Annotated in this window: 55 protein-coding genes, 3 tRNA genes and 2 pseudogenes (2 of these 60 cut by a window edge); 32 read left to right on the forward strand and 28 right to left on the reverse strand. The window is 35.9% G+C overall.

All coding sequences use genetic code 11. The annotated features are described in order from the left end of the window. Positions 1-71, forward strand: the 3' end of a protein-coding gene (locus tag ACFIKY_RS03525) for an enoyl-CoA hydratase/isomerase family protein (protein WP_375661412.1). It extends 976 nt beyond the left edge of the window; only the last 71 of its 1,047 coding nucleotides appear in the window; its start codon lies beyond the left edge, outside the window; its stop codon occupies positions 69-71. Beyond that, complete coding sequence (locus ACFIKY_RS03530; RefSeq protein ID WP_375656111.1) at positions 68-481, forward strand: DUF6163 family protein; 414 nt, start codon at positions 68-70, stop codon at positions 479-481. The genes ACFIKY_RS03525 and ACFIKY_RS03530 overlap by 4 nt, the downstream gene beginning before the upstream one ends. A gap of 356 nt (positions 482-837) precedes the next feature. On the opposite strand, the gene ACFIKY_RS03535 is transcribed toward ACFIKY_RS03530, so the two are convergent. From ACFIKY_RS03535 to ACFIKY_RS03570, 8 genes are all read right to left on the reverse strand, one after another. Then, positions 838-1,197, reverse strand: coding sequence for a hypothetical protein (locus tag ACFIKY_RS03535; RefSeq protein ID WP_375636096.1), 360 nt, complete (start codon positions 1,195-1,197; stop codon positions 838-840). A 110-nt stretch (positions 1,198-1,307) separates the two neighbouring features. Continuing rightward, positions 1,308-2,117, reverse strand: a complete 810-nt coding sequence (locus ACFIKY_RS03540) for an MBL fold metallo-hydrolase (protein WP_375636095.1) — start codon at positions 2,115-2,117, stop codon at positions 1,308-1,310. A gap of 10 nt (positions 2,118-2,127) precedes the next feature. Next, on the reverse strand, positions 2,128-2,901 hold the full coding sequence (locus ACFIKY_RS03545) for a TatD family hydrolase (protein ID WP_375661413.1): 774 nt from the start codon (positions 2,899-2,901) through the stop codon (positions 2,128-2,130). Then, positions 2,891-4,450 carry a methionine--tRNA ligase gene (gene metG / locus ACFIKY_RS03550; protein WP_375661414.1) on the reverse strand — a complete coding sequence of 520 codons (1,560 nt, stop codon included), beginning with the start codon at positions 4,448-4,450 and terminating at the stop codon, positions 2,891-2,893. The genes ACFIKY_RS03545 and metG overlap by 11 nt, the downstream gene beginning before the upstream one ends. Positions 4,451-4,534: 84 nt before the next feature. Next, positions 4,535-5,578, reverse strand: coding sequence for a DNA polymerase III subunit delta' (locus tag ACFIKY_RS03555; protein ID WP_375661415.1), 1,044 nt, complete (start codon positions 5,576-5,578; stop codon positions 4,535-4,537). Beyond that, positions 5,575-6,219, reverse strand: a complete 645-nt coding sequence (tmk, locus tag ACFIKY_RS03560) for a dTMP kinase (protein WP_375644820.1) — start codon at positions 6,217-6,219, stop codon at positions 5,575-5,577. Before tmk ends, ACFIKY_RS03555 begins: the two co-directional genes overlap by 4 nt. Before the next feature lie 28 nt (positions 6,220-6,247). Next, entirely contained in the window at positions 6,248-7,411 is a 1,164-nt protein-coding gene (locus ACFIKY_RS03565; RefSeq protein WP_375661416.1) for a D-alanyl-D-alanine carboxypeptidase family protein, read from the reverse strand. Between the two features lie 1,089 nt (positions 7,412-8,500). Then, positions 8,501-9,400, reverse strand: coding sequence for a septal ring lytic transglycosylase RlpA family protein (locus tag ACFIKY_RS03570; protein ID WP_375661417.1), 900 nt, complete (start codon positions 9,398-9,400; stop codon positions 8,501-8,503). A 285-nt stretch (positions 9,401-9,685) separates the two neighbouring features. Here ACFIKY_RS03570 and ACFIKY_RS03575 point away from each other — a divergent pair. Next, positions 9,686-9,871: pseudogene (locus ACFIKY_RS03575) on the forward strand (integrase); the annotation flags it as partial. Positions 9,872-9,961: 90 nt separating this feature from the next. Here the strand turns inward: ACFIKY_RS03575 and ACFIKY_RS03580 are convergent. Beyond that, positions 9,962-10,037 (reverse strand) — tRNA-Lys (locus ACFIKY_RS03580). Positions 10,038-11,210: 1,173 nt separating this feature from the next. On the opposite strand from ACFIKY_RS03580, the gene lexA reads away from it, so the two are divergent. Together lexA and rimO are read left to right on the forward strand one after the other, a co-directional pair. Beyond that, complete coding sequence (gene lexA / locus ACFIKY_RS03585; protein ID WP_375636089.1) at positions 11,211-11,924, forward strand: transcriptional repressor LexA; 714 nt, start codon at positions 11,211-11,213, stop codon at positions 11,922-11,924. A gap of 448 nt (positions 11,925-12,372) precedes the next feature. Further along, positions 12,373-13,686, forward strand: coding sequence for a 30S ribosomal protein S12 methylthiotransferase RimO (rimO, locus tag ACFIKY_RS03590; RefSeq protein WP_015856403.1), 1,314 nt, complete (start codon positions 12,373-12,375; stop codon positions 13,684-13,686). A gap of 409 nt (positions 13,687-14,095) precedes the next feature. On the opposite strand, the gene ttcA is transcribed toward rimO, so the two are convergent. The 4 genes and pseudogenes from ttcA to ACFIKY_RS03610 all read right to left on the reverse strand — a co-directional run bounded on the left by ttcA (position 14,096) and on the right by ACFIKY_RS03610 (position 17,684). Continuing rightward, positions 14,096-14,971 carry a tRNA 2-thiocytidine(32) synthetase TtcA gene (gene ttcA, locus ACFIKY_RS03595; protein WP_375628391.1) on the reverse strand — a complete coding sequence of 292 codons (876 nt, stop codon included), beginning with the start codon at positions 14,969-14,971 and terminating at the stop codon, positions 14,096-14,098. Between the two features lie 267 nt (positions 14,972-15,238). After that, complete coding sequence (gene rpsD, locus ACFIKY_RS03600; RefSeq protein WP_273722651.1) at positions 15,239-15,856, reverse strand: 30S ribosomal protein S4; 618 nt, start codon at positions 15,854-15,856, stop codon at positions 15,239-15,241. A 179-nt stretch (positions 15,857-16,035) separates the two neighbouring features. Beyond that, a complete protein-coding gene (gene murI / locus ACFIKY_RS03605) occupies positions 16,036-16,854 on the reverse strand; it encodes a glutamate racemase (protein WP_273787953.1) in 819 nt (272 codons plus the stop codon). After that, positions 16,847-17,684, reverse strand: a pseudogene (locus tag ACFIKY_RS03610) (RNA methyltransferase). The gene murI and the pseudogene ACFIKY_RS03610 overlap by 8 nt, the downstream one beginning before the upstream one ends. Before the next feature lie 285 nt (positions 17,685-17,969). Between ACFIKY_RS03610 and sfsA the strand changes: the two are divergent. The 3 genes from sfsA to radC are packed head-to-tail and all read left to right on the forward strand — an operon-like array spanning position 17,970 to position 20,321. Next, on the forward strand, positions 17,970-18,686 hold the full coding sequence (gene sfsA / locus ACFIKY_RS03615) for a DNA/RNA nuclease SfsA (RefSeq protein WP_375661419.1): 717 nt from the start codon (positions 17,970-17,972) through the stop codon (positions 18,684-18,686). Beyond that, positions 18,679-19,509, forward strand: a complete 831-nt coding sequence (map, locus tag ACFIKY_RS03620) for a type I methionyl aminopeptidase (protein WP_375636087.1) — start codon at positions 18,679-18,681, stop codon at positions 19,507-19,509. Before sfsA ends, map begins: the two co-directional genes overlap by 8 nt. Before the next feature lie 17 nt (positions 19,510-19,526). Continuing rightward, positions 19,527-20,321: a DNA repair protein RadC gene (radC, locus tag ACFIKY_RS03625; RefSeq protein ID WP_375636086.1), complete on the forward strand. Its 795-nt coding sequence runs from the start codon at positions 19,527-19,529 to the stop codon at positions 20,319-20,321. Between the two features lie 44 nt (positions 20,322-20,365). On the opposite strand, the gene ACFIKY_RS03630 is transcribed toward radC, so the two are convergent. The 4 genes from ACFIKY_RS03630 to ACFIKY_RS03645 form a co-directional block, all read right to left on the reverse strand. Beyond that, a complete protein-coding gene (locus tag ACFIKY_RS03630) occupies positions 20,366-20,578 on the reverse strand; it encodes a DUF3126 family protein (RefSeq protein ID WP_015856411.1) in 213 nt (70 codons plus the stop codon). Between the two features lie 614 nt (positions 20,579-21,192). After that, positions 21,193-21,966, reverse strand: coding sequence for an alpha/beta fold hydrolase (locus ACFIKY_RS03635; protein WP_375661420.1), 774 nt, complete (start codon positions 21,964-21,966; stop codon positions 21,193-21,195). Further along, positions 21,963-22,475 carry a DUF192 domain-containing protein gene (locus ACFIKY_RS03640; RefSeq protein WP_375636084.1) on the reverse strand — a complete coding sequence of 171 codons (513 nt, stop codon included), beginning with the start codon at positions 22,473-22,475 and terminating at the stop codon, positions 21,963-21,965. The genes ACFIKY_RS03635 and ACFIKY_RS03640 overlap by 4 nt, the downstream gene beginning before the upstream one ends. 243 nt (positions 22,476-22,718) lie before the next feature. Further along, a complete protein-coding gene (locus ACFIKY_RS03645; protein ID WP_015856414.1) occupies positions 22,719-23,294 on the reverse strand; it encodes a cold-shock protein in 576 nt (191 codons plus the stop codon). Between the two features lie 324 nt (positions 23,295-23,618). Between ACFIKY_RS03645 and ACFIKY_RS03650 the strand changes: the two genes are divergently transcribed. From ACFIKY_RS03650 to ACFIKY_RS03670, 5 genes are all read left to right on the forward strand, one after another. After that, positions 23,619-24,752: an ABC transporter substrate-binding protein gene (locus tag ACFIKY_RS03650; RefSeq protein ID WP_015856415.1), complete on the forward strand. Its 1,134-nt coding sequence runs from the start codon at positions 23,619-23,621 to the stop codon at positions 24,750-24,752. Positions 24,753-24,866: 114 nt separating this feature from the next. Continuing rightward, complete coding sequence (locus ACFIKY_RS03655; protein WP_273787948.1) at positions 24,867-25,943, forward strand: branched-chain amino acid ABC transporter permease; 1,077 nt, start codon at positions 24,867-24,869, stop codon at positions 25,941-25,943. Further along, on the forward strand, positions 25,943-27,001 hold the full coding sequence (locus ACFIKY_RS03660; protein ID WP_375661422.1) for a branched-chain amino acid ABC transporter permease: 1,059 nt from the start codon (positions 25,943-25,945) through the stop codon (positions 26,999-27,001). Before ACFIKY_RS03655 ends, ACFIKY_RS03660 begins: the two co-directional genes overlap by 1 nt. Further along, positions 26,998-27,780, forward strand: coding sequence for an ABC transporter ATP-binding protein (locus ACFIKY_RS03665; protein WP_015856418.1), 783 nt, complete (start codon positions 26,998-27,000; stop codon positions 27,778-27,780). Before ACFIKY_RS03660 ends, ACFIKY_RS03665 begins: the two co-directional genes overlap by 4 nt. After that, the gene (locus ACFIKY_RS03670) at positions 27,767-28,477 is read left to right on the forward strand and encodes an ABC transporter ATP-binding protein (RefSeq protein WP_015856419.1); all 711 of its coding nucleotides are present in this window, start codon (positions 27,767-27,769) and stop codon (positions 28,475-28,477) included. Before ACFIKY_RS03665 ends, ACFIKY_RS03670 begins: the two co-directional genes overlap by 14 nt. Before the next feature lie 95 nt (positions 28,478-28,572). Here the strand turns inward: ACFIKY_RS03670 and gatA are convergent, their stop codons facing one another. Next, a complete protein-coding gene (gatA, locus tag ACFIKY_RS03675; RefSeq protein WP_375653098.1) occupies positions 28,573-30,057 on the reverse strand; it encodes an Asp-tRNA(Asn)/Glu-tRNA(Gln) amidotransferase subunit GatA in 1,485 nt (494 codons plus the stop codon). A 31-nt stretch (positions 30,058-30,088) separates the two neighbouring features. After that, positions 30,089-30,376, reverse strand: a complete 288-nt coding sequence (gatC, locus tag ACFIKY_RS03680) for an Asp-tRNA(Asn)/Glu-tRNA(Gln) amidotransferase subunit GatC (protein WP_375661423.1) — start codon at positions 30,374-30,376, stop codon at positions 30,089-30,091. 138 nt (positions 30,377-30,514) lie between these two features. Here gatC and ruvX point away from each other — a divergent pair, with 138 nt between their 5' ends. Continuing rightward, positions 30,515-30,994 (forward strand): Holliday junction resolvase RuvX, encoded by a 480-nt coding sequence (ruvX, locus tag ACFIKY_RS03685; protein WP_375636082.1) that lies wholly within the window; start codon positions 30,515-30,517, stop codon positions 30,992-30,994. On the opposite strand, the gene ACFIKY_RS03690 is transcribed toward ruvX, so the two are convergent. Then, positions 30,979-32,598 carry an acyl-CoA dehydrogenase family protein gene (locus tag ACFIKY_RS03690; protein WP_273787944.1) on the reverse strand — a complete coding sequence of 540 codons (1,620 nt, stop codon included), beginning with the start codon at positions 32,596-32,598 and terminating at the stop codon, positions 30,979-30,981. The two genes, ruvX and ACFIKY_RS03690, sit on opposite strands and share 16 nt — an antisense overlap. A 125-nt stretch (positions 32,599-32,723) precedes the next feature. Between ACFIKY_RS03690 and ACFIKY_RS03695 the strand changes: the two genes are divergently transcribed. Genes ACFIKY_RS03695 through dprA form a run of 4 tightly spaced genes read left to right on the forward strand, consistent with a single transcriptional unit; the run spans position 32,724 to position 36,820 of the window. Next, on the forward strand, positions 32,724-33,689 hold the full coding sequence (locus ACFIKY_RS03695; protein WP_375636081.1) for an aspartate carbamoyltransferase catalytic subunit: 966 nt from the start codon (positions 32,724-32,726) through the stop codon (positions 33,687-33,689). Further along, positions 33,686-34,987, forward strand: coding sequence for a dihydroorotase (locus ACFIKY_RS03700; RefSeq protein ID WP_375636080.1), 1,302 nt, complete (start codon positions 33,686-33,688; stop codon positions 34,985-34,987). The genes ACFIKY_RS03695 and ACFIKY_RS03700 overlap by 4 nt, the downstream gene beginning before the upstream one ends. A gap of 11 nt (positions 34,988-34,998) precedes the next feature. After that, complete coding sequence (gene plsY / locus ACFIKY_RS03705) at positions 34,999-35,631, forward strand: glycerol-3-phosphate 1-O-acyltransferase PlsY (RefSeq protein ID WP_375636079.1); 633 nt, start codon at positions 34,999-35,001, stop codon at positions 35,629-35,631. Then, on the forward strand, positions 35,606-36,820 hold the full coding sequence (dprA, locus tag ACFIKY_RS03710; protein WP_375661425.1) for a DNA-processing protein DprA: 1,215 nt from the start codon (positions 35,606-35,608) through the stop codon (positions 36,818-36,820). The genes plsY and dprA overlap by 26 nt, the downstream gene beginning before the upstream one ends. On the opposite strand, the gene ACFIKY_RS03715 is transcribed toward dprA, so the two are convergent. Then, on the reverse strand, positions 36,750-36,956 hold the full coding sequence (locus ACFIKY_RS03715; RefSeq protein WP_375661426.1) for a hypothetical protein: 207 nt from the start codon (positions 36,954-36,956) through the stop codon (positions 36,750-36,752). The genes dprA and ACFIKY_RS03715 overlap by 71 nt on opposite strands. Before the next feature lie 265 nt (positions 36,957-37,221). On the opposite strand from ACFIKY_RS03715, the gene topA reads away from it, so the two are divergent. The 9 genes from topA (at position 37,222) to ACFIKY_RS03760 (ending at position 45,854) form a co-directional block, all read left to right on the forward strand. After that, positions 37,222-39,795, forward strand: a complete 2,574-nt coding sequence (gene topA, locus ACFIKY_RS03720; RefSeq protein ID WP_375636077.1) for a type I DNA topoisomerase — start codon at positions 37,222-37,224, stop codon at positions 39,793-39,795. A gap of 3 nt (positions 39,796-39,798) precedes the next feature. Beyond that, entirely contained in the window at positions 39,799-42,075 is a 2,277-nt protein-coding gene (gene rnr, locus ACFIKY_RS03725; protein ID WP_375636076.1) for a ribonuclease R, read from the forward strand. Positions 42,076-42,461: 386 nt separating this feature from the next. Continuing rightward, on the forward strand, positions 42,462-42,674 hold the full coding sequence (locus ACFIKY_RS03730; protein WP_375636075.1) for a hypothetical protein: 213 nt from the start codon (positions 42,462-42,464) through the stop codon (positions 42,672-42,674). A 30-nt stretch (positions 42,675-42,704) separates the two neighbouring features. Then, on the forward strand, positions 42,705-42,920 hold the full coding sequence (locus ACFIKY_RS03735; RefSeq protein ID WP_375636074.1) for a hypothetical protein: 216 nt from the start codon (positions 42,705-42,707) through the stop codon (positions 42,918-42,920). A gap of 307 nt (positions 42,921-43,227) precedes the next feature. Further along, positions 43,228-43,518 (forward strand): hypothetical protein, encoded by a 291-nt coding sequence (locus tag ACFIKY_RS03740; protein WP_375636072.1) that lies wholly within the window; start codon positions 43,228-43,230, stop codon positions 43,516-43,518. Positions 43,519-43,642: 124 nt separating this feature from the next. Further along, positions 43,643-43,810, forward strand: a complete 168-nt coding sequence (gene rpmG, locus ACFIKY_RS03745) for a 50S ribosomal protein L33 (protein ID WP_004864083.1) — start codon at positions 43,643-43,645, stop codon at positions 43,808-43,810. Positions 43,811-44,125: 315 nt separating this feature from the next. After that, positions 44,126-44,683 carry a thermonuclease family protein gene (locus ACFIKY_RS03750; protein WP_375636071.1) on the forward strand — a complete coding sequence of 186 codons (558 nt, stop codon included), beginning with the start codon at positions 44,126-44,128 and terminating at the stop codon, positions 44,681-44,683. Between the two features lie 28 nt (positions 44,684-44,711). Continuing rightward, positions 44,712-45,341 carry a uracil-DNA glycosylase family protein gene (locus ACFIKY_RS03755; RefSeq protein WP_375647614.1) on the forward strand — a complete coding sequence of 210 codons (630 nt, stop codon included), beginning with the start codon at positions 44,712-44,714 and terminating at the stop codon, positions 45,339-45,341. Positions 45,342-45,362: 21 nt separating this feature from the next. Then, positions 45,363-45,854: an Lrp/AsnC family transcriptional regulator gene (locus ACFIKY_RS03760; protein ID WP_015856433.1), complete on the forward strand. Its 492-nt coding sequence runs from the start codon at positions 45,363-45,365 to the stop codon at positions 45,852-45,854. Between the two features lie 48 nt (positions 45,855-45,902). On the opposite strand, the gene cobT is transcribed toward ACFIKY_RS03760, so the two are convergent. The 3 genes from cobT to glpD all read right to left on the reverse strand — a co-directional run bounded on the left by cobT (position 45,903) and on the right by glpD (position 50,482). Further along, positions 45,903-46,889 carry a nicotinate-nucleotide--dimethylbenzimidazole phosphoribosyltransferase gene (gene cobT / locus ACFIKY_RS03765; RefSeq protein ID WP_375636070.1) on the reverse strand — a complete coding sequence of 329 codons (987 nt, stop codon included), beginning with the start codon at positions 46,887-46,889 and terminating at the stop codon, positions 45,903-45,905. Between the two features lie 385 nt (positions 46,890-47,274). After that, entirely contained in the window at positions 47,275-48,255 is a 981-nt protein-coding gene (dusA, locus tag ACFIKY_RS03770) for a tRNA dihydrouridine(20/20a) synthase DusA (RefSeq protein ID WP_375644808.1), read from the reverse strand. Positions 48,256-48,952: 697 nt separating this feature from the next. Further along, a complete protein-coding gene (gene glpD / locus ACFIKY_RS03775) occupies positions 48,953-50,482 on the reverse strand; it encodes a glycerol-3-phosphate dehydrogenase (RefSeq protein WP_375661427.1) in 1,530 nt (509 codons plus the stop codon). A 346-nt stretch (positions 50,483-50,828) separates the two neighbouring features. Between glpD and ACFIKY_RS03780 the strand changes: the two genes are divergently transcribed. The 4 genes from ACFIKY_RS03780 to ACFIKY_RS03795 all read left to right on the forward strand — a co-directional run bounded on the left by ACFIKY_RS03780 (position 50,829) and on the right by ACFIKY_RS03795 (position 54,094). Continuing rightward, a complete protein-coding gene (locus tag ACFIKY_RS03780; RefSeq protein WP_375661429.1) occupies positions 50,829-51,701 on the forward strand; it encodes a DsbA family protein in 873 nt (290 codons plus the stop codon). Between the two features lie 242 nt (positions 51,702-51,943). After that, a complete protein-coding gene (accB, locus tag ACFIKY_RS03785; RefSeq protein WP_273787930.1) occupies positions 51,944-52,441 on the forward strand; it encodes an acetyl-CoA carboxylase biotin carboxyl carrier protein in 498 nt (165 codons plus the stop codon). Between the two features lie 14 nt (positions 52,442-52,455). Beyond that, positions 52,456-53,814 (forward strand): acetyl-CoA carboxylase biotin carboxylase subunit, encoded by a 1,359-nt coding sequence (gene accC / locus ACFIKY_RS03790; RefSeq protein ID WP_375661431.1) that lies wholly within the window; start codon positions 52,456-52,458, stop codon positions 53,812-53,814. Between the two features lie 204 nt (positions 53,815-54,018). Then, a tRNA-Thr gene (locus ACFIKY_RS03795) sits at positions 54,019-54,094 on the forward strand. A 487-nt stretch (positions 54,095-54,581) separates the two neighbouring features. Here ACFIKY_RS03795 and ACFIKY_RS03800 read toward each other — a convergent pair. From ACFIKY_RS03800 to folE, 4 genes are all read right to left on the reverse strand, one after another. Continuing rightward, a complete protein-coding gene (locus ACFIKY_RS03800) occupies positions 54,582-55,088 on the reverse strand; it encodes a hypothetical protein (protein ID WP_015856440.1) in 507 nt (168 codons plus the stop codon). 136 nt (positions 55,089-55,224) lie between these two features. Then, complete coding sequence (locus ACFIKY_RS03805; RefSeq protein ID WP_375656221.1) at positions 55,225-56,397, reverse strand: alpha/beta hydrolase; 1,173 nt, start codon at positions 56,395-56,397, stop codon at positions 55,225-55,227. Between the two features lie 193 nt (positions 56,398-56,590). Further along, positions 56,591-56,675: transfer RNA gene (locus tag ACFIKY_RS03810), tRNA-Leu, on the reverse strand. Between the two features lie 140 nt (positions 56,676-56,815). Then, on the reverse strand, positions 56,816-57,436 hold the full coding sequence (folE, locus tag ACFIKY_RS03815) for a GTP cyclohydrolase I FolE (RefSeq protein ID WP_375636064.1): 621 nt from the start codon (positions 57,434-57,436) through the stop codon (positions 56,816-56,818). 125 nt (positions 57,437-57,561) lie between these two features. On the opposite strand from folE, the gene ACFIKY_RS03820 reads away from it, so the two are divergent. Further along, on the forward strand, positions 57,562-57,671 hold the 5' portion of the coding sequence (locus ACFIKY_RS03820; protein ID WP_375659159.1) for an iron-sulfur cluster assembly scaffold protein. Its footprint extends 319 nt past the window's final position; only the first 110 of its 429 coding nucleotides appear in the window; the start codon lies at positions 57,562-57,564; the stop codon falls past the right edge of the window.

Here is a 57,671-nt window from a genome sequence, read left to right on the forward strand (position 1 = left end):
AACTTTCAAATGTGACAGATGAAATGGTAGATTCTTACTTCCAACCTGTTGAGCAAGAGTTATTATTGTGAAAAATAATTCACACAAACGGATTTCAAAAATCAATTTAATCTATAACTGTTATTTACGGTTTTTGGCACTCATTTGCTTAGTCCTAGGTATTTGTTATTGGATACGCCTTGTTGGTGTTTTTCCAGGTGTTCTATGGCGTTTTGATCTTATGCCTTGGCAGTGGCAATTTGCATCAGCTATATTGGCTATTCTCTATCCTATTGCCTTAGTTGGACTTTGGATGTATTCATTATGGGGTATCATTGTGTGGTGTATTGCAGCATTGATTGAAGCAATAACAATATATTATTCTGATTTTATTTATCAGCCATTTGTACCGTTATTTCATGGAATATTGTTTTTAGCTTTCATAATACTACAAATTGTGATGATTTTTTTTAAAAGAGTAAAAAATAAAAAAACATCGTGATTGAAATTTTCGAGCCAGAATAACAGGCTCGATTTTCAATCGTACTAACTTCAAAGGTCATCAAGTTTTTAAAAGTAGCTCACCACAGTTTTCAAACATACGTTCCTCAAAGTGCTAATGCTAGATATACTCCTTCCATAAAGTTCCATAATATATATTATGCGATACAGAAAAATAAAGCAAACCCTACTTTTTTAAAACATAAATCATATTTATAATCGTACAACTCACTTTTTAAAAAAAATTATGGTAATGGCGATAATAATTGAACCGCACATTAAAATATTCGGTCTTTGAGAATATTCCTCAAAGACCAAAATAGTTGTGATGAAATTACGTCGTATAAATAATAAAAATTACTGTACTATTTTACAACGTTTCATACGTGCAAGATCACTCAAAACAGCATTACGATTATTTAAAGCTGAAATTTCATTACTTTCACTTGATTTTACATCCATAAAAAACAAAGCAGGTACAAATATAACACCTGCTGCTGCTAAAGCCACGTTTTTATTTCTTGCTTTAGAACGCTCTGCAATTGTATCATTAATCTGACGTTTATTAGCAAAAAACTCCCGTTGAATATCGGCACAACTCATTGATCCGTCATGTAATGTTGTCGTTGAAATATTTTTTTCTAAACGCCCTCCACATGCTGTCAAGGAAACCGCTAAAACCACAATACATACACCCCGCTTAAAATTCTTATACATAAAAGCCTCATTTTCGACATAAAAAAGCACTAAATATGTCAAAATTGAAATAAAATAAAGGATAAATTTAAAAGTGTTTTATTTAACTTAAAATATTGCGCATAATAAGCTTACGCATCTGTTTCAAAAGTAAGACCTTGATATGCAGGTTTTACATGGGATGGAACATAATTTATAACCTTGTTGTAATCCAGCGATCTATCCATATGTGTAAGTATTGCTTGTTTTGGCTTTAAATATTCTATCCATTGTAATGCTTGATCAACAGAAAAATGACTCGGATGGGATTTAAATTGAAGAGCTTCAATGATGAGAACATCCAAATCCATTAATTTGGATAAAGTTTTTTCAGGAAATTCACTAACATCCGTACAATAGGCAACATTCCCAATCCGAAAACCTAAGGAATGAATGTTTCCGTGGTGTTGTAAATATGTATTGACGCTTATTGCTCCGCCCTGCCCATGAATAATAAATTGGCTATCTTCATTGATAAGATGCTCTTTTAAAATGGGAGAATAAGATGAAGCTTTTGGTGTTTGAAAACAATATCCGAAAGCACTTTTGAGATGCTCTAGTGTAAATCTGTCGGCATAGATATCTATTAAACATTTTTGTGCAAGTGCATAGCTGCGTAAATCATCAATACCGTGGATATGATCTGCATGAGAATGTGTGTAAAGAGCAGCATCAAGATGGCTTACACGTGCATCAATCATTTGTGAGCGAAAATCTGGACCTGTATCAATAACGATCGTTGTTTTGTCTCCTGAAGGTTTAATACGTTCAACTAATAAAGAACTTCTGTAGCGTTTATTTTTAGGGTTATTCGGATCACATGTTCCCCAATCACCATTGGGCCGTGGTACTCCTGGAGAAGGACCACAACCTAATATTGTAAATCGGTATTGATCACACATATCTTTTGCCTTATTTCATTTTACTAAATAAACGAAAAGCATTACGCGTTGTTATTTGAGCTGTTTCTTCAATGCTTAAGCCAATTGTTTCAGCTAAAACAGCTGCTGTATAGCATACAAAAGATGGTTCATTTGTTTTTCCCCGATGGGGACTAGGTGCTAAGAATGGAGCATCTGTTTCCACTAACAAATGCTCATGAGGCACAATTTTTGCTATTTCACGGATTTCAAGTGCGTTTTTAAAAGTAAGAATACCTGAAAAAGAAATATAACCACCAAGTTCAATTCCAGCACGAGCAAGTTGCATTCCAGACGAATAACAATGAAGGATAAAGGGAAAAGCTCCTTCTTTTATCTGTTCACGTAATACTTTCTCCATATCGATATCGGCATTGCGTGAATGTATAACAAGAGGAATCTGTGTTTCTCGAGAAGCAATGATATGTTCTTGAAAAACTTTCTTTTGCTCTTCTGGTGTAGAATAATCATAATGATAATCAAGCCCCCCTTCCCCAAACGCAACAATTTTAGGGTGATTTGAGAGATGTATAAGCTCTTCCGCTGTAATATTTTGTTCTTCATGCGCATGATTAGGGTGTGTTCCAACAGAACAAAAGACTTGATCATAGCTTTGCGCAATGGCTAACAGCTTATCTAACTTATGAACATGGGTTGAAATTGTTATCATACGTTTAACGTCAGCATCTAAAGCTCGTTGGATAACATTATCCAAATCTTGCGAAAAATCTTCAAAATCAAGATGACAATGTGTATCAATCAACATGATAAGTATCTTCTTTCTTCAAGATATAACGAGGAAAAATCGGTTCTGGTGGTGGAAGATCAAGCCCTTCTTGAATTTTTGAATGACTTATATGATACAATAACCGATCATCTTCAGCAACCGCAAGGCTATCAAGAAGTCTCGCTGCTGATTGGGGTATGAAAGGCAAAAGCATAATTCCTATTCTCCGCAAGATTTCTACAGTGATATAAAGAACTGTAGAAAATCGCTCTTGGTCATTTTTACGTAAACTCCAAGGTTGTTCGTTGGCAAAATAGCGATTGGCATCTGCTACAATTGAAAAAATAGCTGAAAGTGCTAAATGCATACTATAAGAAGACATAGCTTGATGTACAGTTTCAAGTACTTGAAGAGATTGTTCTAAAAGCTGTTTATCTTGAGCTAAAAATGAAGTTGGTCTCGGGACTTGTGCATTACAATTTTTGGCAATCATAGACAAACAGCGCTGTGCTAAATTACCAAGATCATTAGCAAGGTCAGCATTAATACGGTTCACAAGGCTTTCATGGGTATAACTACCATCTTGTCCGAATGGTACTTCACGGAGAAGGAAATAACGGACCTGATCAAGACCATAATGATCAACCATTTCAAAAGGATCAACGACATTTCCAATAGATTTTGACATTTTTGCACCACGATTAAGTAAAAAACCATGTGCAAAAATATTTTTAGGCAATTCAATTCCAGCAGACATTAAAAATGCCGGCCAATAAACTGCATGAAAACGAATAATATCCTTACCAATAATATGCGTATTTGCAGGCCAAAAATCACGTTTTTTTGAATTTTCATTGAAAAAACCAATTGCTGATAGATAATTTGTAAGCGCATCAACCCAGACATACATCACATGCTTTGGATTCTCAGGAACAGCAATGCCCCAGTTAAAACTTGCGCGTGAAATAGAGATATCTTTTAAACCTGATTTGATAAAACTTATAATTTCATTACGCCGCTCAAATGGAGCAATAAAATCAGGATGTTTTTCATAATATTCAAGAAGAGCCTTTTCATAATGAGAAAGTCTAAAAAAATAACTTTCTTCTTCATTCCATTCAACTGGAGAGCCTAATTCCTTCTCACGGCGGATGTTGTCTGATCCAATTTCCGTATCTTTCTCTTCATAATAGGCTTCTTGGCGAACCGAATACCATCCCGTATAACGACCGAGATAAATATCGCCATTTGCTTCCATCTTTTTCCAAATTTCTTGACAAGCTTGATAATGGCGTTCTTCTGTCGTACGGATAAAATCGTCGTTAGAACAATTTAATACTGCAAGCATTTTTTGAAACACAGCACTATTACGATCTGCAAGTTGCTGAGGTGTCATACCTAATGCTGCTGCGGTTTGTTGCATCTTTAGACCATGCTCATCTGTACCAGAAAGAAAAAATACATTTTTTCCGTTTAATCGTTGAAAGCGGGCTAAGACATCGCTTGCAATTGCACTATAGGCATGTCCAATATGTGGAGCACCATTAGGATAAAAAATGGGAGTTGTTATGTAATATGTGTCACGCATGTCATACTCGTTGTAAAACGCTATAAATAAAAGATATAAAGATATAATGACATAACGTCTGTTCATCGTATTGTCACGGAAAAACTAATCCTCATGAATGATCTTATGAACTTTAAAAAGTAAGTTAATAACAAACTGCTTTTTATCGAGATTAAACAGTTGTATTTCCTCTATTTCTTGATGAATCTCTTGCCATTTTTCCGCATATTTTTTTGAGAGAAATAAGTCACCCTTTTCAACGAGCATGATAGCTTTTTTTTGAATTTTATTAAGAATTTCATCACAAAATTGTTGAAATTGGAATGTAGAAGAAACAGATGAAAATGTTTGTGCAAGAGTATGTACAATCGTTGCGTTACAAACAGGTTTCTCTAAGAGAGCATCAATTGTTTTAATAATTTCAAGACCGTCATGGCAGATAAGTAAAGCAGCTTTTCGAGGACTTCCTTTAGATTTTTTAATAATTATTTCAATTGTTTTCTCATCAGGTAAGTTCTGATTGGCGAAAATATGTATAATAACTTTTTTCATTTCATCGTTATTTAACGGACGAAAAGAAATTTTTTGACACCGTGAGTGGATTGTTGGAAGCAATTTTCCTGAAGAATGCGCGATAATAACAAATAACGTTTTTGAAGGTGGTTCTTCAAGTATTTTGAGAATTGCATTTGCTGCATTTCTATTCATATCATCTGCAGAATCAATAATAACAATACGCCATCCATCATCTTGCGATGTTCGGCTTAAAAAATGCATAATATCACGGACATCATCAACGAGTATTCCTGTTTTAAACTTTTGCGTTTTTACATCAAATCGACGTGAAATATACAAAAGACCAGGGTGACTTCCTTGTGTAATTTGGCGCCATGGAGTAGAATAAGGATCGGGTTTCAAGAAAGCCTCCTGTTGAGAACTTAAAATGTTCCAAGCAAGATGAAAGGCTAATGTAGCTTTTCCAATCCCATATTCTCCTTCAAATAACAATGCATGATGCAAACGCTCTTCTTTAAGCATTTGTGTCAAAAAATGACGAACATCCTCATGACCAAAGACAACATCATTATGGGATGGTGATAAAATTGTATCAATATCATCATATTGGCGTAAGATATTTACATTACTCATGAAAGCTTATCCAACAATACCTGATGACAAATATTTTTTATTTGATGTGCAACCGCTTCCACTGAGCCAGTAGCATCAATGACTCGAAATCTATGGGGTTCCTGTTTGGCCAATTGAAGAAAAGCTTGACGCCTTTGTTCTTGAATTTCCAACTGATCTTTTTCAAAATAATCAATTTCTTCTGTTTCTTTTCTTCGTAAATTTGCACGTTTCATACCACACATTGCTGGCATATCTAATAAAAATGTTAAATGGGGCAAGATACCATTGAGTGCAATACACTCTAAAACAGCAAGAAGAGAAGAACTGACTGTATCATTGAGTCCTTGATAAACGCGTGTAGAATCAATAAAGCGGTCACATAAAACGATTTTACCTTTTTGCAAAGAAGGCGCGATAACCTCGGTAACATGGTCGACACGTGCGGCTGTAAACAAAACAGCTTCAATCAACGGTCCATAATGTTGCGCCTGCCCTGACAATAAAATATGCCGGATTGCTTCTGCTCCTAGCGTTCCCCCTGGTTCTCGTGTTGTGACAACATCATAACCTTGGTGTGAGAGAGACTCAGCAAGTAAAGAAATCTGCACCGTTTTTCCTACCCCGTCCCCTCCTTCGAATGTAATAAAATAACCTGACACGTATGACCTTAACCTTATTAGCACGTAACTACAAATATTTCCGTAACCATCCAATTGTTATTTCATAGAATGCATTTTTTACTTTTGCAAAGAAACTTCCTTCCTGAACATTCATTCCGGCAAAAACTGGTTTTTCCAGAAGAACCTTTTTATCTTCTAAAATTTGAATAACGCCAACTGATTGTCCAGAAACGATAGGAGCTTTCAATGGACCATGATATTTAATTTTTGCTTTAACATTTACTTTTTTTTCATTCGAAAGCATAAAACTTATTGGTTTTTTAACAATGAGTGGAACAAAATTTTGCGTACCACCATAAACAGAAGCACGACCAACCGTTTCTTCTTTTATGAAAATCGTTTTGAGATCAAATGCTGTCATTCCCCATTGAAGAATGCGTTCTATTTCTTTTGTATATTTTTTACCATCTTGCAAACCATTGATTGCTAAAAAAAGACGTCGATGATTTTTAGAAATGGTGGCAACCATTGAAAAACCTTCTTTTTCACTGTAGCCAAAACCAAATCCTTCTACACCAATTTCCTTAGAAATAAGAGGGTTTTTATTACGTTGAAAAATATTATTCCACGTAAAATGAGGCTCACGATAAAGTGCATAATAATCCGGATATTCCTGAACAATATGACGTGCTAATATAATCATATCACGCACGGTTACAAATTGTCCATCTTCGGGTAGCCCTGTTGCGTTAACAAAATGACTCTGAGATAATCCGACTATTTTCGCGCGCTGATTCATCAGTTTTGCAAAATGAGCCTCATGTCCAGATATTCCTTCAGCAAGAATAATAGCAGCATCATTTCCATTCATAATAATTAAACCACGTAAAAGATCAGAAACACTGATTTCTGTCTTTATCTTTGCAAACATAGTGGTTGTACCGGAAGGTGCTCCACCTTTACGCCAAGCATTTTCACTGACCTTGAATTTCTGCGTACTCTTTAACAATCCCTCCTTTAAGTGATGAAATACGACTTCCACTGTCATCAATTTTGCTAATGAAGCAGGAAAAAAAGGAATATCACTTTGTTTTTCATAAAGTATTGTCCCTGTATCATCATCGAGTAACAACAATTGTGATGCAGAAATTTGAAAACCTTCTGCTCTCCCCCACATGTCAAATGCCAATATCCCCCATAAAGTCAATAAGATCCTTAATGTTGTATACATAGCTTCTCCTCCCATCCCAAAGATCAACATAAAGAATCTTATATAGGAAAAAACTTTTTTATTTCTGCAAATTGAGGAATTATTGACAACTCAAGAAAAGACTTTATTTTTATTCAACGTTATCAAAAATAATATGATGCACTTTTTATCTTATACCTAGGTTTAGTTTAATTTTTTAAAGTATACAAAGACAAAAATATTTTTATTTTTTTTGTTTTATATTTATAGTACATTGTTTATTATAAACAGTTATAATATTTTAACTTATATATTATTAAAAATACTGTAAGATTTCTTCTTTATATTTATTCTCATATTGAATTTAATAAAATTCGCTTACTTACGCATCATAAGTAAAGTTCGTATATGGATAAAAATTATTAAAAAAGAGAGTAAAAATACCTCTTATCAACCTCTCAAGTGTCAAAAATTATCGCACAAAACATTGGAGGCTTGCAAAGTGTACGATGGTGTCGGTTTATATCTTCATAAGTGTAAAGATAGTGATGTCTAAAGGCGTTACCAATCATACCATTCATAGGCGCTATCGTAAAATAGGCTTGTAACGTGTTGAAATATTTCCCTTTTAAATAAGTACGTGAATTGGCAGTGTACGTGTATTTTGTTTGAGACGCTCTGTTTCTCGTGAGGGGACTTACTCCATTAAAGAACATGATAAACAAAAGCATGAAGTAATGCATAATCTCTTCAGAAGATATTACCGTGGATGCTTTTTGGAAAGCTGCAAAACCAAATCAAAAGAAAATATTTTTTAAGCTTTTTATTCCTATCAAATTGATTGTATAGTTGCTTTGGAGATTACACAAACAGACCGATACAATAATCTCCCCTCGTCTAGCAAAAGCTATTACAGCAAGAAAAGTACGTGCTTTATTAAAGCAAGAAATATCATAAAACGACGAATAGACCAGTAATGGAGTGGAAAGGACGTACTGAATTTATAATAGCACCCAACCACGCTTTTTTAAAAGGACAACGCGCTTTAAGATGAAAACCTTCCACTAAATCCGTAAGTTCTTACCTTTTTTACTAGAGAATTATATAGATAAAAAATCAACGCATATTTTCTTAAAACAGTTGTAGCCAATTGACCTTTGTTTTTTTGTTTAGCTTATTTATAGAAGCAACTTGATCGAATGGCATCGGCTTATCAACCATGATAGGACCAATTTCTGGCAATTTAACTGCAACAGTTTTATTACGTTGTTCCTGTTCAACAGCAGCTGCTTTAGCTAATCCTTCTTTGTTTCCTGTATTGCGCTTCTCTTTTAACAAAACAGTTTCTCTTTTTTTCAAAACATTTTCTGACGCTAATGAATACGAGGCAGCATTTCCAGGAGTATAAGAGGCCATTAAATATGCACCATCATAATAGCCAACAGGTGCTTCAGCAATATATTCTACCTTAACATCTGCAACCCCCCTATCTACATACCCCAGTATTGCCGCAGCTTGCCTTGATAAATCAATGATTCTGTCTTTCATAAAAGGTCCGCGATCATTCACTCTAACAATGATTGAAGATCCATTTTTCAAATTAGTAACACGAGCATAGCTAGGTAAAGGCATTGTAGGATGAGCAGCAGTCAAAAGATTCATGTCATAAATTTCACCGTTGGCAGTTAAACGCCCATGAAAATCTGAACCATACCATGATGCTTCGCCAACACGTTTATAAGTTGGATCATTTTGAGGATAATACCACTTTCCTTTTATTTGATAAGGTTTACCAACAACAGCTCGTCCACGCTTTTTTTCTTCCGATTGATTCTTCTTATTGGATACTTGTTGAGGTAGTACAGAAGTGTTTACGTCAATTGGTTTATTATGATAGGAATCTTTTATTGAAAAATTCATAGTTTGGCTTGCGCAACAAGATACCAGTGACTGAGAAATGACGATCATAGAAAACAATTGAAGTGATGGTTTAATAATAAAAGTAAATTTCTTTTTTCTATTTGAAGGCATCTATTCAGTCCACTTATTTCTGTTAAGTACTACTGTAAAAACCACGTCACGCTGTCACGCTTTTTATATGCGACGGAAGAATTTACGTTTTTAAATGATTTCCCTCGCGCATATACCACCCTTGAATTGGCTCCTTTTATCAAGAAATTAACACATTGTTAACCTTTTTATGATTTTTGTAAGAAATAAATGTACTATAGTAGATGTTTAAAAGAATGAAAATTAAACAAATCAACATCTTATAGAAAAGTTATTTCATAATATAAACTGTGAATAAGTGGTGATTTTAGCAACTTGTTTTGCGAATCATGTAATGCAGTAGGTATTAAAAAATCAATCTATGGATTGAGAAAAGGAGCAACCACATTTTCTGCCAACGCAGGTACAACCGTATCGTAAGCTTAAAGCTCTTTATTTTGGACAGGAGACAGCATAGCATCGCTCTATTCCAAAACATCTGATAGAAAATGACTGATTATAGAATCAATAAAAAACTTCAAAAAGAATCAAAACGAGAAAGATTCTTAAATTTTTGTATAGTCTATTGATATTATTTAAATTTGGTGAGCGCGCAGGGATTCGAACCCTGGACCTACTGATTAAAAGTCAGTTGCTCTACCAGCTGAGCTACGCGCTCTCACACAAGCTATCTAGTTTGTAGACTATCTAATTTGCAGAAAGTGAAGGGAACATACGGTTGACTTTTCATTTGGTCAACACCTTTTGAAGAAAAATATTATTATTTTCTTCAGTTATCAATAATTTTCCGTTTTCCCCTCCTTTTTTCATCATTGTATAGATACTCTTTAATCTTCTTTTTGAAGTTTCAATCAAGGAACAATTTCATTGCAAAATATTGCATAGATTCGGAGCGCTAAAATTATAAGAAATTACCCTCCTTCCCTCACATGGGTTGTTGAGCATAATGGATAGAGAAAAAATACCTTTTACTATAATATTATTTTTATATCTTCATATTTTAGTTTTCAATTTTCAAATATGAATACAGATTTACAATATAACATATTGATTTATAACAATTTATAATTTCATCACTTGAGTGAGAGAATAAAACTATAAAAAAGAAATGAAAATACCTTTTATACCTCCTTTCAATAACCAAAAATTATCTCAACATTAGGGTTCAGCAAAATAGTATATAGCGGTTGGTACGTTAGACCTGAAAATGGGACAATGAGCAACAATGGCATTTTGAGGGTATGATTTTTATTCATGCATAATGAATATATAACGAAAGCCAATTTATCCTATAGAATAAAACAGACATAAAATTCAGTCTCATTGAAAGTATCCCGAATGACTATAAATTATGCTCACTATTATAGCTGTAGATAATTTTACTTAAAAAAAGCAGAAATAATATGCAGTGTGCAAAATGATCTAAATACCCATAGAGTGTTCTAAATATATAAAATGCCTTCTAATTAACTTTTTTATATCAAGAAATTACAAAATACGTAGATATATTTTTAGAAGAAAAGGATAACACTGGTCATAAAATTTAGTGTTGGATAATCCAGTCAGAGCTATAAAGTATTTTTATACATTGTTTAATATTAATGTAGATATATAATATATAAATAATAATTTAATAAAATTCTTAAAGTAAGTTTTATATAAATAATAATTTAAATATGTCTATAAATAAACATATTGCTTCATTAACTTAACTTATAGGATCAAAAATAAAGAAAATAATTTTGATTTGGCGGAAAAAAAATTGTAAAATTGTTATATATACATGTATTTTTACTTTACTCCTTTTTTATTATTTTGATTGGAATATTGAATGCTAACATGTAAACAATATGAGCTACTCTTGTTTATTCATAACCATACAAAAGAAACTGGTGTTCCTCCTTCTTTTGAAGAAATGAAAAATGCATTAGAACTTTCTTCAAAGTCTGGTATTCATAAGCTCATTATAGCCTTAGAACAACGAGGGTTTATACGTCGTTTACCCAATCGCGCTCGTGCAGTGGAGGTGATTCGACTCCCTGAGAAAATAACATTTAACCTTTCTTTAGCACGTAAAATTTCTCCCAGTATGATAGAAAAAAATAAAAGGGAAATATCAAAAAACTTGAGTAACCTTGACAACTTTGATGAAGAAGAAAAAAAAAATATCACCATTCCTATTATGGGACGTATTTCTGCGAGCGTGCCCGCCTCTGCTATACTGCAACAAATAAACACTCTTTCTCTCCCACGCAATATGGTTAATACAGGTGAGCACTACGCATTAGAAGTTAAAGATGATTCTATGATGGAGGCTGGTATCCTTAATAAAGATACGATCATTGTGAAACGTCAAAATACAGCAATAACAGGTGAAATTATTGTTGCGTTTATTGATAAAAAAGAAGCCACATTAAAACGTTATCGACGCAAAGGAGCTTCTATTGCATTAGAAGCCGCAAATCCTCATTATGAAGCACGTACATACGAATCCGAACGTGTAGAAATACAAGGCAAACTTACCGGACTTATTCGCAAATATTAAAAATAAACCTTATAGTACGCGATAGATATCGCAATAAGGAGTTGTTGAGTATTTTTTTATTGTGCCACACGCAGTTGACTTCCTCTCCACTGCCAAAGGATGCCCCAATTCGGTCTATAAACAGTCCAGATCCTTATCGAGCGGGTTTCATTTTTCCTTCCCTACATCTCCTTCACTTACGCAAGGAGCGACAAGTAAGCTTTAAAATATTCACCACGTACTTTATAAAAGAACTTGAATGCTTTGAAGGAAGCAACCTTATATCATCGTCCTCAATGACAGAATTTTACGATATAAATTGTATGCATGCATAAAAACACATAAAATTTTGTAGAAAAAAATCAAATAACTTTGTAACAGATTTTATTGCATAGGTATAAAAATAAAGAACATTATTTTTCAGTTATAAAAGTGTAACTCAATCATTCACAATAATTGTAGGATCATCATGGTAGCACCTCGTATTAGTTTTGTCTCCCTCGGATGCCCAAAAGCACTCGTAGATTCTGAGCGAATTATTACACGCCTTCGCTCTGAAGGGTATGAAATTTCACGTCAACATCAAGGAGCTGATGTCGTTATTGTGAATACCTGTGGCTTTCTTGACTCGGCAAGGAGAGAATCATTAGCCAATATTGATGAAGCTCTCAAAAAAAATGGAAAAGTTATTGTAACGGGGTGTCTTGGTGCTGATCCTGATGTTATTCGCCAAACGTATCCTAATGTATTGGCTATTACAAAACCGCAAGCTTATGAAAGTGTTATAGAAGCTGTTCATACAGCAATTCCTCCTGTTCATGATCCTTTTCTTGATTTAGTTCCTCCCCAAGGTATTCGTTTAACACCTCGCCATTACGCCTACCTAAAGATTTCTGAAGGATGCTCTAACCAGTGTAGTTTTTGTATCATCCCTACTCTGCGTGGTGATCTCACTTCACGTCCCATCAGCGATGTTCTTCGTGAAGCTGAAAAACTCGTGCAAGCGGGTGTAAAAGAACTTTTAGTTATTTCACAAGATACGAGTGCTTATGGTATTGATCTAAAATATCTCGAAAATTCTTGGAAAGATCGTACAATAAAAACAAAATTCTTTGATCTTTGTCGCGAACTAGGCGATATGGGTATTTGGATACGTATGCATTACGTTTATCCTTATCCCCATGTTGATGAAGTTATCGAACTTATGGCTGCAAAAAAAATTCTTCCTTATCTGGATATTCCTTTTCAGCATGCATCACCAGCTATTTTGCGTCATATGAAGCGTCCTGCACTCATAGAAAAAACAAACCGTAGAATTGAAAAATGGCGAAAAATATGCCCAGATCTTACTTTGCGGTCAACATTTATTGTTGGTTTTCCTGGCGAAACGAATGAAGATTTTAATATACTCCTAGAATGGCTAGAAGAAGCAAAAATTGAACGCGCTGGGTGCTTTAAATATGAAGAGGTAAAAGGAGCCGCCGCAAATGATTTGGGATTAGAAAATATTCCTGAAGAGGTGAAAGAAAATCGCTGGCATCGTTTTATGGCAAAACAACAACAAATTTCTACACATCTTTTAAAGAAAAAAATTGGAAAAAGACTCCAAGTGCTTATCGATGAAAGTCAAGGAAAAGTTGCCAAAGGACGTAGTCAATACGATGCTCCAGAAATAGATGGTGTTGTCCATATATCATCACGACGCCCGTTGCGTGTTGGTGAATTTGTCAGCGTTAAAATTGAACAGTCGGATGCCTATGATCTTTATGGTGTAGCAGTTTGAAAATTTAACTTCTTCCCTGTCCTCAATGATGAAGATTTCTATCAGCATTGGTTTATAAAAAGATCGGCTACTCACAATCGAACTTGATCACTTATGTAACTCACTTCATGAGAATTTACGAGCAATCCTCGCCCTGAATGTTTGCTATACACTCCACAAATACCAAGCAGTTATATATTCTCTTAATTTAATGCCTTAAATGAGGTGACGGCGGCGCAAAAGAATAAAATTCTCAAGGTTCACCATTTTTACTTAACAAAAGAGAAAATCGACAATCGTACTATTTTCCCATTTTTCATATTGCGACAGTCATTAGTTAGTGAAAGGAAACTTTTTTCAATAGTGTCTTAATAAATAAGTATCTTATCTTAAACTCTTTGAACTTATTTTTTTAAATATCTAATCTTTATTAACAGGTCTTAAAATCAAAGAATTTCTTATCAAGCAAATGACTTGGGCGTACATTTGTTAAAGCGCGAATCATCGTATCTTTACGTCCTGGCATTTGTCTTTCGATATTTTTCAGCATTTCTTTCATTGCATTACGTTGTAAACCATCTTGACTACCGCAAAGATTACAAGGAATAATCGGAAATTGCATTGCTTGAGAAAATTTTTCCATATCCTCCTCAGCTGCATAAACAAGAGGACGTAACACAAAAAGATCTCCTTCATCATTTTTAAGTTTTCCAGGCATGGCAGCTAATCGGCCACCGTGAAACAAATTCATAAAAAATGTTTCTAAAACATCATCACGATGATGACCTAAAACTAATGCAGAACATCCCTCTTCACGTGCAATACGATAGAGATTACCACGTCGTAATCGAGAACAAAGTGAACAATATGTCTGCGACTCTGCCAATTTATCTGTAACAATGGAATAAGTATCCTGATATTCAATACGATATGGAATTTTATAAGAACTTAAAAAGTCTGGAAGAATATGCTTAGGAAATCCAGGTTGCCCTTGATCAAGATTACAGGCAAGAATTTCAACGGATAAAAGACCTCGCCACTTTAAGTCTAAAAGAAGCGCTAATAAACCATAAGAGTCTTTTCCACCCGATAAAGCAACAAGCCATTTTTTTCCTGTAGAGAGCATAGAAAAATCATCCAAAGCTTGTCGCATATGACGCAAAAGTCGTTTGCGCAATTTATTAAATTCTACGCTTGAAGGAGCAACACGAAACATTGGATGACAACTATCTGCTTCGCTTATTAAAGGATCATCTCTCCCTTCGTTTTCTTCTATTGCCTGATATTCAACTGAAACATCATTCATAATACCATATCCTGCACAATAAACAGCTCGTTTTGCAAAGATAAAAACAAATATTAAAGCAAGCTTACATTTATGTTTTTTGAACTTATAAATTAGATACACAAAAAAGAAATGGAACTATATAAGTCTATGACTATAAAACATAGCAATAAACTTAATATAGAACCATTTACAAAAAGCACTTATTAACTTCAGAGATTGTAAAAATAACACAATATCTTGAAGTTATAATAATAGAAGAAAAAAATAACTTCTCTTGCAGAAAAATTATCGAGAATAAAACTCAACAACCAAATTAGGTTCCATTTGCACAGCATAAGGAACATCTGCAAAAGCAGGAATACGTGTAAAGGTTGCTTTCATCTGTTTATGATCTGCTTCAATATAATCAGGGACATCACGTTCTGCCAATTGCACTGATTCTAAAACTAAAACAAGTTGTTTTGACTTTTCCCGAACCTCAATAACATCACCAGGTTTACAACGATAAGATTGAATATTTGTGCGCCGACCATTTACATTAACATGACCGTGATTGATAAATTGGCGAGAAGCGAAAATCGTGGGCACGAATTTTGCACGATAAACAACAGCATCCAAACGTGATTCTAACAGACCGATAAGATTTTCACCAGTATCACCCCGTCGACGAGCAGCCTCTTCATATGTTTTATGAAATTGTTTTTCTGAAATATCTCCATAAAACCCTTTCAATTTCTGTTTAGCGCGCAACTGCACCCCATAGTCAGAAAGTTTTCCTTTACGACGCTGTCCATGCTGACCTGGACCATAATCACGACGATTGACAGGAGATTTCGGACGACCCCAAATATTTTCTCCCATACGACGGTCAATTTTATACTTTGTTGTTTCGCGTTTACTCATCGCATTTCCTTATAAAATAAAACACGAGATCTTAAGACCCCAAGGAAACGCGCCCTCCTCTGCCTTTAAATACTAAAGACTGACAGAATACCTTAACATATCAATATGCAAAGTTATCCACGGGACACGTCAATTAATGCTATTTTCTTGAAAAAATAGCCAGATCATCATTATTGGTCTTACAACCCAAAGTCAACTCCTTTCATGAGTTTTAAGCCAAATCCTTTAAACAAATTCTCCGTTAAAGAAGTGATATTTTTCGATGTTAATAACGCAAAATCTTGATATTTTTTTATATATTGATCGTGTACTTTTTCCGACAGTGGTAATAATGATCTGATATGTTTGGCAATCGCTTTCGCCGGATCAATCCACTCAACGGACCATAAAGCATGTTCACGAAAGAAGTTAATCAAAAAAGGATAATGTGTGCAGGCTAAAACAATAACATCAGTATATTGTCCATTTTTTTCCACAAAACATGGTAGGATTTCTTTTCTTAACTCTTCTGAATCGATAGATTTTCCCCGTAAATAATCTTCAGCAAATCCAGCCAGCTTTTTACTTCCCACAAGTTGAACATGACACTGTCCAGCAAAAGAATTAATTAATTCATTTGTATAGGCACGTTTCACTGTTCCAGGAGTAGCTAATACGGAAATAAAACCAGATTTTGTTTGTTCAGCAGCTGATTTAATTGCAGGAACCGTTCCTACAAAAGGGACATGAGAAAAATTCTGTCGTAAATCTGCCATCATCAGTGTAGAAACGGTGTTGCAAGCAATCACACATAAGGCTGGATTGTAGCGTGTTAAAAGATTTGTAAAAATCTTTAAAATACGCTCTTTCAAAATATTTTCTTTCCAATTTCCATAAGGAAATCCTGCATCATCAGCAACATAGATAAATTGCATTTCAGGGATAAGAATACGTGCCTCCCTGAACACTGTTAAACCACCAATACCGCTATCAAAAAAAAGAACAGGTCGTTCATCCATTAGTTTTCACACTTATTTTTAATTTTTTCACGATCACGCTCTTCAGGTGCTCTACTCCCCCGTGGATATTGTGGCGAAAAATGATCCAAAGAAGATATAATGCCTCGCAATAAACGAACCTCAGGTTCACTAAAGTTAGCGCGCGTAAAAACAGAGCGCAAATTTGCAAGCATTACTTCTTTGCGTTCTGGGGGTCTAAAATACCCACGGATATTCAAAGCCTCTTCTAACTGAGATAAAAAACCATGAAATATTGTTTTATTTGCAGGTTCCATCTCTGCGGCACGAAATGCCGTATCGCTGACATCCTCTAGACCTGTTTTCATCCATTCGTAAGACATTAAAAGAACTGCTTGCGCAATATTAAGTGACGCAAAAGCAGGATTAACTGGAAAAGTAATAATTTCATCAACAAGGCTGATTTCATCATTTTCTAATCCCCATCTCTCTCTTCCAAAGACAATACCTGTCTTATGTCCGATACTTTCACGCTGACGTAATACGCTTGCTGCTTCGACAGCACTTTTTACAGTTTTAAATCCACATCTTTCACGTGCTGTTGTGGCAAAAACATAGTGTAAATCTGCAATTGAATCACGCAATGTATTAAAAATCACAGTGTTGTTAATGACATGATCAGCTTTACTCGCAGCAGCTATAGCTTTTTCATTTGGAAACATTTCTCGAGGTTTGACTAACCGAAGCTTAGAAAGCCCAAAATTTGCCATTGCCCTTGCGACCATACCAATGTTTTCAGGAAGCTGCGGTTCAACTAAAATAATAATGGGACCATTTGTTAAATTTTCACGATTCTTATTCGTTCCAGCCATCAATCTTACCTAGTTTCACTTAACTATCTCCCTCTCCACTATTTTTTACGAAACCTTCTTCACAGTACTCTAATGCTGTTTAATAATAAATTATAGACAATGTTATCTTTTCACTCAAAGATAATAAATTTTAAAAGCCATTAAAGTGGACGATGGAATTTATAACAATTTATATAGGATATCGTAGCGTTTTTTACATCAATTTTATCTTTTTTTTATAGGGAATAGCCGCTACAAATCATAATCTCAGTTGAATTATGAAATCATAAATCCTAAAAAAGGGATATGCACTTTATTTCCAAACTTTTTCCTGCAAAGCTTATCCGTCGTTATAAACGTTTCCTTGCGGATGTTCAACAAGATGATCAGCATGTCCTCACCGTATCTGTACCTAATACAGGATCAATGCTTGGATTAACAGCTTTCAACTCCAATATCTGGCTTTCATATCATAATAACATCAAACGAAAATATGCCTATCAATTAGAAATTATTGAAGCCGATAATACTTTGGTTGGCATTAATACTGCTTTACCCAATAAACTTGCATTAGAAGCAATTCAAAACGGATTACTACCAGAATTAAGTGGATATAAAACAATTTTAAAAGAACAACGCTATGGAACACAATCACGAATTGACTTTCTTTTACGTGACGACATTCTTCCTGACTGTTACCTAGAAGTCAAAAATGTTCATTTTATTCGTCAAAAAGGATTAGCAGAATTTCCTGATAGTGAAACAAAACGTGGAGCACGTCACCTTGATGAGCTCATAGGAGTTGTACAACAAGGAAAAAGAGCTGCTATGCTTTATATTATTCAACGAGAAGATTGCGCAGCTTTTACAATCTGTCATGATCTTGATCCACTCTATGGACGTAAATTTGATTTAGCATTAAAATCAGGAGTAGAATGTTATGCTGTAAAGTGTCACATAAGTGTAGAAGGCATTTTTCCGATTCAGAGAGTAAAAATAGAAAACAGAAAAAACAATGACTGAGTATATTGAATATAATAAAAGCCCTTTAAAATTTAATGGAAAAATTCGCATTTTCGATGATTATGCTTTTGCTAAAATGCGTGAAGTTGGTCGCATTGCTGCAGAATGCCTTGATGCGCTTACGGATATTATTAAGCCAGGCGTTACTACGCAAGAAATTGATGATTTTGTATTCATTTTTGGTGCTAAGCGAGGAGCACTTCCTGCTGATCTAAATTATCATGGATACAGCCATTCATGCTGTACATCTATCAATCACGTTGTCTGTCATGGCATTCCCAATAAAAGACCCTTGCAAGAAGGCGATATTGTGAATGTGGATGTAACCTTTATCCTTGATGGTTGGCATGGGGATTCAAGCCGAATGTATCCTGTTGGAAAAATCAGGCGTGCTGCAGAACGCCTGCTAAAAATAACCTATGAAAGTCTTATGAAAGGAATCGCTGTTGTTAAGCCTGGAGCAACCACAGGTGATATTGGTGCAGCCATTCAACAGTATGCAGAATCTGAACGATGCTCAATTGTGAAAGATTTTTGTGGACATGGTATTGGGCAGCTTTTTCATGATGCACCCAATATCCTCCATTATGGAACCCCTGGAGAAGGAATAGAATTAAAACAAGGTATGATGTTTACAATTGAGCCTATGATTAACCTTGGTAAACCACAAGTTAAGATTTTATCTGACGGTTGGACTGCTGTTACCCGTGACCGCTCTCTGACAGCACAATATGAACATACAATTGGTGTCACAAATGAAGGGTATGAAATATTTACACAATCTCCTAAAAATATTTTTTATATTCCAAATTCGCATACCTAACGCAATGTAGAGATGTTATGGCTAAAAAATTAAATCAAAAGGAAAATACTCAAAGTGATCACTTTGCATTAACATCGAGTTCTCCACTCACCCCAGTATCAGAAAGAAAAAGTGAAGACCCTCAGAAAAACGCACAGCTCCATAAACATTATCAAGGACACCGTGAGCGTCTTCGGAAGCGTTATTTAAAGTCAAAAGGAAATGCAATCGAAGATTATGAATATCTTGAATTATTGCTTTTTCGTACAATACCCCGTGCAAACACAAAACCCATAGCTAAAAATTTGATAGCACGTTTTGGTTCATTAGCTGATGTGTTGGGAGCAGATATTCACCGACTTCAAGAAATTCCAGGATGTGGTCCCGCCACTGCAATTGATTTAAAAATTATTTCAGATGTTGCTGGACGTCTTGCTCGTGCGCAATTGTTTAAACGCGATATTTTTTCATCATGGGATAAAGTGTTAGCTTATTGTAAAGCTGTTATGGCTCACGAAACACGTGAACAATTTCGTATTTTGTTTCTTGATAAGAAAAACGGCTTACTTGCTGATGAGGTGCAACAAACTGGAACCATTGATCATACCCCTGTTTATCCTCGTGAAGTTATTTCTCGAGCTTTAGAGTTATCCGCATCAGGACTTATCTTAGTCCACAATCATCCTTCTGGCGATTCCACCCCCTCTGATGCAGATATAACAATGACATATAGATTAAAAGATGCAGCAAATGCGTTAGGCATTATTATCCATGACCATCTTATTATTGCACGAAATAATCATACGAGCTTTAAAGCATTAAAACTTATATAAATCTTATGGGATAAAAAAGACTTCATTCAACTATGAACAACAAATCAATTTTCTAAATCAATATCTAATATAGCCATTGAGAAATTATAGGAGAGCTCATCTTCATCTTCATCTCGATAGATAATGCCTAAAAACTCATCTCCCATATAAACCTCACAAGAATCACTCTTTTTAGGCCGTGCTCTAACTTGCAATGCTGAGTTTTGGAATATATTTTTTAAATAATTATCAAGTTTTTTTATTTCATCAGCATTCACTATGCTCTCCTGTTTTTTTAACGATTTAAATAACTGCGTGTCGCGCAAATAAGACAACCTCATGATTCTGTAAAGTTAGTAAAAAAGCTTAATCTGAATATTTACTTAATATTACATATATTTACAACGCGCTTTATACATTTATAAAAAACTTTTACAAAAGGATTCTATCATTATTAAATATACCCGTATAGATTAAAAAATGGCAAAAACTGTATATTTTTAATAATTTTACTTTATCTCCAATTTTAGCATACGCATTTAGAATGCATATTCGTAAGAAAAATTGATCAATAATTTATAATTTTGTTCCTTTTATAAAGGATAAAAATAATAATACTTTTTTTATTTAAAATTACATTTTTTAGAAAAAAATATTATTATATCATTCAAAAATAATTCTTTTTAATAAATTTTAAAGTATAATTATCTAACCCTAGAAGAATTACATCTCTAAAAAATATACAAAATAGGCTAATAAGAGTTTAGCTTTCTTCCCATTTTTTATAAAAAACTTATGTCACAATAGAAAAATTTTTAAATAAGCGTTTTTCAATTTATACGAGATAAAAATATTGAGTATTTTTGTGAATGCTAGAACCTATGAAGAATGCTTATCTTATAGGATAACGAGAAAGAAAATCTATAACGCCTTTTTTATAAACTTTATCGCCTACAGCAAGCATATGATCTCGACCAGGAATTGATAAAGCTTCACCACAAGGCAATAAAGCTGCTAACGGCTCTGCTGCACCGCCAATTTCATCTAATGAACCAACGACAACAAGTGCAGGTTGCTTAATTTTGTAAACTTCAGATGCCGTTAACTCCTGTTTTGATGTGATAATACAAGCAGCAAGAGCACGTTTATCGCTTTTCGTTTGATCTGCAAATTTACGGAACATTAAACCGCGCGTATTAGTAATAGTAGAAATATCTTCTGCTAAAAGTGCCTCAGCAACAGGCTCCCAATTTCCCGCTCCCGTTACCATACCAATACCTAAACCACCAAAAATGACACTGTGTACATATGTTGGATGCAAAAGAGCCATGAAAGCACTAATACGAGCCCCCATAGAATATCCCATAACATGGGCTTTAGATATCTCTAAATGCTGTAGTAACTTTATTGCGTCGCCAGCCATAGCTTGAGGTGTATAAAAAACAGGGTCATAACTTTTAACTGAATCTCCGTGACCGCGATTATCAAGAGCAATAACACGATATCCTGCTTCAGTGAGAATGCGAAACCAACCCGTTGCATACCAATTCACTCGTGCAGAAGATCCAAAACCATGGATCAACAAAACAGGCGCACCCTGCCCTTCTTCTCGATAAGCAAATCGCAAACCATTATATTCAAAAAAACGAATATCTTCAGCGGTCATTTTTTATTGCACTTTCCACAAAGTACAGGATGAATAACACGTTGCCCTTTTTGTATCTTTTTTTCAGAAACTTCACCAGCATTAATCTCAAGTGCAAAAGCTGCAGGAACTTCCGATGAAATGGTATTTGTCGAAAATGGAGAAGTGTTTTCAATAATCGATACAATAATTCCCTCAGAGTTTAAGAAAATCATATCTAAAGGTAAAGGCGTATTTGCCATCCACATAAAAATTTTCTGTTCATCTCCCGATTGAGAACTTTTTAGCTGCTTAAAGAGCATTGCACGATCGCGTGGAAAATCAGTCCGATACATTAAACCAGCCGCGGCTTGAGACGGCGTAAAAGCAATCTCTACCTTATAATAAACCGTACCTTGCTTTGTATGTATTTCTAAAGGAATCGGATGAACAGGAATCTCTATGGGCTTTTTTGCTACAACAACACGCATTTCTAACATAAAAAGCATTACCAATAAAACAATATACCCCTTTTTAAAAGGCTTTAACATTCTTGTCTCCACCACAGAAAATTTTTAAATTTTGTTTCTAAAATAAAAAGTACCAGAGTTTAAAAGTCAAAAAAATAAGAGGGGTGCCCCCTTGTTGTTTTCTAGTTTCTTTCAACGTAATACGCGCAACTTTCTCCATTTGGTTTATGGATTCACTAGAGCCATATTTTCTTTAAAAACCTACCTCTATAGAAATTTACGGAATAACCCCCTTTAAAAACATACTGTTTTTATTTGTGAAATTCAATGCGTAGCTAAAGGAATGCCTATATCCGGATAAATCTCTGCTGTCATTAAACCTTTTTCTCCTTTACCAAAACGTACAAGAACAACTTGGCCGGAACGAAGCTCTGCTAAACCAAAACGGCGCAACGTTTCCATATGAATAAAAATATCTTCTGTTCCTTGCCCACGGCTAAGAAAACCGTATCCTTTGTCACGATTAAACCATTTAACAATTGCACGTTCTAGTCCACTTTCTGGAGTAACAACAACATGGGTACGGGCTGGAACTTCTGATGGATGAATTGCTGAAGAACAATCTATGGATTTCACCTGAACGCACTTTAATCCTCTTTCAGTTTTTTCCACAGCACAAATAACTTTTGCTCCCTCCAAAGCTGTTTGAAAACCATCCCTTCGCATTACCGTAACATGCAATAATATATCGGGGAAATGAGGTAAATCAGGTACAATAAATCCATACCCCTTACTACCATCAAACCACTTAATGACACCACTGATTTCGATAATCTCCCCACAAGCACCTATACTATCTTCAGATAGGGGACAATCTTTTAATGCATCCTTACTCGTCATAATAACGTGATCCTGTAGCTTATAAATTGTACGATATTGATTCTCTAGGTTTAAGTAAACATTGCTCTTGTATCAACACGCAAGCCCCAAGATAAGATTTCCCCATATTGTCGTATCTTCTATGTTAATGTCAGAGAATATCAACATGAATATTTATAAAACTATTTGATTGTAAGCTTTACATATCTTACAAGGAGTGCCCTACAAAAGAGGTTATATGAAAGGTTTTTTTACATAATGATATTTTCATAAATGTGTAACTTGCATGATGAAGAAGTTCAATATAAGGTGAAAAAACAACAATTCAATTAAGGAAAATGCGCAATGCAATTGAAGAAAATCCTTACGACAATCACAGCATTCATGGCATTTACTGCAAATGTTTATGCAAGTGAACCTATCAAAATTGGTGTTTATCTTCCATTAAGTGGTCAAAATGCATTTGGAGGTCAGCTTGAAATTAGAGGTATAGAATTAGCCCATAAAAAAATTCCAGAAATTTTAGGACGTAAAGTAGAACTTGTTATTATTGATAATAAGTCTGATAAAGTAGAAGCAGCTAATGCTGTTATGCGTTTAACAGCAAGTGAAAAAGTAAGTGGAATCATTGGTAGCTATGGTTCCTCGCTTTCGTTGGCAGGTGGTGAAATATCTGAAAAAGCAAAGACTCCAACCATTGCAACTTCCTCAACAAGTCCTCTTGTTACACAGGGTAAAAAATATTATTTCCGCGCTTGTTTTATTGATTCCTATCAAGGAGTGGGAATCGCGACTTACATAAGTCAAACTTTACACGCAAAAAAAGCAGCTATCCTCAAAGATATTTCAAACGATTATGCCATTGGTCTTGCAAGCTACTTTATGCGTGCTTTCAAAAAATTAGGTGGTGAAGTTGTCTCAAATTTAAACTATAATTCCGGAGATCAGGATTTTTCAGCTGTTCTTACGCAAATTATCGCGCAAAAACCTGATATCTTATTCATTCCATCTTACTTTTCTGAGGGTGCTATCATTATGAAACAAGCACGAGAATTAGGAGCAAAGTTTCAAATTATGGGTGGAGATGCTATGGATAATCCAGAAACCATTGCGATTGCAGGAAAAGCTTCAGAAGGTTTCTTACATACGACACTTCCCTATAGTGAGGATATGCCAAATATGTCAGTAGCTGCGCAAGAATTCACAGCAGAATGGAAAAAAGAGTATCCTGACAAAGAGCCGAATATCAATTCTGTTTTGGGATATACGAGTTATATGATGTTCATGAAGGCTATTGAAAATGCTGGTAGCGCTGATCGTGAAAAAATTACTATCGCTCTTAGCAAATTAAAAGATTTTCAAACCCCCTTCGGTGATATGTCAATGGATGAAAATCATAACCCTAAGATTCCTATTGGTATCATTAAAATACAGGATGGAAAACGTGTTTATTTAGAAGAGGTTAAACCTGCTTTTTAATTAAAAAGTTTTACTTATTAAAATGCAAGAATTGGTTGAGGATCTTTTTCTCAACCAAAAACTTAGAAATTTCTTGTTATCCTATGTAAATTAACAAATGTGGAAGGATGAGAGATGAGCACTGAAATGTTCATCCAGTATTTTTTTAATGCACTGGCATTGGGATCTCTTTATGGGCTTATCGCTATTGGTTACACCATGGTCTACGGTATACTGAGACTCATTAATTTTGCTCACGGTGATATCTTTATGCTGGGAGCATATTTTGTTTTCTTTTCCACAATTAGCTTTATGCCTGCTTGGGCAGCACTTCTTCTTTTGTTTCTCGCGGCTCTTATTTATTATTCGGTCTTTATAGGGTTTAAAAGGCGCCCTTCAATTTACTGGATTGCTGTTTTTTTAATCCTTGCGTTAGGTTTTGTTTATTATTTTAAAATTTCTCCACAAGATTTTACCCCGATTTGGGTTTTAGCTCTTTGTTTTTCCATTTTTATTACAAGTGCAGTGGGTATTATTGTTGATCAACTTGCCTATAAACCTCTACGCCATGCTCCGCGTATCTCGGCGCTTATCGGTGCAATTGGTGTTTCTTTTTTTATTGAAAATCTTTCTACTGTACTCTTTAGTGGTGTTCCGAAAGGTGTAAAACAACCAGATTTTCTTGTAACACCATTTTTATGGCATTTAGGATCAGGAGCAGATGGTATCATTAGAATTGCTCCCATGTCTCTGATCGTTCCCGTTGTGTCATTGATTCTTATTGTTTTACTGTTATGGATTATCCATAAAACAAAACCGGGTCTTGCTATGCGTGCAATCTCCCATGATATTGAAACGACGCGTTTGATGGGTGTGTCTGTCAATAAAGTTATTGCATTTACATTTGGAATAGGCTCAGCTCTTGCCGCTATAGCAGGTATTATGTGGTCTTTACGTTATCCTCAAATTCAGCCTTATATGGGCGTTCTTCCTGGTCTCAAAGCATTTATCGCTGCTGTTATCGGAGGTATTGGTTCGATACCAGGAGCAATGTTGGGAGGATTGTTATTAGGGTTTATTGAAATTATGATTATCGCATTTTTCCCCGCGCTATCTGGATATCGAGATGCCTTCGCTTTCATTTTATTGATTCTGATTTTATTGATATTGCCCACAGGATTAATGGGTAAAAAAAGTCAGGAGAAAATCTAATGGCAAAGTCAGTGACAACTGTTTTATCTTGTATAAGTGTTTTAGTTCTCATAGGTTTTTTATTTTATGCTGATAGCCATTTTAATGACTATACGCTTCGTATCATAAATCTGATTGCTATTAATGCGATATTGGCAATTTCGCTTAATTTGATTTACGGTTTCACAGGTATGTTTTCTCTTGGACATGCTGGATTTATGGCTATTGGTGCTTATGTTTGCGCAATTTTACTTCTTTCCCCTGAACAAAAAGAAATGATGTGGATTCTGGAGCCTATCGCTGAACCATTGTATCATCTGCAATTACCTTTTTTTGTCGCTGTTGTTATAAGTGGTTTATGTGCTGCAGTTGTAGGTTTATTGATTGCTTTGCCAATATTACGTCTTGGTGGTGATTATCTTGGAATTGCAACATTGGGTTTTGCAGAAATTATTCGCATTGTCATTACGAACGCAACATCGCTTACAAATGGCTCTTTAGGTATCAAGGGAATACCTCAAAATGCAACATTATGGTGGAACTATGGTTGGTTAGCATTTACTGTTCTCTTTATTGTCCTTTTACTGCAAAGCAATACTGGTAACGTATTACGTGCCATTCGTGATGATGAAATTGCTGCGAAAACTATGGGAATTAACGCTTTTTTCTACCGTAGTTTTTCTTTTACTGTTGGAGCGTTTTTTGCAGGTATAGGTGGAGCATTAATGGCTGCTCTTATTTCAACCATTGATCCCAAAATGTTTAATTTTCTTCTAACTTTTAATATTTTGATGATTGTAGTTGCTGGTGGTCTCGGCTCAATTACAGGAAGTATTATTGGCAGCATTATTATTACAGTTATGCTTGAATGGCTTCGTATTATTGAAAATCCATTTGACTTAGGTTTCATACATATTCCAGAAACACCAGGGCTTCGTATGGTTGTTTTTTCTCTTTTATTGCTGGTAATTATCTTGTTTTGGAGAAAAGGGTTGATGGGACAACGAGAATTCTCATGGAATGGAATTTATAGCTTTTTGACACGCAAAAAGCTTTCTAATACTGAGGGAAAGCTATGAACGACACCATCCTTTCACTCAATAATATTGTAATGCGTTTTGGCGGATTAGTTGCTGTAAATAATATTAATATGGCAATTAAACGAGGAAGTATTACTGGATTAATTGGTCCCAATGGCGCTGGAAAAACAACCGTTTTCAATATGATTTCTGGATTTTATGCTCCTACAAGCGGCGTCATTCTTTTTGATGAGCAAAAAATTTCTGGAGCGCCTCCTTATATTATCTGTAGACGCCATATTGCCAGAACATTTCAAAATATTCGTCTTTTCTCAGGGTTAACGGTTTTGCAGAATGTTATGGTAGGAGCGCATGTTCGACAAAAATATCCTTGGTTTTCTTCAGCTCTATTTTTTTCAAAAGCAATGAAAGAAAAGAAGGAAGTTTATAAAAATTCCTTGGAGCTCCTTGAGCAGCTACAGCTTGATCACCTTGCCAATCAATCGGCAACAGCTTTACCTTATGGTGTGCAACGACGTCTAGAAATTGCACGCGCGTTAGCCACAAAGCCCAAATTGCTTCTTCTTGATGAACCTGTTGCTGGCATGAATCCACAAGAAAGTGAAGATCTTAGAAAATTCATAGCAAAAGTGCAAAAAGACTTTGATCTTACAATTCTTCTTATTGAGCACGATATGAAAGTGGTTATGGGGCTTTGCCAACATATTTTGGTTATGGAATATGGCTGTTGCATTGCCAATGGTACACCAGATGAAATTCGTAATAACCCTAAAGTTATTGAAGCTTATCTTGGCGGAGATGTTTATGGATATTCTTAAAATAAAAAATCTTTACGTTCATTATGGCGCCATTAAAGCTGTCCAAAATCTTTCTATGTCCATAAAAAAGGGAAGTATTGTCACTTTAATTGGAGCCAATGGTGCTGGAAAAAGCAGTATTGTACGTTCTATTACAGGACTTAATCGCTCTGTTTATGGAAAAATTACCTATAATGGCAAATCTATTATTAAAAAATCACCAGAAGAGATTTTGCGATTAGGTATTGCTCTAAGTCCTGAAGGACGCCGTATCATGCCCCATCTCACTGTTTTAGAGAATCTTCATCTAGGTGCTTATATCCGTCATGATAAGCAGGGAATTTCCCGTGATATTGAATGGATATTTGATCTTTTTCCGCGCCTACGAGAAAGAGCAAAACAGTTGGGAGGAACAATGTCAGGTGGTGAACAACAGATGGTTGCTGTGGGCCGTGCACTCATGAGCAATCCTGATATGGTCATATTAGATGAACCATCGTTGGGATTGGCTCCGCTTCTCGTTCGAGAAATTTTTTCGATTATTAGAAAAATTAATGAGATGGGAAAAACTGTTCTTCTTATTGAACAAAATGCATTTGCTGCGCTTTCTATAGCTGACTATGCTTATATTTTAGAGGTAGGACATATTTTATTTCACGGTGAAGGTAAAACTATGCTCTCTGATTCGCGTGTTAAAGAAGCCTATCTTGGTGGATAAAGACTACGAATTGAGGAAATAGAGCTCATCCCTCCACCTTTTAAAAAAGCATTTCTCGTTCTCAATGAGAAATGCTCCTTTGTAAAGTTTGATTATTACATCCACCATTTTTCTGCACTGAATATCCCTGCTTCTTTTTCAATAATGTGCGCTATCTGAAAAATGACTTCTTCAGCAAAAGGTTTACCAATCAATTGCAATCCTAGAGGTAAACCATTTGATGACAGACCTGCAGGAACAGAGATTCCTGGTAAACCAGCCATATTAACGGGTACCGTAAAAATGTCATTAAGATACATTGCTACAGCATCATTTTTTATTTTTTCATCAGCTATACCAAAGGCAGGTGTTAGTGTTGCTGGTGTCAGAATAGCATCAATGCCTGAAGCAAAACATTGATCAAAATCACGTTTTACGAGTGTTCTTACTTTTTGAGCTCTTAGATAACAGGCATCATAATAACCAGATGAAAGAACATAAGTCCCAACCAAAATACGTCGCTTGACTTCATCACCAAAACCAACAGAGCGCGTGTTTTCATACATCTCAATGATGTCTTTTCCAGGCACGCGTAGACCAAAACGCACACCATCATAACGCGCTAAATTAGAAGAGGCTTCTGCAGGAGCTATAATATAATAAGAAGGTAGAGCATATTTTGTATGAGGCAAAGAAATGTTCTTAATCTCAGTTCCTGCTTCCTTTAACCAACTTATGCCTTTTTTCCAAAGCTCAATAATTTCTGGAGACATTCCATCCATATGATATTCTTTTGGGATACCAATTTTCATTCCTTTAATTGATTGACCAAGATAACTTTCATAATCAGGAACTGGTAAATTCACGGAAGTAGAATCTTTTTCATCAAAAGAGGCCATTGATCTTAGTAAGATAGCACAATCACGAACATCTCTAGCAACAGGTCCAGCTTGATCAAGGGATGAAGCAAATGCAACAACGCCCCACCGTGAACAACGTCCATAAGTTGGCTTTATTCCTACAGTTCCAGTAAAAGCTGCTGGTTGACGTATTGAGCCACCTGTATCGGTTGCAGTTGCACCGGCACAAATTTGTGCAGCAACAGCGGCAGCAGATCCTCCCGAAGAACCACCGGGTACGAGTTTTTCATTCGAGTCTTTTTTTCTCCACGGATTAATAACGGGACCATAATATGATGTTTCATTGGATGAGCCCATAGCAAACTCATCCATATTAAGTTTTCCTAACATTACAGCACCGTCTTGCCATAAATTAGCCGTGACAGTTGATTCATAATGCGGTTTAAAACCATCAAGGATATGTGAACAGGCTTGAGTATGAACACCATAGGTTGCAAAAAGATCTTTAATCCCCAAAGGAATTCCTTCTAAAAGCCCTCCCTGCCCTCTCGCTAAGCGACTATCTGATTCAGCAGCCATTTTCATTGCCTGTTCTGCTGTTATTGTTACATAAGCATTCAAAATTGGATTAGCTGATTCTATTGCTTGTAAATAAGCTTCCGTTAATTCTGTTGCTTTGAGATTTTTCTTTGTTAGAGAATCACGAGCTTGCGCAATTGTGAGGGTTGTTAAATCGGTCATATTGGTTCTCAAATTTCAAAAATATAAAAAGTTACTCAACAATTTTTGAGACAAGAAAAAAATTTTCTTCTGTAACAGGGGCATTGGCTACAATATCTGCTGCTTTATCGCCATCTGTAACACTATCTTCACGCATTCGTAGAGTCATCGGCATCACAGATGTTAATGGCTCAACTCCACTGACATCAACTTCATTCAATTGCTCTACAAAACCTAAAATAGCATTGAATTTTTTTGTCACAGGTTCTATCTCATCATCGTGGATAGCAATCCGCGCTAAATGTGCGACCCGCTTGATGGTCTCTTGATCAACAGACATACTATTTACGCCTTTCTGTTTTTATTAATCTTTATTCTGGCTATACAAGGCTGAGCTTGCAAGCGCAAGAATATTAGATAACATGAATGAAGAATATAACCATTAGATCTGAAACATTAAAAAACGCATTATACCCTTATGACCGTTATTAATATAAACGAAGTTATGACACATCTTTTGCCTGGACAAACAATAGCAGGCTTAGATTTAGGGACAAAAACTATCGGAATTGCGATTTCTGATATGGGGCTGACTGTCTCAAATCCGCGTCCTGTACTACAGCGAAAAAAATTTACAGAAGATGCTTACACACTTATTAAAACTTTTGACCGTGAAAATGTAGGCGTTATTATCATCGGCTTACCCCTTAACATGAATGGGAGCAGCGGTTCTCGTGTTCAAGCAACCAGAGCTTTTGTGAGCAATATGAAAGCTTATACAAAAATTCCATTTGTTTTTTGGGACGAACGTTTGTCAACAATTGCTGCAGAGCGTTCTCTTCTAGAAATGAATGTATCGCGCGCTAAAAGAGCAAGCCGAATTGATTCGGCAGCCGCTGCTTTTATATTGCAAGGTGCTCTCAATAGAATTCAAAACTTTCATCATATGGAAGGATAGAGGACATTGAGCAAATGCCCTGCATTATATCGTGCAATGAGCATCCCGTAGGAAGATCTCCACTGTCCCCCAAGACGGCTTTCCATATAGGCATTTGCAACATGTTCTATGTCTGTAGAACGTAATGCTGCTGCTGCTGCTGCATAGGCTACCTGTTCAACAAAAAACCTTCCTGCACCTTCATTTGCTGATGCCATATCACCTGCTGACTTAATAATTTCAATTGCTCGTGGTCCCGCTGGTCCAATATCAAGAGCAATTTTTTCTAACAATTTCTGAAACAGTCCCGGTGCTTTTTCAGCAATAAGAATGGCATCCTTTACCAATTGATTAGCAGAACTATTTCTCACAATTCGTGCAGGCCCATTATGCAACATTTGCGATAATGGATTATTCTCTATAAAACTTTCAATACCAAGTTGTGCAATAATTTCGCCAATAATAGGCACAACCAATTGACTTACGTGATAAGCAATAATAGGTGTCATAATGCGGGCAAAAGCTGCTTCAGAACGGTCATTTGCTGCATTGTCAAATGCTCTCGCTAAACGCAAAACCAATGCTTGTGAAGCAGCTATATCTAATGCAATATCTGCAAAAATACGTTCTGTCAGTGGTGGTAAAGGTTGATTGGGCATTTTTTTCCGGAAAAAATCTATGCCAAATTGAAGAGCCGCTCGCAAAACACCTGCCGATATTACTGATTGATCGAAACGCATCATCGTCTCGATATCTTTAATAACTTTAAGCCCTTCTCCAGCATTTCCCAAAAGCCAACCATAACTGCCTTGGAAATCAACAACCCCCTCTGGTGTTAAAAGTTCTCCAGAACGCTGAATTAAATGACGAATCGATATAAATCCATTTAATGCGCCATTTTCTTGTATGCGTGGAATAAAAAAACAACTTAAATGACCATTTAAATCTGCACTAACAAGATATCCGTCAGCGGTAGGATTAATAACATTGGTTTTTACAACATTTAAACGATATAGATCACGTTCCATACTTTCATCGAAAGAAATCTTCTTAACACTTGGAAAATTAAAAGCGTATTTTTCAATATCATCAAATGCACAAGTTAGAGAAGCAGCCTTTTTATGATGAATAGGCTTTGATGAGGAATCATATTGGCGTGATAAAAGTACATTTTGCCATTTTTTGAAGAGCTCAATATCACTAATTAACACAGCAATAGCTGCACTCGTTATGATAACTTCATTCAAATGTCCTGTTTCTAAACCAGCAGATAAAGCTAAACGAATCGCACGCGCTTGATAGCGTACTCCATTTTCTGAGCTCGTATTTTCCCAAAGTGAGGTAACCAAACCAGCTTGTCTAGAATATTGTTGAAGAGCTTGATAGGAAGAATGGATCTCTAATTTTTCCGTCGGTTGCCCCCATTCATCATTATAACACAATAAAGGCTTATAATGATTTGCCAAGCAAGAGAGTTTCCATGCTTCTCGACTCGCTGCAAAATCTCCTATTTCTTCAAAACTTGCTAACAAAAACTTAGGCAAAGTAGAGGCAATACGAAACATAAGCGTATCGCTAAGAAATGTATTTTTTCGACGATTATTTTGCGCAGATACAGCACTCATAGGTATATTCCTACATTCAAACCATTCATATCATAGACTATTTGTCTTTTTAGAGTTAAGAAACATTTATCATATTCAAACAAATGCTTGTTTAACCTGTTTAGAGAGAGATAAAGAAGAATGCTATGATTCAAGATAATTTTTTTCCACTTTTCCCTCATCAACATCTTTTAGCTATTAAAGATCTAAGTGTACAAGATCTTAATACATTGCTTGATCGTGCAGAAGCAAATGTTATCCTTTCTAACAAAATTGATAAAATAAAATCTACTTTGCATGGACGGACTCAAATTAATCTCTTTTTTGAAGCCTCTACGCGAACACAATCTTCTTTTGAATTAGCGGGTAAAAGGCTAGGTGCACACGTGATGAGTCTTGCGATCGGCAACTCATCTGTAAAAAAAGGAGAAACATTACTTGATACAGCTGCAACTCTCAATGCGATGAAGCCGGATATACTGGTTTTTCGCCATAACAGTGCAGGAGCGGCAGCTTTATTAGCGCAAAAAGTTGATTGTTGTGTCATTAATGCAGGTGATGGTGCTCATGAACATCCAACACAGGCTTTATTAGATGCTCTAACCATTAAAAGAGCAAAAGGTCGTATTGAAGGATTAACTGTTGCGATTTGTGGAGATATCTTACACTCACGTGTTGCCCGTTCCAATATCCTGAGTCTCAATGCTTTGGGTGCTCGTGTTCGTGTTGTTGCTCCCTCAACACTCTTACCCGCAGAAATCACTCATATGAGTGTTGAGGTTTTTAACACAATGAAAGAAGGTCTTAAAAATGCTGACGTTATCATGATGTTACGCTTACAGCATGAACGGATGACAGGTTCTTTTATTCCCTCTACGCATGAATATTTCCATTATTTTGGCTTACATAAAGAAAATTTAGCCTATGCCAAAAATGATTCCATTATTCTGCATCCTGGCCCAATAAACCGTGGTGTAGAGATTGCATCTGACATAGCAGATGGATCACAAAGTATGATTCATACACAAGTAGAAATGGGAATTGCAGTGCGTATGGCGGTCATGGAGGCTTTATTAGATTCACGCGCAAAGATCAGTGGAGAAAAAAAATGATAAAACCAATTGTTTTTCAAAATGCTCGTATTATTGATCCTTCACGCGCAGTCGATGAAATTGGTACAGTTATTGTTGAAAATGGACGGATTATAGCCGCTGGAAAAGATGCTCTGAATCAGGGTTTCCCAGAAGAAGCAGAAATTGTTAACGCACAAAACAAAGCAATTCTCCCTGGCCTTGTTGATGCGCGCGTTTTTGTTGGAGAATTAGGGAATGAACACTGTGAAACAATCGCATCAACAAGTCAATCCGCCGCCGCAGGTGGTATTACTTCTTTCCTCATGATGCCAGATACGCGTCCAGTCATTGATAATGTGGCACTTGTTGAATTTATTAGGCATACAGTACAAGAAAAGTCATCGGTCAATATTTATCCCGTTGCTGCGATCACACAAGGTTTCAACGGACAGCAAATAGCGGAATTCGGCTTACTAAAAGATGCAGGAGCTGTTGCCTTTTATGAAGGAAAAAAAACGCTTCAAAGTTCATCTGTTATGCGACGTGCAATGACTTATGCGCGTGATTTTGATGTTCCATTGATGCATGAAACGCAAGATAAAGATCTTACAGGACAAGGTGTGATGAATGAAGGGCTGCTCGCCAGTTGGCTTGGTCTTTCTGGCATCCCCCGCGAAGCAGAAGTTATCCCACTTGAAAGGGATCTGCGATTAGCAGTATTAACGCAAACACGCTATCATGCCGCTCAAATATCAACAGCACTCTCTGCTGATGCACTTCGTTTAGGTAAAAAACGCAGTGAGAAAATTTCAGCGGGTGTATCTATTAATCATTTATCTTTCAATGAAAATGACATTGGCGAATATCGCACCTCTTTTCGCTTAATGCCCCCATTGCGTACAGAAGAAGACCGTATAGCAATGATTGAAGCAATAAAGGATGGGACTATAGATGTTATTGTCTCTTCTCATGATCCTCAAAGTAAAGATACAAAACATTTACCATTTAATGACGCAGCAGTTGGCGCTATTGGTATGGAGACTTTATTGAGTGCAGCCTTACGCCTTTATCATGATGAGAGCCTATCTCTTCTACGGATAACTGAACTTTTGTCAACGGCGCCTGCAAAGCTCTTTGGACTCAATGCAGGAACACTGAAGAAAGGTGCTCATGCAGACCTTATTGTGGTTGATCTTGAAGAACCATGGGTTGTTTCGAAAGAGAAGCTCTATTCACGTTCAAAAAATACCCCTTTTGAGAATGCACGTTTTCAAGGACGCGTGCTCCAGACCATTGTGAAAGGGAAAACCGTTTTTAAACTTGATCAACAAACTTAATGAGATTTTTAATGAATGAAGCAGAAATATTTTTTCAGTCCACTCCATGGTTTATTTTCCTCATATCTTATATCATTGGCTCGATTCCATTTGGTCTTCTTTTTACGAGATTAGCCAAACTTGGCGATGTGAGAACAATTGGTTCCGGCAATATTGGAGCTACAAATGTTTTACGAACAGGAAATAAAAAACTTGCTGCTCTAACACTTCTTTGTGATATGTTGAAAGGAACTATCGTTGTTTTCGTTATAAAGTTTTTTAGTGATCCGCTAGACAATAGTATCCTTGTTTCTCTAGCAGGTTTTTTTGTTTTCTTAGGGCATCTTTTCCCCATATGGCTTAAATTTAAAGGCGGCAAAGGTGTTGCTACCTATCTAGGGATCTGCTTAGGAATCTATTGGCCTGCAGCAATTATTTTTATTATTGTATGGATAACGATTTTTCTCCTCACACGCTATTCTTCATTATCCGCACTCGTTTCTGTTGTTATAACTGCGATATTTGTTTTTTACTTTTCCGATCCTTATTTCTATTTTATGCTGATTGTGATGAGCATATTTGTGTATATAAAGCATTACGCAAATATCGGTAGATTATTAATTGGGGAAGAAAGTAAGATTGGGACTCAAAACGGGGATAAATAAAGGAATCCTGCTCACTGATCGTCAACGTCTAAATTGGTTACGGTTGTTGCGTAGTGAAAATATTGGAGCAGTGAGTTTTCGCAATCTCATTGATCATTATAAAACAGCAGAAAATGCTCTGGAAGCGCTGCCAGAGCTTAGTAGAAAAGGCGGTGGTTCTGTATCTATTAAAATAGCAAGCTTAGAAGATGCAGAAAAAGAAATACAAAAAGCGAAAAGATTAGGTGTTCGGTTTATCGGTATGGGAGAACCAGATTATCCAGCTTTTCTTAAGGTTACAGAAGCCCCTCCGCCGCTTATTGCTATCAAAGGTAATGTTTCAATTTTTCAAAAAACTTCTATTGGAATTATAGGTTCTCGAAATGCTTCAGCTGCGGGAAAAAAGCTTACGGCTCAATTTGCGCGTTTTCTCGGAGAAGCAGACTTTGTAACAATTTCTGGGCTCGCTCGTGGAATTGATAGCGTTGCGCATCAAGCAAGTTTAAAAACAGGAACTGTTGCAGTTATGGCTGGGGGAATTGATCATATCTATCCTCCTGAAAATAAAAAGTTGCATGAAGATATTATCGCCAATGGTGGAGCCATCATCAGCGAAATGCCCATTTCTTGGAAGCCGCGTGCTATCGACTTTCCAAGAAGAAACCGTATTATTGCAGCTCTATCACTTGGTCTCTTGGTTGTAGAGGCAGCCCTGCGCTCAGGGTCCTTAATTACCGCACGTCAAGCAGCTGAAATGGGGCGGTTAATTTTTGCCATTCCCGGCTCACCACTTGATCCAAGATCTGTTGGTACAAACAATCTTATCAAGGACGGTGCTCTACTCACCACACATCCTTCTGACATCATAGAAACACTTACGCCATTAATTTCACCGCTTCCAAATTCGCAACTCAATTTTTTTGAGGAACCATCCTCTTTACAACTTGAAAAGGAGAATTTCAATTTAGCAGATGAAAAAAACAGCGGTCCCTCTTTAGCAGGTGATGATGCAGCACGTGCAGCAGTTCTCTCCGCTCTTTCAACAACGCCAATCGATTTAGACACTCTCAGCACCCACACAGGTGTTTCACTTCCAACTCTCTACCTCTTGTTGGTAGAACTCGAGCTTGCTGGAAAGCTTATTCGACACTCTGGTGGTTGTGTGTCATTGTCGAATCTTGATCTTTCCCAAGAGCCTCAGCACTATTAATAATGCTTTGCCCTTCTTTGGCAACCATATCCAAAAGCAATGCTAAAAGCGGACTATGCGCCTGACGCGCCATCTGATTCATTTGCTTAGACATGTCTGTAATATATTGGATAACTTTTAAATGATTTATAAACATAATCCTCTATCCTTGAGCATTTCCCCTCCTACCTCTCAATAGACGTTATCTTAGTATTTCGTCGTATGTTTTTGTAATAACAGTGGAAAATAAATCGTGTAATTCTATATAGGGTGTATTCTAATAATAACAATCATAAGTTGTACAATATTCATGTTTTTTATATGGCTAATATTTTTTTATGTGCTCTTAAGCAATTGTCATTAGCTATTCGCGTAAAAGGCGTTTATAAAAAAGTTTTTTATTTCAATATTTGGGTAAAATTATGAATATCGTTATCGTTGAATCTCCAGCAAAAGCAAAAACAATTAATAAATATCTTGGGTCTCAATACAAAGTTGTCGCATCATTTGGACATGTTCGTGATTTACCTGCAAAAGATGGTTCTGTTTTACCGGATCAAGATTTTTCTATGAAATGGGATATAGATTCTTCTGCCGCTAAACGTTTAAATGAAATAGCAAAAGCCGTTAAAGAAGCCGATAGCCTTATATTAGCAACAGACCCTGATCGTGAAGGGGAGGCTATTTCATGGCATATTCTGGATGTTCTTCGTCAAAAAAAAGTTTTAAAAGATAAACCTATTAAAAGAGTTGTCTTCAATGCCATCACAAAAAAGTCTGTGCTTGATGCTATGAACAATCCACGTGATATTGATACATCACTTGTAGATGCTTATCTTGCACGTCGCGCACTTGATTATCTCGTTGGTTTTACACTTTCACCTGTTTTATGGCGAAAACTCCCTGGTGCACGTTCAGCAGGACGCGTTCAATCGGTTGCTTTGCGTATTATTTGTGATCGTGAATCAGAAATAGAACATTTTATCAAAGAAGATTATTGGTCCGTTACAACACAGTTAAAAACCATCCGAAATGATAGTTTCCAAGCAAGATTGACAATGTTTAATCAAAGAAAAATAGGCAAGCTTGATATTCAATCTCAAGAACAAGCAGACCAAATTCGCTTTATGTTGGAGAAAGCCCAATATCATACACTCAGTGTTGAAGCAAAACCTACAAAGAGAAATCCTCTTCCTCCATTTACAACCTCCACACTACAACAAGCAGCTTCTTCAAAATTAGGATTTTCAGCTTCTCGCACTATGCAAATTGCCCAAAAGCTTTATGAAGGCATTGAAATTAATGGTGAAACGGCAGGGCTTATTACTTATATGCGTACCGATGGTGTGCAAATAGCACCAGAGGCTATAGATTCAGCACGAAAAGTTATTCATGAAACTTTCGGTAAAGACTATATTCCTGAAAAACCACGTTTTTATTCAACAAAGGCAAAAAATGCACAGGAAGCACACGAAGCGATCCGTCCAACAGATTTTCAACGCAATCCTAGTCAAGTCCGTAATTTTCTTGATAGCGATCAAGCAAAGCTCTATGAGCTGATATGGAAGCGTGCTATTGCCAGCCAAATGCGTTCTGCTGAAATTGAACGCACAACTGTTGAAATTGAAGCACAGCAAGGAGAAAACCGTGCAAATCTACGAGCAACAGGATCTGTTATTCGCTTTGATGGCTTTATTTCCGTCTACACCGATCAACGAGACGAAGAAAATAATGAAGAAAATGAAACAACACGTTTACCACAAATAAACACTGGTGAAGCACTTACAAAAGAAAAAGTTGAATCTGCACAGCATACCACAGAGCCCCCTTCTCGTTATTCTGAAGCTTCATTAATTAAAAAGCTTGAGGAGTTAGGAATTGGTCGTCCTTCAACTTATGCCTCCACATTGGCGACATTGTGTGACCGTGGATATATTGTAATTGATAAACGAAAGCTTATTCCCGATGCTAAGGGACGTATTGTTACAGCCTTTCTTGAAAATTTTTTTAATCGCTATGTAGAATATGGTTTCACAGCAGATCTTGAAGAAAAGCTGGATCTTATCTCTGATGGAAAACTTTCTTGGAAAGACGTATTGCGAGATTTTTGGGATGGATTTAATGCATCTATTAGCAATATCCAAGAACTCCGTATAACCAATGTTCTTGATGTTTTAAATGTAACATTAGCACCTCTCGCCTTTCCTAAACGTGAAGATGGAAGTGATGTGCGTTCCTGTCCTCTTTGTAAAAATGGTCAATTATCATTAAAACTCGGTCGTTATGGTGCTTTTGTTGGCTGTTCTAATTATCCCGAATGTAAGTACACACGCCAACTCGGTACAGATACTGGAGAAGAGAATGAAGCTGTGCGCAATGATGAACCTGTTATCCTTGGTATTGACCCTGAAACAGGAAAAGATATCTCTCTTCGTAATGGTCGGTTTGGTCCCTATATTCAACTTGGTGAAAGCAAAGAAGTTAAGCGTGCAGGACTACCAAAAGAATGGCAGGCAGAAAACGTAACCCTTGATAAAGCCTTGGCCTTACTATCCCTTCCCCGTGAAATTGGCATTCATCCTGAAACTGGAAAAACAATCACAGCTACGATTGGACGATATGGTCCCTATCTTAGCCATAACGGAAAATCTGCGCGCCTTCTTCATGCAGATGAAGTTTTTGATATTGGTATCAATCGCGCTGTTACAGTATTGGCAGAGCAACAAGAAAACAAAACCAAGCAAAGCAGAACAACACCTGCAGCATTGGCAACATTAGGAGAGCATCCCGAAGGAGGAACCATTACCGTGCGCAACGGGCGTTATGGTCCTTATGTTAATTGGGGTAAAATTAATGCAACATTGCCAAAAGATAAAGATCCCATTAGTGTAACACTGCCAGAGGCATTAGAACTTATATCGGCTAAAGCATCGAGTAAAAAAACAACTTCAAAAAGAGCTTCTTCTAAAACAAAAGCAAAAATAAAAGAGACATAAATTTTGGCTAAAGGTGAAAAAAACATAAAATATCTCTCTTCATTCAAGGGGAAAAATTTTCCCGATAAGGAAGAAATCCTTTTCTTTATAAATGAGAATCCTAACCACTCAAGTAAACGAGAAATCGCCAAAGCTTTTAACTTAAAAGGCGATTCCCGTATTTGGCTTAGAGATATATTACGTGAGTTAAAGGATCAAAATCCTATCTCTAAACAACGCAAAAGAGCAATAAACAAAGGAAAATTACCTCCTGTTACTTTAGTAAAAATTAGCGGACGTGATAAAGATGGGAGTTTTATTGCACAACCTCTTGAATGGGAAGATTCTCCAAAGCCCAATATTGAAATACACTCTTTTCATCACATAAAAGGAAGTAGCATTGGTGTTGGAGATCATATTCTTGTAAAAGTTTTTCGAAATAAAAATTCTGAAAGCTCAAGCCCCCCTTATATGGGACGAATTATTCGTAAAATTGATGTATCTCCCAAAAGCGCATTTGCTGTTGTACGAAAATTTGAAAATAATCAATGGCGCCTTGATCCTATAGACCGCAAAACCAGTGAACTCATTGTTGAAATGTCTCCAGAAATGAAGATTGAAATTGGTGATCTCGTTGAAGTCGAAATTAAAAAAAATACTGGTTACGGATTAAAGAGCGCAAAAATAAAGAATGTTTTAGGGCATATTAAGAGTGAAAAAACACTCTCAATGATAGCGCTTCTTTCGAAAGGAATTCCTTATATTTTTCCTGAAAGTGTTCTTGAGCAAGTCAAACATATCAAAGCTGCCAATATGGATAATCGTGAAGATTGGCGACAATTACCATTTATTACAATTGATCCACCAGATGCAAAAGACCATGATGATGCAGTTTATGCAACCAAGGATAAGGACCCAGCAAATAATGATGGTTGGATTATTATTGTGGCCATTGCAGATGTTTCTTACTATATCAAAACAGGAAGCGCATTAGATAAAGAAGCATTGAAACGCGGAAATTCTGTTTATTTTCCCGATACCGTTGTGCCAATGTTACCTGAACGCCTTTCTCATGATTTATGTTCTCTGCGTGAAGGAAAAGAAAGACCAGCTTTAGCCGTTCGTATGATTTTTGATGCAAACGGTAATAAACGAAAACATAGTTTTCATCGTACTATGATTCGTGTAAGAGCCAAACTTTCTTATCAAGAAGTACAATTGGCAATTGAAGGGAATATAAATGAAAAAACAGCCGCTCTTTTTGAGAGCATTTTGCAACCCTTATGGGAAGCCTATGCATGCCTTAAAGCTGCGCGAAATCGTCGCCAACCACTAGAGTTAGAAATTGCAGAAAAAAAGATTATTCTTGATCAAAATGGATGCATAAAAGATGTTGTGAGTGAAACACAATTAGAAGCGCATCGTTTAATTGAAGAGTTTATGATACAAGCCAATATTGCAGCTTCTGAAACATTAAAACAACATCACCAGCCCCTCATTTATCGTATTCATGAAAAACCTTCTCTTGCTAAGCAAGAAATACTTCGGAGCTTTCTTCAAAGTTTGGGGATACCACTCTCCCGCGGAAGCGAACTTACCTCAGCGCGCCTTAATAGCATTCTGGCAAAAGTGACGAATACACCACAAAAAGAATTGATCAACCAAGTTATTCTGCGCTCACAATCTCAAGCTGAGTATAATCCAAAAAATATCGGCCACTTTGGTTTAAACCTACATAACTATACACATTTTACATCCCCCATCCGTCGTTATGCTGATCTTATTATTCATCGAGCACTCATTAAAACGCTGAAATTAGGAAATGATCAATTAACAGATACACAAGAACAAAATCTTGCAGAAATTGCTACGCAAATTTCTTTATACGAGCGCCGTGCAATGATGGCTGAAAGGGAAACTATTGATCGGCTTGTTGCTCACTATTTAACGAATAAAATCGGCCGTATTTTTACAGGTCGCATTTCCGGAGTGACAAAAGCAGGTCTTTTTATCTCACTTGATAAACTCAATACAGATGGTTTTGTCCATATTTCTACACTTAAAAATGATTATTATCATTTTGATGAAGCACAACATGTTCTTGTAGGACAGCGTAGCCATAAAGGCTATCAGCTCAGTGATGTTGTAGAAGTAAAACTTATAACGGTACAACCTTTTGCTGGCGCTTTATGCTTTGAACTCTTAACAAAACCTCGTCCAATAAAATTTTCACCGACATCCTACCATAAAAACAAATTAAAAAAACAAAAGCATACCTTTTATGGGAAAAGAAAAAATTAAGCTTCTTGTCCTCCATTAAATAGAATATGAATAATAAAAAATAATAACTTCAAGTTAAGAAATGACTTATATAATATTTATATTATATAACGTGTACAATCTTCTTTTTTTAGTATACAAGAGGATGAATTTTATTGTTATCTCTATAATAACCACATAAAAATCTTGCAGTTTTTTATACTCAGGGAATGAGAAAAACTGCAAAGAATAGTTTGGTCTCCCTTTCATTTCAGCTCATCTTTTTATTGTTTAAATCAACAAAAGTACCTTAAGCCATTCTCATGAAAAAAAAGCTTTTGACTCTCAAAACAATTCTTTGCGTGCAATTATTGTAGCTATTGTAACTATTGGCACCGTTGGAACAGCATTGGGAATAGGAACACAACTTGTCTCTCTCTCTTCTTATGGCAGAGAAAGGTATTTCCAATAGTATGATCGGCTATAGTGGAACTGTTGGTGGATTTGCCACAATTGTTGCAGCTATTTTTACTTCTCGAATCGCCTTATGCTTAGGCATTTCTAAAACGATATTATTTATGATGGCCATAGGATCTTTAAGTTTTTTAGGATTCTATTTTTTTGAATCCATATGGATTTAGTTCATTTTAAGGTTTATATTACATTTTACTATGACAGTTATGTTTATCCTATCAGAGTTTTGGATCAACAGTTATGCTCCCCCTAAAAGACGTGGTTTTGTTCTTTCCATTTATGCTATTGTCCTAGGATTAGGGTTTGCGGTAGGTCCAATGCTATTAGCAAAAGTGGGAACACAAGGTTTTATTCCTTTTGCTGTTGGTTATAGTCTTATTATATTGGCTGCTATCCCAATTCTTGCCGCTTGAAATTAAGTCCAGAATTTCAAAAAAGCCAATATACACCATTTTTTCGTTATCTTTTTCACGTTCCAAGCGCAATGATGGCAGTACTTGTTTACGGTGCTATTCAAATGGGCGCATTAACTCTTATTACACCCTTTAGTTTATCCATTGGTTATAATGAGAATGAAGCAGCACACTTTATGGCAACCCTTGTGCTCGGAAATGTTTTCCTCTTAATTCCTATCAGCATTAGGAGTATATAAGCGATTATGCCAAAGATCGACGCTATCCGCTGATAAGTTGCGCTATCTTAGGTTTTTTGGGAACTTTCATGGTACCATGGATCATTCAATATCCATGGATTCTGATGCTTGATCTGTTCCTTCTTGGTGGTGTATCAGCGAGCCTTTATACAATCGGCCTTGCACATCTAGGGGCACGTCTCAAGGGACAAGAACTAGCTACTGCTAATTCTGCTTTTATTTTTTGCTATAGAATTGGTATGCTTATCGGGCCGACCTTTATCGGAAAATCCATGGATATCTTTAATCCTTTCGGTTTTTCAATAGCTATGGCTGTTTTTTTAGTTTATATATCACTTTGGTGTTTGTCCAACTTATGAGAAAATTAATCAGCTCTTGACTTTTTTGAGAACATCCGTAGTGTTGCTGGAGAATCTGATGACATCAGAAATAGGTTTTGATAGCAAAATAATATTTTTTCAGTATAAATAGGGTTCTTACATTATGGCTAAAGCAGCAACCATTAAGATCAAGCTTTTATCAACTGCAGATACCGGTTTTTTCTATGTAACAAAGAAAAACAGCCGTACAATGACAGATAAAATGAGCAAGCGTAAATATGATCCAGTTGTAAAAAAGCACGTTGAATTTAAAGAAACAAAAATTAAATAAATAGATGTTATACTCCAAAAGAAATGTGGGGATATTGCTCTTCAAAGTTATTTTTTGAGGGGCGTTTTTTTGTTTCCTTAAGTTTAAAAAGTTTACTTTAAAATTTGTATGTTTTGTACGGTTTTGAATAAGTTGATTTATTATTTAAGTTGCTTACATATATTCTACATGAATATTTGATTATTGTGATATCTAACGAAAATTTTGTCATTAAAACGAAACATTGTTTCGTCATATGAATAAAATTTCTCGGACGAATTATAAGCAATACTAAAATAGAGTGCGTTATAATAATGTTAGCAGTTTCTTGGTTTCATGAAAAAAAATTCTCATTTTAATCTAAGAAGCTTAAAAAAAATCACTGGTTTCAATATTTTTGTTGCAGCTAGCATTCTTGTTTTTATGTCAATTTATTTTAAGCAGAATCAGCCGTTGCCTCAAAAAGAAAAATTTTCTTCTCAAAACTCTGTTAAAGGAAATGCAGTAATCATTGATGGCGATTCTATCATGATTTCTTCAATTAAGATTCGACTGGTTGGAATTGATGCTCCTGAACTCCACCAATTTTGTGGAAAAAAGAAGGAACGCTACCCTTGTGGACTTGAGGCTAAAAAATATTTAGAACAACTACTAGACAATCAAACTGTTACATGTCACTGGCATAAAATAGATCAATACCGTCGTGTTCTTGCAACATGTAAAACAAAACAAGTTAGCAATATCAATGCAACGCTTGTACATAATGGTTGGGCTGTAAGTTATTATGAATACCCTAAAGAAGAACAAGAAGCTAGAAAGAAAAAAAAAGGAATATGGGCATCAAGTTTTCAACGACCGCGAGAATGGCGCAAAACAAATCCTCGCACTGAATAAGAAAAATATTTTTTAATTTCATTGACCAATGAAACGATGTAAACAGATTATCAAACTTGAAAAAAAAATCTATTCCTGTCGTGTTTGTATCCAACAACCACATTATTTTCCTCCTCTTCCTCACGAACCAAATCCCGTCGTTTATTTATCCGATACGGCTTCGATTGCAATTGCAGGACAAGCACCAGGATTGCGTGTCCATGAAACTTCTATCCCTTTTAATGATCACTCTGGCAAAAGGCTGCGTGATTGGCTGGGGGTAACGAAAGAAGAATTTTATAACAAATCTCTTTTTGCTATTGTTCCTATGGGATTTTGTTTTCCAGGTTATGACAACAATAAAGCTGATTTACCACCAAGGCGTGAATGTCGAGAAATATGGCATGAAAAGATATTCCAAGCGATGCCTCAAATAAAGCTTGTTCTTGCTATTGGCAGTTATGCGCAAAAGTGGCATATTACAGAATTAAAACATAAAACTGTTTCAGCAACCGTTAGTGATTGGAGAAATATTCTTTCCATCCCCCAACCTCAAGGCTATAATGTTATGCCTTTGCCTCATCCATCATGGCGAAATACTTCTTGGTTACAGAAAAACCCATGGTTTAACGATGAGCTTATTGTATATCTGCGTCGTTTAGTGCGTAAATTTTTATAAATTAAAATATTGAGAAAAAATATGGATCGTCTTGACCGAAAAATTTTACATCTTTTGCAAGAAAATGCGACACTTTCTGTTGCTGATATTGCTAAAAAAGTGGGACTTTCGACCACTCCTTGCTGGCGTAGAATTCAAAAACTTGAAGAAGATGGTGTCATTCAGCGTCGTGTTGCCGTTCTTTCTCCAGAAAAAGTAAATGCGCATGTCACTGTTTTTGTGTCTATTCGCACAAACACACATAGCCATGAATGGTTTAAGCGTTTTTCAAAAATTGTGCAAGAATTCCGTGAAGTCATTGAATTTTATCGAATGAGCGGAGATATTGACTATTTATTGCGTGTTGTTGTGCCCAATATTGAAGCTTATGATCTTTTTTATAAAAAATTAATTTCTAAAATTGACATCCGTGATGTCTCATCTTCTTTCGCAATGGAACAGATTAAATATACAACGGAACTTCCACTTAATTATATTAAATTACACGACAAGACGCATGAACAAAACTCTTAAGAGTTTTTTATATCGTCTCATTATCTTTTAGGCATTCAAACTTTCTTGTTAAAAAACCACCGTTTGTGCATGTGTTAAAACAGCAGCTTTGACAATACCAGCTGCCATAGCTGCTCCTGTCCCTTCACCAAGACGCATCCCCAAATCAAGAAGTGGTTCTTTGCCAATTTTTTTTAAAAGTTTACGATGAGCTGCCTCAGAAGAAACATGTCCAACAAGGGTATGATCAAGAGCTTTTGGATGCATTTTATAAAGGACCGCAGCAGCTGCTGTTGCCACAAAACCGTCTAAAATCACGGGTATTTTTTCTATTCTTGCTGCTAAAATAGCACCAACCATAGCAGCAATTTCACGTCCTCCTAAGCGACGCATTATCTCAAAAGGATCATTAAAATAATCCTTATGCAAAGAAATAGCTGTATTGACCGCTGCGATTTTACGCTGATAAAAATCACCTTCTGATTCCTTACCATTTTCTGTCCATTCTTCCACTTCTCCTCCAAACAATGCTAAGCATAAAGCTGAAGCTATTGTTGTGTTTCCAATTCCCATTTCTCCAATACATAAAAGATCTGTCCCACCCGCAATGGATTCCATTCCAAATGCCATTGTAGCAGCTGCACTCCGCTCATCCATTGCAGCATCCTTCGTAATATTCATTGTTGGATATTCCAATGCTAAATCAAATATTTTTAATCCAAGATCATAAGCAATACAAATTTGATTAATAGCAGCTCCACCAGATGCAAAATTTTGCACCATCTTTTGTGTCATCGATTGTGGAAATGGTGTAACATTTTCTTCTACTATACCATGGTTTCCAGAAAAAATAGCGACCAAAGGTCGCGTTACGATAGGTTTTTCTGTGCCCCTCCATCCCGCATACCAAACAGCAATATCTCCCAGTTTTCCCAATGTTCCTTGCTCTTTTGTTAAGTTTTTTTGCCGTTTTTTTGCCAAGATTATAGAAAACTCATCAGCAACAGGTAAATTTGTAAGCAAAGCACGAAAATCATCAAATGGACTAGCGGTCATAAGGATACCTTTTAAAATCTACAATGTTTATGAAAATCACGTCATATATACAGGATATGAATAATTTATTGTTTTTTTAAACAGTGCTTAAAAAACGTTAAATATTATGAAAGCAATGATTTCTATTTTCTAATCAAATAACGAACATGAAAGATTTAAAATATTATCAATATGTTATTACTATTTTTACATTATGCTCTTAACCTATTTCTCTATTAAATAGGAGCAATCAGCATGTTGTTTAATATATAAATTCTAACATTCCTTCTATAACAAAAGTTGCAAATTTTCAGAAACTTATAAAATCGAAGGGATCAAAATGATCATAAAGAAATCAAAACACAAAGGATCTCAATTTTAACATATGTTAATTGTCAGGCTGTTATTAAATGAGAGCATAAAAAGCTTCTTTTAAAATACATATATCTGCATTTGGTTTTGTTGCGTCATTTGATAATATTTGCCTCCATCGACGTGCCCCACCCCGCCCATGAAATAAACCAATCATGTGACGCGTCACATGAGAAAGCCGCCCTCCCGATGCAATATGTCGAGCCGCATAATCACACATAACCTCAATAAGATCACTCTCACTCAGATTATTTTGCGCCTCATCATAGAGTTCAAAATCAATATGTTTTAACAAAGCTGGATCATGATAAACTTGGCGACCAAGCATGACAGCATCACAGAAAGTTAAGTGTTCTTTGATCTCATCAATCGATTTAATTCCACCATTTATCCCAATGAATTTATGAGGATATTTACGTTTTAATTTATAAACCCTTTCATAATTAAGGGGCGGAATATTGCGATTTTCTTTCGGACTCAATCCTTGTAGCCATGCCTTGCGTGCATGTATCCAGAGCGCATCACATCCAGCATTCCAAACCTGATTAGCCAAAAGATCTAACGCTAACTCTTCATCTTGTTCGTCCACTCCAATCCGACATTTGACAGTTACTGGTATAGTAACCTCTCGTTTCATCGCTTCCACGGCATTTGCCACAATGTCTGGATGTAGCATCAAACAAGCCCCAAAGACACCAGCTTGAACACGATTTGATGGGCAACCGACATTGAGATTTATTTCGTTGTAGCCAAAATCTTCAGCAATTCGTGCAGCTTCTGCTAACTTTTTCGGATCTGCCCCCCCTAATTGTAATGCAACTGGGCGTTCTTTATCGCTAAAAGCCAACAATTGTTTGCGAACACCATGAATGACAGAATCTGCTACCATCATTTCCGTATAAAGGAGTGCTTTTTTCGTTAAAAGACGATAAAAAAACCTGCAATGTCGGTCTGTCCAATCCAACATTGGTGCTACTGCAAATTTTACAGGCGATGGAAGGTTGTAAAATATCATGAGGGTATTACTCTCATATCCCTATAGCTCTCTCTCTTTATACATAGAAAAATACTTACTTTTAGTTTACGGAAATTTTTATTCCCTTATACTATCATGAGTATAATAACAGCCCATTATCTTCAATTGATATAACGATTTACTACAATCAATCATGATAAAACACAATATGGCATTTCTTATAGATTATCGTTCAGGTATATAAACATGAAAAAATTTTTCACTATAATATAAAAAACTCATTTACAATTTCTTCTTACGCTCATCAAGCCTCTATCCTTACATGATTTAGCGCAGCGTTTAAGATAATAAACGATAAACTAAAACATTGTACAATTTTTCATAATAGATTTAATTTTCTTTAGATTTTTTTAACTTATTGTGCAAATAAACGCTACAGAAAGTACTTTTATCTTCTCCTCAAGAAAGAACAAAAATCCTTATTTCACACGAATCTAATTATAAATCATTTTTTCTCAATGAGTTATTCTTGGTAATATTCTTGGATTTCACTTTATAAGATAGATAAATTCCATCCTAAATGTTTTATCTAATTTTACCATTTTATGATTCTTGCAAAAAAACTAAAATTAGGGCATAGACAATCATTGTCTTTTTAATATGTATGATTGACATCAGTATCTCTTGAAGGAAAATATTTTACAATATTGCAGATAAAATTTGTAAAATGAAATGATCATAAACGTTGTTCAATCTCTTGTTTGCTTTGCATATAGGAAGAAAGAATGTCAACCTCTTGTTCATTAAATAGGAGACCAAGTTTTGAACGACGCCATAACACATCTTCACATGCTTTAGCCCATTCTTTTTCCATCAACCATTTTACTTCTACTTCATAAAGCCCATGTCCAAAATCTTTTCCTCTATTTGCCTCACCATGTTCAAATATCACTAATGCTTCCGTACCATAGGAGCGTGCAAGCCTGCGATGTGTAAAAGCATCTAAATCTGGCATCAAAAGAGCAATCTTATTTTCGATTATATCTAATTGATTATAGGGAAAATCACCCCCTGGAAGTACTGTTTTAGCTGTCCATGATGCTCCCTTTTTACCAAGCGCTTTTTCAACAAATTTCATCGCATCTTCAGCCAACTTACGATAAGTTGTAATCTTTCCTCCGTAAAGATTAAGAATCTTTGGTGTTGTTCCTGTTCCCATTTCTTTTAAAACATAATCGCGCGTAATTTCTTGTGCTTTTGAAGCTCCATCATCATAGAGTGGACGAACTCCAGAGTAAGACCAGACAATTGTTTCAGGTAACACTGGTTGTATGAAATATTCACTGGCTGCTGCACAAATGTAATCAATTTCTGTATCAGTAATATGAACGTCAGCCGGATCTCCTTGATAATTACAATCTGTTGTTCCAAGCAAGGTAAATTCTTCTTGATACGGAATAGCAAATATAATACGCCCATCACCATTTTGAAAAATATAAGCACGATCATGAGTATAAAGCTTGGGAACCAAAATATGAGAACCTCTAACAAGTCGTACTGGTGGATGTTCTTTACAGTCTAATATGTTTGCTAAAACATGATCAATCCAAGGTCCTGTCATATTCGCGACATAAGAAGCTGTGACACTATATTCTTTACTACTTAACTTGTCTTGAAGAACGATACGCCATTTATTGCCTTCTTTTTTTAAAGAGAGAACTTCTGTTCGTACTTTTATATCAGCTCCCCACTTTTCTGCATCACGAGCATTGCCAATAACTAAACGCGCATCGTCTACTCTTGCATCAGAATATTCAAAACCTCTCTGATATTCTTTCTTCAGTGTAGAGCAAAATTTTTTTGAAAAATTAATCGTTTTACTGCGCCACAATTTCTGATTCCAATTCCCTAAATAATCATAAATAAAAAGTCCAAAACGCAACATCCAAGCAGGACGCAATTCTTTATGATAGGGAAGAAGAAAACGCAAAGGACGCACAATATGTGGAGCCATACGTAAAATGATCTCGCGTTCTTTCAATGCTTCACGAACAAGTTTGAACTCATAGTGTTCAAGATAACGAAGCCCACCATGAATAAGCTTTGTTGACGCACTTGAGGTCCCAGATGCAAGATCGTTCATTTCAGCCAATCCCACTTTAAATCCGCGTCCTGCTGCATCTCTTGCCAATCCACACCCGTTTATCCCTCCCCCAATGATAAACAGCTCATAATGTGTTGTGGTTTTCATAATTTCACTTTTCATTATTTAGTTTTGTTTCTCAGTACTCAATAAAGCAATAGGAAAAAAATAATACAGGTGTTCTTCATTGTATTATCAACGTACTTTTTCCTAAAATATACACGCACAAAAAGCTTTTGATACCCTTACACATCAAAACAACATTTGACAAATTAAAGAGAATTTTTTTATCTTTTACAAAAAATAATCCTTGCCAAGCCAAGGTTCATCATATGAAGTCTTTTTAGAGAAAAATTGATGTTTTTTCTCATTCTTAAATACACACTATAGCTAAATGCTTTATTGCACATAGATAACGCTTTTCATATAGTTCACTCAATGACACGCTAGGAAATGTGAAGGTATACAGATGACTCATCACTCTCAAAATTCGAAAATAACACCTCTTTCAAAAATTTTAGTCCCAGTTATGTCGAGTATTTTAATCTTTTTACCTTCTTTATCAAACGCAACATCACACTCAAAAACAGCAAATCATTTAAGCTTAGAAAAGCTTAAAACACAACTTTTGGAAGATTCTAGCTTTTTATCTAAGCTTAAAGAAAAAATGATACCATATAATGATTCTCATCATATTCAACAAATTGTCAGAGAGTACCTTCTTACTCATCCAGAAGTTCTGATTGAAATGCAGCTTATTCTTCAAGATAAGCTGGAAAAACAGAACGAATACGAAAACAAAATACAAACTTCTGTCATCCATTTATTAGAAAAAGAAATTTTTCATTCTCCTCATGACGCCGTTTTTGGAAACCAAAATGGTAAAAAAGTGCTTGTCAATTTTTTTGATTACAACTGTGGATATTGTAAAAGTTCCTATTCACATATAGAAGACTTGATAAAAGAATATCCAGATTTAAAGATTATTATTAAGGATTTACCAATTTTAAGCTCTGATTCTATGGCAGCCCATACTGTTGCCTACGTATTTCGAAAACAATTTCCAGAGAAATATCCTCAGTTTCACAAAACGCTTTTAATGTATCAGGGCCGCGCAAATGAAGCTAAAGCTATTAAAGTAGCTGTTTCATTAGGAGCAGATGAAAAAAAACTACGTAATGCAATAAAAGATCCCACTCTACAAAACGCTTTTAAAGAAAATATCCAAATTGCCTCTAAACTTCATATTACGGGAACACCTTCTTACATTATTGGTAATAAAATATTCATTGGCGCAGCCAGACAAGATACTCTAAAACAAGCGATAGACAACACACGGTGAATACCTGATCAGTTTTAGGAAGAATACTGTAAATGAGGTAATTTTATGCTTTCTCTTTTTTGATAACAGGCTTATAAGTGCAATTTTGCGTAAAGCAGATACGAGTTTTAAATTGCAAAGTATAATGATTTAAAGGAAATAAAAATCTTTAAAGCCTCAAAAGATATCATCCCTAATCTAGAGATATGCAGTCATAAAATGAGATAATGACGATCTTCATTGATCAAGGAGTTAGAAATAAAATGGCAACAAAAAAAATGGATTCGGCAAAAACCGCAATTGATACGAAAATTATTCGTGATCTTGCTGAAATTTTGAATGATACCAATTTAACGAACATTGAAGTTGAACAAGGGGAGCTTCGTATTTGTGTCTCACGTCAAAATACCTTAACTTCTTCTGAGCAAGCCATCTATGCTCCTGTTTCTACTCCTACTTTTTCTGTAACATCTTCTCCAGTCCCAACAACTGAATCTCCTATACAATCTATCCAAGAAGATAAATCAAAAAACACAATAACCTCTCCGATGGTTGGAACAGCTTATCTTGCACCTTCACCAGGCGCGCAACCTTTTGTAGAAGTAGGACAAAATGTTTCTGAAGGGGAGACATTACTTATTATTGAAGCCATGAAAACAATGAATCAAATTTCATCACCACGCTCAGGCACGGTAACCACTGTTCTTGTCAAAGATGGCCAACCTGTTGAATTTGGTGAACCACTTATTATTGTTGAATAAAGCGAGGGGCAACCATGATTCAAAAAATACTCATTGCTAATCGGGGAGAAATTGCTCTTCGCGTTTTGCGTGCATGTAAAGAACTTGGCATAAAAACCGTGGCTGTTCACTCTACCGCTGATGCAGATGCAATGCATGTTCGTCTTGCTGACGAAAGCGTTTGTATTGGACCTCCTCCTGCTCGCGATTCTTATTTGAGTATTCAGCAAATTATTGCTGCTTGTGAAATTACAGGAGCTGATGCTGTTCATCCAGGTTATGGCTTTCTTTCTGAAAATGCAAAATTTGCAGATGTTCTAGAAGCCCATGATATTACATTCATCGGTCCAACAGCTACTCATATCCGAATCATGGGCGATAAAATCGAAGCAAAGAAAACCGCTAAAAAACTTGGTATTCCTGTAGTTCCCGGTTCAGATGGAGCAGTCACTGAAGAATCAGATGCTTTACGCACTGCTCGTGAAATTGGTTATCCAGTTATTATCAAAGCTTCTGCCGGTGGTGGTGGACGTGGTATGAAAGTCGTTCATTCTGAACAAGAATTTTCTATAGCTCTCAAAACAACGCGTTCAGAAGCGAAAGCTGCTTTTGGTGATGACGCTGTTTACATAGAGAAATATTTAGAAAAACCCCGTCATATTGAAATTCAAGTCATAGGTGATGGTGCGGGAAATGCTATTCATTTAGGAGAACGCGATTGTTCACTTCAACGACGGCATCAAAAAGTATGGGAAGAAGCTACATCACCTGCACTTAACGAATCTGAACGGAAAAAAATTGGCAGTATTGTTGCAAATGCCTGTGCCCAACTTGGATATCGTGGAGCTGGTACTGTTGAATTTCTTTATGAAAATGGTGAATTTTATTTTATTGAAATGAATACGCGTTTACAAGTCGAACATCCTGTAACTGAAGAAATTACGGGTATAGATTTAGTCCATGAACAAATCCATATTGCATCAGGCTGCAAGCTTTCAGTGACACAAGATGATGTCTGTTTTTCTGGTCATGCCATTGAATGCCGTATTAATGCAGAAGATCCTATTAACTTTACGCCATCACCTGGAACCATTACACATTTTCATACACCTGGAGGTTTAGGGATTCGTGTTGATTCAGGTGCTTATTCAGGTTATCGTATCCCTCCTTATTATGATAGTATGATTGGAAAGCTGATTGTTCATGGACGTACCCGTTTAGAATGTATGATGCGTTTACGGCGTGCTTTAGATGAATTTGTCGTCGATGGGATAAAAACTACACTACCTCTTTTTCGCGATCTTATTAATAATCAAGATGTTGCTGATGGTAATTATAATATTCACTGGCTAGAAAAATACCTTGCTCATCAATCAAAGTCTTCAGATTCGTAATTCGATAGCAAAATGGTGAATTCCTATAAAAGATTCTATAAGATATCAACATAAGGATAATTCCAACCTTGCTGTAAAAAGTGGTAAAAGAGGAAATAGATTGGTTGTTTTTTATTTGTTATACAGTTTTCTTTTAATATGTACAAAATTTGATAATTTTCTGTTTTCCTTTTTGCGAGTTTGTGCTAACTCCTACGTGGTTACGCCCTTATAGCTCAGTTGGTAGAGCACCTGATTTGTAATCAGGGGGTCGGGAGTTCGAGTCTCTCTGGGGGCACCATATGATTTTTTAATTACGTGTAGCTTATTCATTTTCCGATCCTTTTTAAATTCAGAAGAAGATAGAGCTGGGTGTGAATTTAAAAAACGTGTTATTTTTATCAAATTTCTTTTTTAATGCTTTAAATTCAGCCAATTCCTACCAAGGAAAATATTAGAGTTTAAGTTTCTAATGAATATACTAACAACTCCATAACATTGGCAAAATTATCCAGTGAGCCGTTATTAAAAGAATCAGAAAGTTTTTTGTAAAGTTTCTTTACACAAATATTTTCTTCAATAAAGCCACCTAATGCATCAGCCTTAACTTTACCAAAGATATAACCAAAGTCTTTTAAAGCTTTAACACGGTAAAGAGTGTGATTATAAAATACATGTGTTTCATTTATTAAAACAAATTCTTTTCTTTTAAAAGATTATAGCCTTCTATCTAACAGCGTTTTTTACTGTAAAATTCAAGTTATCTATCTGCTCAACTAAAAGAACTTTTATTGTTTAGCTTTTGTGCTTTTTTCAAAGAGATGTGGGCTTTCAAGAATAAGCTTTTCTCGTGCTTTCTGTAACTGTTTAATGACTTCATCAATCTTTGATGGAGAACAAAAAGATTCTTGGCTATTCAACAAATGCAGCCTCTCCTTTCCCTCATATAAACATTGCATCTGAGATTGAAGTATTCTAACTTCTTGAAAAAAAAGACGTCCTGTTTCCTTAAAACCATTGTTAAGTGCAAAAAGTTGATCGGAAATGGATAGCAGAATTTGTTTTAAAAAACGCTCATTTTCTTGGCGTTTACGATATTCTAAAATAAGAGCATGGCTTATCTCATCTAACTGTTTTTTTGTAGAATCAATTTGACGCAATAAATTTGGTTTTTCCCCCATATCACCTTTTCTCACCTTCACAAGCATAGCATGAATATCTAACAACTTAATTGCGGAATGAGATAAATAATCAACAACTGTAGGCGTATTAACATAGCGTTTCCGTGCAATCATCACAAACTCACCTAATGACTGTTTTTTTACATTCATCCCGCTATTTATTTTTCATTTTACAAAGCCATTCTAAAGAAAGTGCTAAAAAATATTACCTCCAATGCATTATTCGATGTCCCCTTCTCTCTTTTCACTATCAACGTGGAATCCGTGGAGAGAGAAAACGTACAGGTGTATAAAGGATAAGATGTGTTGTTTTCTCCAACACACTACTACCGTCAGCAAGAAGGGCTTGACTAGGCGACAATTCTGTACCTTGCATAATTGTGGAAGCCAAAGAACCTTCCCGAGAAAGAGCCATCAACGTTGGCGAAGATGCAAAGACATTGTGTGCTCCCCCATCCACATGAGAGAAATCAAGAACAGCTATTCCATTTTTACGCAACATTTCAATATCTGAGCCATCGCCCACACGATGATGTCCACCCGTAAGACGTCCTGAAACCGCGAGAGCTTTATCCGCTCTAGATACTAAAATAGCTGTTGGCTGCGGAAGTTTTTTTATATCATTAAGTTGGCGCTCAAATACATCAACATCAATGTCTGGTGCCGCCATTAATAAACTTGTAATACGACGAATAGGCTTATATTTTTTCTGTAAGGCTAAAGTTCTAAATGATTCCATTATAACAAAATTGCCCATAGAATGCGCAATAACCGAAATCTGATCAGCATTGGTTTCACTAATAAGTGTTAAAAGCTCTATCAATCCGTCACGGGCAAAATTAGCACTGTCACGATCATAAATATAAAGAGGAACAGATCCGGCAGAAGGCCAAGAATAATGCACAGCGACAACATTTAAAGAATAATCGTGTGTAAACTGTGCTGTACGAAATGTACCGTCTGCAAAATTATTATTATACCCATGGATAAAAAGAAAAATTTCTCTTTTTCCTTTTGGCTTTTTTTCTAAAGCAGCATTTAATTGCTGTTTAAACTGTTCTTTATTATCGTATTTTTGCAATGCAACTGCTGCAAAATACTTATCATGCGTAGGTTTATACGCATTTATTTCAACAACTCCCTTTATATGTTGCTGAGGAATTCCTACGTCAACGCGATTGTAATGTACTTTATTTGATCGCTCTGCACCATAAGGTTGAGCGTAATTATTTTGCATCATACGACTTGTTGCAACATACACTGGAATGATGGCTTTTGGAGAAATCGGGTTCCCTTCAACTTCCCTTTCTACTGCAGTCATAGAAGGAGTTGCATGCACTCCATGCCAAAGCACAGCGCGTGAATCACTACATGCTGACAATAAAGAAATACAAATAAGAAGTGTTAAATATCTCAAAATCATTATACTTCTCACTGCAACTTCACCCCCACCCTATAAAAATATAACATTTCAAATGCACAGATAAAGTAATAAAAAATGAAACATTATTAGCAACACATCAACAAATAACATACAAAAAAGATTTTTCTATAATGCCCGTAAATCCCCTCTCTCTACATAACTTCATCTCATTACAGAGAGACTCACTGCTAACTGGTGCGGTCGAGAAGACTCGAACTTCCACGGGTTGCCCCACAGCGACCTCAACGCTGCGCGTCTACCAATTCCGCCACGACCGCACGTGGGAAGAAAAACATTTTGGTTTTTAGCCTTTAACAAATCATAAAGAAAGGTACAAGCCAATTTTCTCTTTCTCATAATTTATTTTTTATCCGGACAATTTATAACTTAATAGAGATTACTAAAAATATGGACTTTACTACGATCTTTGAATCATCATCATAAAATGTGCTTGTGCAGCTTGATCTTTTTCATAATAACCATGAAAGTTTTTTGTAATTGTTGTAGAGCCCTGTTTTTGGATTCCTCTCATAGCCATACACATGTGCTCAGCCTCAATCAATACTGCTACACCATGAGGCTTCAGATACGTTTTTAACGCGTGAGCCACTTGCGCTGTCATAGCTTCTTGTGTTTGTAAACGACGAGAAAAAATATCTACAACACGTACAATTTTTGAAAGGCCAACAATTTTGTCATTAGGAAGATATGCTATATGTGCTTTCCCAATAATTGGGATCATATGATGCTCACAGTGTGAATAAAAAGGTATATTTTTTACGATTACGGCTTCATTGTATCCTGAAACCTCTTCAAAAACTGTACCTAAGATTTCTTTAACCGATTGACTATAACCACTAAAAAGCTCGCGATATGCCTTGGCTATACGTCTTGGAGTATCTAAAAGCCCTTCTCTATTTGGATTTTCTCCTATCCATAAGAGTAATGTACGAATCGCTTCTTCCACCTCTTCAATACTCGGACGCTTTTCTTCAGATAAAAAAGAATCCTTCGCGTCTTCTTTAACAACATTACGCATTCAAAAACTCCAAGCTTACTCTATACAAAGCATTTGCTCCATACCTATTTCATTTTGTATAATCTCTATATAAGCGAATTAAAAGTTTAAACAATCACGACTCTCAAAATTTCAGGTAATAGCGCATGATTGATAATATCTATAATGATAAAATACTTGAATATGCTGCACATATAGACAAAATTGGGCGTCTTAATAATCCTGATGCAACATCAAGAAAACATGCACACCTTTG

This window comes from Bartonella sp. CR127HXZ, assembly GCF_042194555.1.
GTDB classification, from domain to species: Bacteria; Pseudomonadota; Alphaproteobacteria; order Rhizobiales; family Rhizobiaceae; genus Bartonella; species Bartonella grahamii.

Coding starts and splice junctions, on each gene's coding strand:
- ACFIKY_RS03535 (WP_375636096.1), bottom strand. CDS start 1,197: ATGTATAAGAATTTTAAGCGGGGTGTATGTATTGTGGTTTTAGCGGTT.
- ACFIKY_RS03540 (WP_375636095.1), bottom strand. CDS start 2,117: ATGTGTGATCAATACCGATTTACAATATTAGGTTGTGGTCCTTCTCCA.
- ACFIKY_RS03545 (WP_375661413.1), bottom strand. CDS start 2,901: ATGTTGATTGATACACATTGTCATCTTGATTTTGAAGATTTTTCGCAA.
- metG (WP_375661414.1), bottom strand. CDS start 4,450: ATGCGTGACACATATTACATAACAACTCCCATTTTTTATCCTAATGGT.
- ACFIKY_RS03555 (WP_375661415.1), bottom strand. CDS start 5,578: ATGAGTAATGTAAATATCTTACGCCAATATGATGATATTGATACAATT.
- ACFIKY_RS03565 (WP_375661416.1), bottom strand. CDS start 7,411: ATGTATACAACATTAAGGATCTTATTGACTTTATGGGGGATATTGGCA.
- ACFIKY_RS03570 (WP_375661417.1), bottom strand. CDS start 9,400: ATGCCTTCAAATAGAAAAAAGAAATTTACTTTTATTATTAAACCATCA.
- lexA (WP_375636089.1), top strand. CDS start 11,211: ATGCTAACATGTAAACAATATGAGCTACTCTTGTTTATTCATAACCAT.
- rimO (WP_015856403.1), top strand. CDS start 12,373: ATGGTAGCACCTCGTATTAGTTTTGTCTCCCTCGGATGCCCAAAAGCA.
- ttcA (WP_375628391.1), bottom strand. CDS start 14,971: ATGAATGATGTTTCAGTTGAATATCAGGCAATAGAAGAAAACGAAGGG.
- rpsD (WP_273722651.1), bottom strand. CDS start 15,856: ATGAGTAAACGCGAAACAACAAAGTATAAAATTGACCGTCGTATGGGA.
- murI (WP_273787953.1), bottom strand. CDS start 16,854: ATGGATGAACGACCTGTTCTTTTTTTTGATAGCGGTATTGGTGGTTTA.
- sfsA (WP_375661419.1), top strand. CDS start 17,970: ATGCACTTTATTTCCAAACTTTTTCCTGCAAAGCTTATCCGTCGTTAT.
- map (WP_375636087.1), top strand. CDS start 18,679: ATGACTGAGTATATTGAATATAATAAAAGCCCTTTAAAATTTAATGGA.
- radC (WP_375636086.1), top strand. CDS start 19,527: ATGGCTAAAAAATTAAATCAAAAGGAAAATACTCAAAGTGATCACTTT.
- ACFIKY_RS03635 (WP_375661420.1), bottom strand. CDS start 21,966: ATGACCGCTGAAGATATTCGTTTTTTTGAATATAATGGTTTGCGATTT.
- ACFIKY_RS03640 (WP_375636084.1), bottom strand. CDS start 22,475: ATGTTAAAGCCTTTTAAAAAGGGGTATATTGTTTTATTGGTAATGCTT.
- ACFIKY_RS03645 (WP_015856414.1), bottom strand. CDS start 23,294: ATGACGAGTAAGGATGCATTAAAAGATTGTCCCCTATCTGAAGATAGT.
- ACFIKY_RS03650 (WP_015856415.1), top strand. CDS start 23,619: ATGCAATTGAAGAAAATCCTTACGACAATCACAGCATTCATGGCATTT.
- ACFIKY_RS03655 (WP_273787948.1), top strand. CDS start 24,867: ATGAGCACTGAAATGTTCATCCAGTATTTTTTTAATGCACTGGCATTG.
- ACFIKY_RS03660 (WP_375661422.1), top strand. CDS start 25,943: ATGGCAAAGTCAGTGACAACTGTTTTATCTTGTATAAGTGTTTTAGTT.
- ACFIKY_RS03665 (WP_015856418.1), top strand. CDS start 26,998: ATGAACGACACCATCCTTTCACTCAATAATATTGTAATGCGTTTTGGC.
- ACFIKY_RS03670 (WP_015856419.1), top strand. CDS start 27,767: ATGGATATTCTTAAAATAAAAAATCTTTACGTTCATTATGGCGCCATT.
- gatA (WP_375653098.1), bottom strand. CDS start 30,057: ATGACCGATTTAACAACCCTCACAATTGCGCAAGCTCGTGATTCTCTA.
- gatC (WP_375661423.1), bottom strand. CDS start 30,376: ATGTCTGTTGATCAAGAGACCATCAAGCGGGTCGCACATTTAGCGCGG.
- ruvX (WP_375636082.1), top strand. CDS start 30,515: ATGACCGTTATTAATATAAACGAAGTTATGACACATCTTTTGCCTGGA.
- ACFIKY_RS03690 (WP_273787944.1), bottom strand. CDS start 32,598: ATGAGTGCTGTATCTGCGCAAAATAATCGTCGAAAAAATACATTTCTT.
- ACFIKY_RS03695 (WP_375636081.1), top strand. CDS start 32,724: ATGATTCAAGATAATTTTTTTCCACTTTTCCCTCATCAACATCTTTTA.
- ACFIKY_RS03700 (WP_375636080.1), top strand. CDS start 33,686: ATGATAAAACCAATTGTTTTTCAAAATGCTCGTATTATTGATCCTTCA.
- plsY (WP_375636079.1), top strand. CDS start 34,999: ATGAATGAAGCAGAAATATTTTTTCAGTCCACTCCATGGTTTATTTTC.
- ACFIKY_RS03715 (WP_375661426.1), bottom strand. CDS start 36,956: ATGTTTATAAATCATTTAAAAGTTATCCAATATATTACAGACATGTCT.
- topA (WP_375636077.1), top strand. CDS start 37,222: ATGAATATCGTTATCGTTGAATCTCCAGCAAAAGCAAAAACAATTAAT.
- ACFIKY_RS03735 (WP_375636074.1), top strand. CDS start 42,705: ATGACAGTTATGTTTATCCTATCAGAGTTTTGGATCAACAGTTATGCT.
- ACFIKY_RS03740 (WP_375636072.1), top strand. CDS start 43,228: ATGGTACCATGGATCATTCAATATCCATGGATTCTGATGCTTGATCTG.
- rpmG (WP_004864083.1), top strand. CDS start 43,643: ATGGCTAAAGCAGCAACCATTAAGATCAAGCTTTTATCAACTGCAGAT.
- ACFIKY_RS03750 (WP_375636071.1), top strand. CDS start 44,126: ATGAAAAAAAATTCTCATTTTAATCTAAGAAGCTTAAAAAAAATCACT.
- ACFIKY_RS03755 (WP_375647614.1), top strand. CDS start 44,712: ATGAAACGATGTAAACAGATTATCAAACTTGAAAAAAAAATCTATTCC.
- ACFIKY_RS03760 (WP_015856433.1), top strand. CDS start 45,363: ATGGATCGTCTTGACCGAAAAATTTTACATCTTTTGCAAGAAAATGCG.
- cobT (WP_375636070.1), bottom strand. CDS start 46,889: ATGACCGCTAGTCCATTTGATGATTTTCGTGCTTTGCTTACAAATTTA.
- dusA (WP_375644808.1), bottom strand. CDS start 48,255: ATGATATTTTACAACCTTCCATCGCCTGTAAAATTTGCAGTAGCACCA.
- glpD (WP_375661427.1), bottom strand. CDS start 50,482: ATGAAAAGTGAAATTATGAAAACCACAACACATTATGAGCTGTTTATC.
- ACFIKY_RS03780 (WP_375661429.1), top strand. CDS start 50,829: ATGACTCATCACTCTCAAAATTCGAAAATAACACCTCTTTCAAAAATT.
- accB (WP_273787930.1), top strand. CDS start 51,944: ATGGCAACAAAAAAAATGGATTCGGCAAAAACCGCAATTGATACGAAA.
- accC (WP_375661431.1), top strand. CDS start 52,456: ATGATTCAAAAAATACTCATTGCTAATCGGGGAGAAATTGCTCTTCGC.
- ACFIKY_RS03800 (WP_015856440.1), bottom strand. CDS start 55,088: ATGATTGCACGGAAACGCTATGTTAATACGCCTACAGTTGTTGATTAT.
- ACFIKY_RS03805 (WP_375656221.1), bottom strand. CDS start 56,397: ATGATTTTGAGATATTTAACACTTCTTATTTGTATTTCTTTATTGTCA.
- folE (WP_375636064.1), bottom strand. CDS start 57,436: ATGCGTAATGTTGTTAAAGAAGACGCGAAGGATTCTTTTTTATCTGAA.